Source organism: Burkholderia sp. SRS-25, from assembly GCF_004343765.1.
Classification (GTDB): domain Bacteria; phylum Pseudomonadota; class Gammaproteobacteria; order Burkholderiales; family Burkholderiaceae; genus Burkholderia; species Burkholderia contaminans.
Map to the genome: position 1 here is coordinate 1 of NZ_PTXM01000038.1, position 53,376 is coordinate 53,376.

Consider the following 53,376-nt stretch of genomic DNA (forward strand, 5'->3'; position numbering starts at 1 on the left):
CGTCTCCCCCGCCCTCCAATCCCACGAGCCCGCCCGCGCCTTCCGGCAGCAATGCGTGCACGACGCAGCAGGCCGCCGTGCAGATGGCGGCACAGACCGCGCCGACCGAACCGCCGATCGATCACCTGATCGTCAAGCTGAAGACGCTGACGGCCACGCGTGCGATGGCGGCCATCGACAACGGGACGCGGCTCGACGCGGTGATCCAGCGCTCGATGACGCGCTGGACCGCGCCGGTGACCGGCAGCGCACGTGCCTATGCGAGCACGGTCGGGCAAACGCCGGTGAACGTGCAGGTCGAACGGACGATCTCGAACGGCGCGACCGTGCTGTCGCTCGGCCAGCGCATGGCCGCCACGGACGCAGCCGCGCTCGCGCAGGCATTCGCAGCCGATTCGGACGTCGACTACGCGGAACCGGATCATCCGATGCAGATCCGCGACACGCCTAGCGACCCGCTCTACAGCCAGCAGTGGTACCTGTCGGACCCGACCGCCGGTGTCAACCTGCCGCCCGCGTGGAACGTGACCAAGGGTTCGCCGACCGTCGTCACGGCCGTGCTCGACACCGGCTACCGGCCGCACGCCGACCTCGTCGGCAACCTGCTGTCCGGCTACAGCTTCATCAGCAACGTCAACACCAGCAACAACGGCCTGACCCGCAGCCCTGACGCTACCGACCCGGGTGACTGGGTCACGCAGCAGGAACTCGACAACGCAAACGGTCCGTACTATCACTGCGCGAGCCAGCCGAGCGACAGCAGCTGGCACGGCACGCGCGTGATGGGCGTGATCGGCGCGACGGCCAACAACGGCACCGGCGTCGCCGGCGTGTCGTGGCTCGGCCAGATCCTGCCGGTGCGCGTGCTCGGCAAGTGCGGCGGCACGACGAGCGACATCGCCGACGGGATGCGCTGGGCCGCCGGCATCGCGGTGAACGGCGTGCCGAACAACCCGCGCCCCGCGAAGGTCATCAACCTTAGCCTCGGTGGTATCGGCGCGTGCAGCACGACGTTCCAGCAAGCCATCGACGATGTGACCGCGAAGGGCGTGACCGTCGTCGTCGCCGCCGGCAACGACGGCCTGTCGACCGGGCTCGACCAGCCCGCGAACTGCCGCGGCGTAATCAGCGTCGGCGCCACCGACGCGACCGGCCGCCGCGCGTCGTTCAGCAACTTCGGCCCCGATGTCTCGCTGAGCGCGCCGGGCGTCAACATCCTGTCGACGTCGAATACCGGCACGACGACCCCGGGCTCGGACACCTACGGCCTCGCGAACGGCACCAGCCTCGCCACGCCGCAAGTGACGGGGGTTGCCGCGCTGATGTTGTCGGTGAACGGCAACCTCACGCCCGCGCAGATCCAGCAGAAGCTGCAGGGCGGCACGCGCACGACCAAGCTCGCGGCCGGCACGTCGTGCACCGCGATGCCGGCGGGCTCGGGCATCCTCGACGCAGGTGCCGCCGTCGCATCCGCCAACTGATACGCCACCCTCTGCCTCGCCCCGGCCGCGCGCATGCCGATATCGCATGCGCGCGGCCGTTTCATTGGCGTCGATCCGACGACGCGCCGTGCACACGTCACCCCGATTACGTTTCTCGAAATAACGACTGACAAAAGGGTTGACGCTTCGCACAGCGACCCATTACCATCGCTCCCGTCTAATTACATGGAGTGTTCTGTGAACACCGATGCGAGTTGTAGTTGGTCCTTGACCAACTTGACTGCTGCCTGAGGAAAACGCGCAGAGCCTCGTCTTCTGCCGCATCCCGGGAAGCAGGATGCGGCGTCCTTCCGGCCTGACTTCACTGGCCAGATCTCCCGCCGAATTTTCATTGTTGTCGAATGCACGCGATGCGCCGTCGCGCGCGTGCGTTCGTGTTGCGCGCAGCGTCAGCCGCGCGCGTTCTCCGTTCGCGTGCCGTCCGGCCGCGCGCCTTCGTGCGTGCGTCGCTGTCGATCGCCCGTGCCGATTATTCGCAACCGACAGGAGTGCAGATGAACTCAGACGACAGTAGTCGATTACCGCTCGCCGGTGCGACGTCGCACATCGCCCCTCCGGCCGCACCGCACGCGCCGGCGAGCGTTCCCGCCTTCCCCGATCCACAGCCGATCGCGCCTGACGCGACGCGGCGGGGAGCGCTCGTGCGTCGATAACGTCACGGTCGCTCCCCGCCCGCCGCCTCGTGCGCAAGGAGCGACTCATGACAACACGACACAACACATCGCAAAAGAAACAGCGCGGCTTCATCAAGGCCGGCGCCGGCCAGCAGAACGACCCGCGCATCATGCGCGCCGCGCAGGAAGCGGCCCGTCCGCTCGAAGACACGCTGAAGTCGCTGAACACCAGCACGCGCGGCCTCACCTACGACCAGGCCGCCGACCGCCTGCAGCACTACGGCCCGAACGAAATCGCGCACGACAAGCCGCCGCACTGGACCCGCCAGTTGCTGCTCTCGTTCCACAACCCGTTCGTCTACGTGCTGCTGGTGCTGGCCGCCATCAGCTTCTTCACCGACGTCTACTTCGCGGCGCCCGACGATCGCGACTACGTCGGCATGACGATCCTGCTGACGATGGTCACGATCAGCGCGCTGCTGCGCTTCGTGCAGGAATTCCGTTCGCTGCGCGCGGCCGAGAAGCTGAAGGCGATGGTCCGCACGACCGCCACCGTGCAGCGTGCCATGACCGGCACGTCCGAGCCGACACGCCGCGAGGTGCCGATGCGCGAAGTCGTGGCGGGCGACATCGTGCACCTGTCGGCCGGCGACATGATCCCGGCGGACGTGCGCCTGCTCGCGTCGCGCGACCTGTTCATCAGCCAGGCCGTGCTGACCGGCGAGGCGCTGCCCGTCGAGAAGTACGACACGCTCGGCGCGGTCGCCGGCAAATCCGCCAGCACGCGCGCAGCCGACTCCGCGACCGAGACGTCGGCATCGCTGCTCGATCTCGAGAACGTCTGCTTCATGGGCACCAACGTCGTCAGCGGCACGGCGACGGCCGTCGTCGTCGCGACCGGCGAGGACACCTACTTCGGCTCGCTCGCGCGCAACGTCGTGAGCCACAAGCGCATCGAGACGAGCTTCGACCGCGGCGTCGCGAGCGTGAGCTGGCTGCTGATCAAGTTCATGTTCGTGATGGTGCCGATCGTGTTCATGATCAACGGGCTGACCAAGGGCGACTGGCTGAGCGCGCTCACGTTCGCCCTCGCGGTGGCCGTGGGCCTCACGCCCGAGATGCTGCCGATGATCGTCAGCGCGAACCTCGCGCGCGGTGCGGTTGCGATGGCGCGCCGCAAGGTCGTCGTCAAGCGGCTGAACTCGGTGCAGAACTTCGGCGCGATGGACGTGCTGTGCACCGACAAGACCGGCACGCTCACGCAGGACAAGATCATCCTCGAACATCACCTCGACCTGTCGGGCTACAAGGACGAGGAGATCCTGCGGCTCGGCTGGCTGAACAGCTTCCACCAGAGCGGCCAGAAGAACCTGATCGACATCGCGGTCGTCGCGCGCGCCGACGAGATCGGCGAGCGCGTGAAGCCGCAAGGCTACAAGAAGATCGACGAACTGCCGTTCGACTTCGTGCGGCGCCGCCTGTCGGTCGTCGTCGAGGACACGCACGGCACGCACCTGCTGATCTGCAAGGGCGCGGTCGAGGAAATGCTGGCAGTCTCCACGCACGTGCAGGATGAGGACGGCGTGCGCCCGCTCGACTTCGTCGCACGCAAGCGGCTGCTCGAACAGGCCAGCGCCTACAACGAGGACGGCTTCCGCGTGCTCGTGCTCGCGACGCGAACGATCCCGCGCGGCGACGAGCGCCAGCAGTACCGCACCGCCGACGAACACGACCTCGTCGTGCGCGGCTTCCTGACTTTCCTCGATCCGCCGAAGGAATCGGCCGCGCCGGCACTCGCCGCGCTGCGCGAGAACGGCGTCGCGGTGAAGGTGCTGACGGGCGACAACCCGATCGTCACGATGAAGGTATGCCGCCAGGTCGGCCTCGAACCCGGCAAGCCGATCCTCGGCACGGAGATCGAAGCACTCGACGACGCGACGCTCGCGCAGGTCGTCGAACGCACGACCGTGTTCGCGAAGCTCACGCCGCTGCAGAAGGCGCGCATCGTGAAGGCGCTGCAGGCGAACGGCCACACGGTCGGCTTTCTCGGCGACGGCATCAACGATGCGCCCGCGCTGCGCGACGCCGACGTCGGCATCTCGGTCGACAGCGGCGCCGACATCGCGAAGGAAACCGCCGACATCATCCTGCTCGAAAAGAGCCTGATGGTGCTCGAGGAAGGCGTGATCAAGGGCCGCGAGACGTTCGGCAACATCCTGAAGTACCTGAACATGACCGCAAGCTCGAACTTCGGCAACGTGTTCTCGGTGCTCGTCGCCAGTGCGTTCCTGCCGTGGGAGCCGATGCTCGCGACCCAGCTGCTCGTGCTGAACCTGATCTACGACACGTCGCAGATGCTGCTGCCGTGGGACAAGATGGATCCCGAGTTCCTGAAGAAGCCGCGCAAGTGGGAAGCCGGCAACATCAGCCGCTTCATGCTGTGGGTCGGGCCGACGTCGTCGGTGTTCGACATCACCACGTACATCCTGATGTGGACGGTGTTCGGTGCAGGTGCGATGTATCACCTGAACGGCGGCACCGGCGGCCAGATCGTGATGAACTCGGGCTGGTTCATCGAGAGCCTCGTGTCGCAGACGCTCGTCGTGCACCTGCTGCGCACGCAGAAGATCCCGTTCCTGCAGAGCACGGCCGCGCTGCCGGTGCTGCTGTCGACGTTCACCGCGATCGCGATCGGCTGCTGGCTGCCGTTCTCGCCGTTCGCGGAGTCCCTCGGCTTCATGCACCTGCCGGGCACCTTCTGGCTGTGGCTCGCCGCGACGATGGTCGGCTACATCCTGCTCGCGCAGATCGTCAAGACGATCTACGTGCGGCGCTACAAGCAGTGGTTCTGAACGTCTTCGCTTGACGGCCCGCCGGCCCGCGCCCTCGGCGTGGGCCGGCAGGCTCGCCGCGCACCACGGGTGACACGATGAAAAGAATGCTTCCGCTCGCAGCCGCGAGCGCCCTCCTCGCGCCGTTCGATGCCCTCGCCACCCATCCGCTCGTCAGCGACGACACGGGTACGCAGGGCAACGCGAACTGGCAGTTCGAATTCAACGCGGAGGAAACCTCGAAACAGGAAGAAAACGGCCGCCACCAGCTGTGGAACGCGACGCTCACGCGCGGGTTCGGCGAACACGCCGATCTCTACGTGAACGCGCCCTACACGCATCTGCAGACCCGCACCGACGAGAATGGCGCCGGCGTCGGCGATGTCGAGATCGGCATGAAATGGCGGTTCGTCGAACGCGGCCCGCTGTCGATCGCGCTGAAGCCGAAACTGATGACGCCGACCGGCAACGACCGGCGCGGGCTCGGCACCGGCCGCGTGGGTGCCGGTGCAACGCTGCTCGCGCAGCTCGACGTTGCGCGATTTTCGTTTCTCGCGAACGCGGGCATGACATACCAGCCGAATCGCCAGGGCGACCTGACGTCGATCTGGGCGGTGTCGGGCGCGGCGATCTACAAGGCGACCGACAAGCTGCAGATCGTGGCCGACATCGGTACGTCGCGCCACACGGCAAGCGGCGCCGGCGCGAATCCTGCATTCGCGATCGCAGGCGCGATCTATTCGCCGAAGCCGTGGCTCGATCTCGACATCGGCTACCGGCGCGGGCTGAACGACCAGACCTACGATCATTCGGTGATGGGCGGCGTGACGGTGCGGTGGTAACGCACCGGCAAGCCCTGTCGAGCCGCATACGGAGCCGCAAGACGACGGGCCGCTTTCAGCGGCCCGATTTTCATTGTGCGTCGTTCGCGCCGAACAGTTGCGCGCACACCGCGCGACCTTCGTCGGTCAGCGCGGCGCTGCCGGTACCGTCCTCGTTCAGCGTCGTCGCGCTCAGGCCCGCGGCGTCGAGCTGCGTCAGCACACGACGCAGCGTGCTCATCGGCAGTTGCGTGCGTTTCGCGATCTTCGGCAACGACCAGGTCTTGCCGGCCGGATCGCTCGCGGCCTCGTTCAGCGTCGCGAGCGTCGCAACGAGTGCGGGATCGAGCGGGGAGTCGTCGGATTCGGAAGTCATGGGTGGCGGTCGGTGAGCGAGACTGGGGCTTGCGTTCGGGTGTCCGGCACGCGATCGGGCGAGCGCCGCCGGCCGAGGAGACTATACCGCTTCGTCCATCATGCATTCTTGATCGCGGCACGCATGAACGACACGAAGCGTGTGGTGACGGGGTCGTCGCGATCCGACAGCCATGCGAGCCCGACGCGCCACTTCGCGTCCTTGCCGTCGAGCGGCAATACCGTCGCATCGCGCAGCAGATATTGCGCACGCGACGGAATGAACGCGACGCCCGCGCCGGCCGCGACCGACGCGAGCACCGACTGCACGTCTTCGGCCTGCTGTGTCACGTGCGGCACGAAGCGGCGCTCGACGCACCACCGGTCGACCTGCGCGGCCAACCCTTGCCCGCGTGCACGCTGCAACGCGATGAAGCCGATCTCGTTGAGCGTGCCGAGATCGGCCGGCACGCGCTTCAGGCCGAGATGCGGCGGCACCGCCAGCGCCAGCGCCTCGTCGATCACCTTGAACGACGACAGTCCTTCGTCCGACGGCAGGCGCAGGAATCCCGCATCGAGCTTGCCCGCGCGCAACCGGCGCGTCTGCTCCGCGGACGACAGGTCGCTCAACGTGACGGCAATGCCGGGATTCCGGCTGCGAAACTCCGCGACGAGCTTCGGGACGAGCGTCAGAACCGACAGGCAAATGCCCAGCCGCAAATGACCGCGCTGCCCGCTCGACAGCTCGCGCGCGCGGGCGAGAATCTCGTCCGCATCGCGCACCAGCGCCTGCGCATCGGGCAGGAAGCGCTCGCCGAACGATGTGAGCTCCGCACCATGCCGGCCGCGCTCGAACAGCTTGCCGCCGAGGCTCGCCTCGAGCGCGCCGATCTGCTTGCTCAGTGCCGGCTGGCTCATGTGCAGCGCATCGGCCGCGCGGCTGAAATGACACAGCTCGGTGACCGTCAGGAAGGTTCGCAGCAGTTTCAATTCCATTCTTAAAAGGAATCTTAACGATCGAAACATTCATTTTACCGATCGAATGTGATGACGTTCAATACGGACATGCCCTTTCAGGAACCGACCGTCATGTCTGTTGATCTCGTCTGTGAATGTCCGCCCGACGACACTTCGTGCGCACCGGCCGCCATCGACGAGCGCGCCGCACCGGCCGATCGGCGCGCGCCGAAACGTCGTGCCGAACGCGCCGTGCGTACCGAAAGCACCGACGGCCGCGGCCGCCGCTTTCGCTTCGGCGATGCGGTGGACGCGATGAGCGCGCCGAACGACGCGCCGCCGCGCCCCGTGACCGGTTCGATCGCGATCAGTTTTGCGGTGGTGTCGCGGCGCAACTGGCCACGTTGAGCATCGTCGCTATCGTTCCACGATCGCGCCGCGTATCGTTTCATATAGAGAGCGACCGCAAGCGCGCAGGCCACTGCGTCCTCGTCAAGTCGCCGACCAGCACCGCCAAAACTCACCGAATCGCGCATCTTTTCCCGTCTTCAATCGTCATCGCTCCGCGATCGACCGTATAATTTTCCGCATCCTGCCGCCCACCACGCATTCCACGCAGCGTCACCGCGCGTGAAAAGGAGACTTTCGCTTGACCGGCCTCATCGCGCGCCTGCCTCTCGCCCGGACCACCCTGCTCGTCGCCCTGTCGATGCTGATGTTCGCCTTCTCGACGAACGCGTCGTCCACGCCACGCAACCCGCCGCCGCGCGCCGCGCACGCTCATGCGCCGGCGAAGGCCATCAAGAAAACCGTCAAGAAGAAGCCTGCCCAGCGCAAACAGAAAGCCGTCAAGCACCGCCGCCCGCGCGTGAAGCATCACGTGGTCAAGCGTCACGCGGCACCGGCCCCGCAGCAACGCCGCGCGAAACGTTCGACCGCCGTGCATCCGCGCCCGGCTGCCAAGCCGCGCCTGATGGCGAGTTGCGGCTACAGCCCGCGTGCGGTCAATTCCCTGCATTCACGCGCGGCCTACGTGCTCGACGTCGATTCCGGCACGCCGCTGCTGGCCCGCAACGCACGCACCGTGCGGCCGATCGCATCGATCTCGAAGCTGATGACGGCCGTCGTCGCGCGCGACGCCGACCGTCCGCTGAACGGCGTGCTGCGCGTCACCGCGCACGACCGCGACACGATCAAGTTCACCGGGTCGCGCCTGCAGGTCGGCTCGGAACTGTCGCGCCGCGAGATGTTCCATATCGCGCTGATGTCGTCGGAAAACCGCGCGGCCGCCGCGCTGAGCCGCGACTATCCGGGCGGGCGCGCCGCGTTCGTCAAGGCGATGAATCGCGAAGCGCGCCGGCTCGGCATGCGCCATACGCACTTCCGCGAGCCGACCGGCCTGTCGCCGCACAACGTGTCGACGGCCGAGGATCTCGCGAAGCTCGTCGGCGCGGCGGCGCAGGATCCGCTGATCCGCTATTTCTCGACGGATACGTCGACCACCGTGCGCCCGGGCGACGGCGAGCTGCTGTACGTGAATTCCGACCCGCTCGTCCGCTACCGCCGCCTGCCGATCCGGCTGCAGAAGACCGGCTTCATCAACGAGTCGGGGCACGGCGTCGTGATGCGCATGCGGGTGAAGGGCCGCCGCGAAACGGTCGTGCTGCTCGGTGCGCCGACCCGCGCGGGCGTCTCGAGCGATGCCATCAAGATCCACCGCTGGCTGTCCTGCTCGATCCAGTAAGCGCGCACGGGCAGCCGGCGCGTTCACCCAACGGGAGCGATGCCATGCAGGACGAATACCGCTTCAACGCATTCGGACGTCCGCTCGCCGTCGTGCGGACGAACGACGGCTGGGCCGTGTTCGATCTCGGCGCCGAAGGCAAGCGGCGCCCCGCAAATCTGCATGTTCCGCCCACGCTCGCCGCGGACGAACTCGCGCAATACCTCGGCGACCTGCTGCACGAAGCCGCGACCCCGCGATACAACGAAGTCGTCCCGATCCCGCCTCGCGGCGCGTAACTGCGCACCGGGCTGCATCTCGATCCGGCGATCATTTCAACAGTCAAACTTGCAAGTTTGACTGTCGTATTCTATGATCCGTCGCATGAACCCGCCACGCAAATCCGGCGTTTCCGCCGATATCGTCGCCGCCGACCTGACCCTCGCGGTCGGCCAGCTGATCCGCCGGCTCCGCTCCGAGATCGAATCCGGAGGGCTCGGCATGTCCCAGACGAGCGCGCTTGCGCGGCTCGAGCGGCACGGGCCGATGACGACTGCCGATCTCGCGCGCGCCGAAGCAATGAAGCCGCAGTCGATGAAGGCGACGCTTGCCAGCCTCGAGGAAGACGGCCTCGTCGAACGCGAACCGCATCCGACCGACGGCCGCCAGATCCTGTTCCGCCTGACCGCGGCCGGCCTCGACGCACGGCTCAAGCGCAACGCCGCGAAACACAAGTGGCTCGGCGCGGCGATCGAACAGCTCGATCCCGAAGACATCGCCACGCTCGCCGCCGCGATCCCGCTGATCCGCCGCATCGGCGAGCAATGAATCCGGCCCGCGCGCCCCACGACAACCGCGCGCACGGCTTTCTTCGCCCCTTTCACGGAGTCCCATCATGAGCGCAACCCGTCTCGACACGAACACGGCCCTCGTCGTCATCGACCTGCAGAAAGGTATCGTCGCCCTCCCCACCGCGCATCCGGTCGAACCGGTGATCGCGCGCGCCCGCACACTGCTCGACGCGTTCCGCAGCCACGGCCTGCCGGTCGTGCTCGTCAACGTCGCGGGCGGCGCACCGGGTCGCACCGAGCAATCGCCGCGCACGGCGCAGTTCCCCGCCGACTGGACCGAACTCGTGCCCGAACTGAACCGGCAGCCGGGCGACCACCTGGTGACGAAAAAGACCTGGGGTGCCTTCACCGGCACCGATCTCGACGCGCATCTGAAGGCGGCCGGCGTCACGCAGATCGTGCTGGCCGGCGTCGCGACAAGTATCGGCGTCGAATCGACCGCACGGCACGCGCATGAACTCGGCTACAACGTCACGCTCGCCGTCGATGCGATGACCGACCTCAACGCGGATGCGCATGCGAACAGCGTCGAGCGCCTGTTCCCGCGCCTCGGCGAGACGGGCACGACGCAGGACATCGTCGCGCTGCTCGACCGGCGCGGCGCGTGAGCGATCCACGCACTCGGCCGGCGCAGGACCGCGCGGCCGGCCGGCCCGATCCGTCGATCTGGAAGGTTAGCGCCGTCGCAACGCTCGGCTCGCTGCTGTCGCAGCTCGATGCGACGATCGTCAACGTATCGCTGTCGAGCCTCGCGACCGACCTGCACGCGCCTCTCGCGACGATCCAGTGGGTAACGAGCGGCTACCTGCTCGCACTCACGCTGGTGCTGCCGCTGAACGGCTGGCTCGTCGACCGGATCGGCGCGAAGGCGCTGTACCTGTGGTGCTTCTCGGCGTTCACGCTCACCTCGGCGCTGTGCGGGCTCGCATGGTCCGCGCCCTCACTGATCGCGTTCCGCGTGCTGCAAGGCGTGAGCGGCGGGCTGCTCGCGCCGATGGCGCAGATGATGATCGCGCGCGTCGCCGGCCAGCAGATGGCGCGCGTGATCGGCTACGCGGCCGTGCCGGTGCTGCTCGCGCCGATCCTCGGCCCGGTCGTCGCCGGCGCGATCCTGCAGCACGCCTCGTGGCGCTGGCTGTTTCTCGTGAACCTGCCCGTCGGCGTGCTGGCGCTCGCGCTGGCCATGCGGTTCCTGCCCGGCGACCGCGACGACACGCAGCCGCGCGAACTCGACTGGGTCGGCCTCGCACTGCTGTCGCCGGGGCTCGTGCTGTTCCTGTACGGCATCGAGCGGATCAATGAAGCGCCCGGCATTGCGGCGATCGTCGCGGCGGCACTGTTGCTCGCGGCGTTCCTGCGGGTCGAAACGCGCAAGGGCTACCGCGCGCTGATCGACCTTGCACTGTTTCGCGGCAAGGTGTTCGGCGCGGCCGCGTCGACGCAGTTCCTGTCGAATGGCGCGCTGTTCGCGGGCCAGATGCTGATTCCGGTGTTCCTGATCCAGGCCTGCGGCCGCACGCCCGGCGAAATGGGTTGGCTGCTTGCGCCGATGGGGCTCGGCATGCTGGTCACCTACCCGTCGATGGGCGCGCTCACGAGCCGGTTCGGCGTGCGCCGGCTGGCCGCCGCAGGCGCCCTGCTCGCACTGTTCGCGACGTTGCCGTTCGTGTTTCTCGCGCTGACCGGCTACGATCCGATCCTGCTCGTGCCCGCGCTGTTCCTGCGCGGCATGGGCCAGAGCGCGATCGGCGCGCCGTCGATTTCCGCCGCGTATGCGTCGGTCGAGCGCCGCAACCTGCCGATGGCGACGACCTCGCTCAATATCGTGCAGCGCCTCGGTGGCCCGACGTGCACGACGGTCTGCACGCTGTTTCTCGCGTGGCGGCTGCAGGCCGAATCGGCGGCGAGCGGCGGCATGCAGGCAAACGCGTATGCGTGGGCGTTCGCGCTGCTTTGCGTGCTGCACGCGGCGAGCTTCGTCACGACACTGCGGCTGCCGTTGTGGTCGGCCGGTGCGGGCGGTAAACCTGCCGGCGCGGCGCGCGCCGGTTCGCGCTGAACGCGGACGCTGCGCAGCGCTACGTCACGCCTCGCTACACGCGCGGCGTCGCTACGGAAGCCACATCGGCACGATCGACGCCACCAGCAGCACGCCGAGCCCGGCATTCAGCCAGCGCCACTGCCGCTCCGTGCGCAGCACGCGCGCGAACAGCAGCCCGGCGAAACACCAGAGCGACAGCGACGCCATCGCGGCCACGCCGAACGCCAGCCCGAGCAAAACGCCGAGCCGCGCCGGGCCGGATGCGAGGGCGGCGAACGACGCAGCCGCGCCGAGCGTCACCGCCCAGCCTTTCGGGTTGTGCCAGAGCATCCAGACGCCGCTGACGAACCCCTGCGGCCGCTGCACCGCGGCATCGAGCCGCGGCTTGCCGCCGCGCCCGATGCGCACGGCCAGCCACACGAGATACACCGAACCGACCGCCTTCATCGCGAGTTGCAACGCGGGCAGCGCGAGCAGCACGCCGCCGAGCCCGGCCGCGGCGGCAGCGGCCATCGACGCCAGGCCGGCCGCGATGCCCGCCATCAGCGGCAGCGAACGCCGGTAGCCGAAATGCGCGCCCGAGGCGGTCGCGAGCGTCGTCGCGCCGCCCGGCGTCACGGTGGACACGATCACGAACAGCATCAGCGGCAGATAGTCGCGGAACGGCACGGAAGCTCCCGGTTGTCGTCGTCGAAGCCCCGTTTTACGCGCGACCGTCACATTACGACAGCGAAAGATTTTTATTCCAGCCATTAGCATTCATAATGCGTCGCATGGTACGTAATCTCGACATCGCGCTGCTGCGCGCCTTCGTCACGGTGGCCGAGCATCGCAGCATGACGGCGGCCAGCCGCGCGCTGCACCTGACGCAAGGCGCGATCAGCCAGCAGGTCGCACGGCTCGAAACGCTGTCCGGCCCGTTGTTCGTCCGCGAGCATCGCAACCTGCTGCTCACGGCGGACGGCGAGCGGCTGCTCGGGCAGGCGCGCCGGCTGCTTGCGGTGCACGATGCGCTGCTGACCGACATGACGGCCGGCGCGGTCGAAGGCGCCGTGCGCCTCGGTGCGCCGCAGGATCTCGTCGGCAGCTGTCTCGCGCCGATCCTCAAAGGCTATGCGCAAGCGCATCCGCAGGTCGCGCTCTCGCTCGTGTGCGCGGCATCGCCGGAGCTGCGCCGGGGGCTCGCGCAGGGCGAACTCGACGTCGCGCTGATCGAGGCGCCGGTCGGGCCGTCACGCGGCGAGTGCATCGCCGTCGACCGCCTGGTCTGGGTCGGCGCGAGAGGCGGCACCGCGTACCGGAACACGCCACTGCCCGTGTCGATGGTCGCGCAGACCTGCGCGTTCCGCCCCACGGTGCTCGACGCGCTGCGCGGCTGCGATCGCGCGTGGCGCACGGTGTTCGAGAACGGCAGCATCGACGCGACGGCCGCGACCGTGCGCTCGGACCTCGCGGTGACCGCCTGGCTCGCGTCGACCGTGCCGGCCGACCTCGACATCCTGCCGGCCGACAGCGGCCTGCCCGCACTGCCGAACTTCGCGATCAACCTGCATCTGCCGCGCGGCCAGCGCACGCCGGCCGCCACGGAACTCGCCCGCCACCTGCGCAACGGCTTCGCGCGCGTGCGCGCGGCTGCCTAGCGCCGGTTCCCGCTACACGATGCCCGGTTCCTGCGGCGCCGGCGTCGCCCCAGCAGCCTCGAGTGCCTGGTGCAGTGTCGGGAAGATGCACGATGCGTCGACGATCTCCGTGATCCGGTGACGATCCATGTCCGCGCGCAGGTAGCGATTGACGCGCCCGAACAGCACACCGATCCCGCGCGCCTGCAGCATCCTGACGAGGTCGGTCAGCGTCCGTGCGGCCGAATAGTCGATGTCGGTGATCGCGCCCGCATCGACGACGAACCAGCGCGTCGGCACCGGCGCCGCCTCGACGAGTTCGGTCACTTCGGCGGAGAACAGGTGATCGTTCGCGAAGAACAGGTCGGAGCCGAACCGGTAGACGATCAGCCCGGGGGCCGTCATCGCGCCGCGCCGCGCGGGCACCGGCTGCCACCGCCCGTTGCCTTCGGCCGGTTCGAGCACCATCGTGTGCGGCTGGTAGCTGTGGCGCACGTGCCGCATCAGCGACAGCGCGACGGCCAGCAGGATGCCGTGCTCGACGCCGACCGTCACGACGGCCAGCGCCGTCACCAGCGCGAGCGTGAACTCGCCGGGGCTTTCCTTGCGGATCGCGGCGAGGCTGCGCACGTTGATCAGCCCGAGCGCGATCGTGAACACGATGCCGGCCAGCACCGCATGCGGCAGGTATTGCAGAAACGTGCTGAAGAACAGCAGCACCACCGCCACCACGGCCGCGAACGCAAGATGGCCGATCTGGCTGCGCACGCCCGCGCCGTCGGCCATCGCCGTCTGCGTCGGGCTGCCGTTGACGACGAATGCGCCGCCCACCGCCGCCGCCGCGTTCGCGGCCGCGAGGCCGAGGATGTCGGCGTTGGTGTCGACCTCCTCGTCATACTGCTGCGCGAACACGCGTGCGGCGGCCGCACTCTGCGCAATGATCATCACGAAGCAGGAAGCTGCGACCGGCATGAGATCGAGGCACTGCTGCCACGTGACGGACGGCCAGCGCAGCGGCGGCAGCCCGCCGGCGACCGGCCCGAGCACCGCGATGCCGTGCGCGGCGAATCCGAATGCGTAGCTTGCCGCGATGCTGCCCGCGACCGCGAGCATCGGCATCGGCACGCGCGGCAGGAACCGCTTGCACGCGAGAATCGCGATGACGACGAGCGCCGCGAGCGCGAACGTCGGCCGGTTCGTATGGACGAGATGCGTGACGACGTAGTCGAGCTGCGCCAGGCTGCGTGACGCAGGGTACGGCACGGCGATCCCGAGCATGTCGCCGAGCATCGCGATCGACACCTGCATGCCGACGCCGGCGAGAAAGCCGACCAGCACCGTGCGCGACAGGAAATCGGCGAGAAAACCGAGCTTGAAGATGCGCGCGAGCAGCAGCATCGCGGCGGTCAGCAGCGCGACCGTGCCGGCCAGCGCCACATACTCGGCGCTGCCGGCCGGCGCCATCGACGACAGCCGGCTCGCGAAGATCGTCGCGGTCGCGGAATCGGCGGCCACCACCAGATGCCGCGACGCACCGAAACACGCGAATGCGACGAGCGGCAGGAACACCGTGTAGAGGCCCGTGACGGCCGGCATTCCGGCGATGCGCGCATAGCCGAGCACCTGCGGGATGTCCATCGACGCGAGCGAAATGCCGGCAAACACGTCGCGGATCGCCCCGCCCCGGCGGATCGGGAGGATGCCTTTCAGCAGCCGCACGCCTGACGGGCGGCTTTCGTGGGAGTCTTGCATGCGTGGAATGCGTGAATACGAGGTGACGTGGTTCGCGAAGTCGTTCTCGCATCGTGCCCCGGGCAGGCGTCACATGGCAAGTGCGCGAAGGTGGCGCGTATCGCTCACCGTTGGCGACTGGCCGCGCGCGAGGGCGAGCGCCACACGCGCCGGCAAGGGCGACGCCCGCATGATTGCATGGATCGCCGTTCACGCGCATCGAAGCGCGAAGGCCCGCCTGAGCGCGGCCCAGCCGATCGCCGGCCCGTGCGCAATGCATCCGGCCACACGCGCGTGCATTGGCTTGCGGTGACGCGCTTTCACCACCCGCCTTCACCCGATTACAGAGGATACCTGCGCAATGGTGAGGCGATTCGGGAGCCGCCCATCCTGCATGCACGACGACGTGCCTGGAACCCGATGGCACAATCACGGTCCCTTTCATGTGCCCTTCACCGGGCGCGCGCCGCACCGCGGCGCCGATTCAACGCACGAGAAGGCCCCTGTTTGCCCCTATGATCCTGAACGAATCCTGGTTTGCGCCGCTCGTCGGCATCCTCATCCTGCTCGCCGCCGCCGGCGCGCTTACCGTCGCCATCCATTTCCTGCTGTTCCGTGTGGTCGCGCGGCTCGCACGGCTTTCCGCCACGCGCGTCGACGACGCGCTGTTCGAGTTCGGCGCGTTCAAGTGGCTGAACCGCATCGTCCCCTTCGTCGTGGTCAAGCTCGGGCTCGGCGCGGTGCCCGGCATCCCCGAGACGGCCGCGCAGGCCGCCGACAAGGTCCTGTTCGCGCTGATCGTGTTCCTGGTGACGATGACCGTCAGCGCGACGCTTTCAGCGCTCGAACACACGCATCGCACGTACCAGCGCGATCAGCGCGGCCAGCCGCACCTGTCGCTGAAAGGCGCGATGCAGCTCGTCAAGCTCGTGATGTTCATCACCGCCGCGCTCGTCGTGATCGGCGACGCGACCGGCAAGCAGATCGGCCTGCTGCTGTCGGGCATCGGCGCGATGTCGGCGGTGCTGATGCTGATCTTCAAGGACACGCTGCTCGGCCTCGTCGCGGGCGTGCAGCTGTCGTCGAACGACATGCTGCGGATCGGCGACTGGATCACGATGCCGTCGGCCGGCGCGGACGGCACCGTGATCGACATCACGCTGAACACCGTCAAGGTCGCGAACTTCGATCACACGATCATCACCGTACCCACGTGGAAGCTGATCACCGAGAGCTACCAGAACTGGCGCGGAATGACCGAAGCGGGCGGGCGCCGCATCAAGCGCGCGCTGTTCGTCGACGCGACGAGCGTGCGTTTTCTCTCCAACGACGAGATCGAACGGCTCGAACGCCTGACGCTGCTGAAGGATTATCTCGAAGACAAGGTCGACGCGATCGAGCAATGGAACGGCACGCTCGGCGCGGCCGGCGACTGCCCGGCGAACCGCCGCCAGCTGACGAATCTGGGCACGTTCCGCGCGTATGTCGCGAACTACCTGAAGGGCCATCCGCGCATCCGCCGCGACATGACCTGCATGGCGCGGCAGCTGCCGCTCACGGCCGAAGGCATTCCGCTCGAACTGTACTGCTTCACCGACACGACGACGTGGGTCGACTACGAGGCCATCCAGTCCGATCTGTTCGATCACCTGATCGCGGTGCTGCCGGAGTTCGGGCTGCGCGTGTACCAGCACCCGTCGGGCTTCGACATGCGGCAGATGGTCGGCGCCGCGCAAGCCGGGCTGCAGGCGCCGCACGCGGGGTGACGCATGCGGTGGCGGCCGATCATCGGCCGCCGCCTGCCGCGCGGCCCTCTGCACTCAGCGCGCCGCCGCGCACTCCGACGTGAGCCGTCCGAGCACCTTCAACGCGTCCTCGATCTGCCGCGACCACGGATAGCTGTAGTTGAGCCGGATGAAATGCCGGTAATCGGTGCTCGCCGAGAACATGTGTCCGGGGCCGACCGTGATCCCTTGCGCGAGCGCGACCGCATACAGCTTCATCGCATCGACGTGCCGAGGCAACTCGACCCACAGCACGTACCCGCCCTGCGGCTGCGACAACCGCGTGCCTTCCGGGAAGAAACGCCGCACCATCGCGCTCATCAGGCTTGCCTGCTGCGCGTACTGCTTGCGCATGCGCCGCAGATGAAAATCGTAGCCGTCGTATTTCAGGTACTCGGCAATCGCGAGCTGCTCGATCGCGGGCGTAGCCAGCGTATTCAGGAATTTGAGCTTCTCGACCTGATCGCGGTAGCGGCCCGGCATCGCCCAGCCGATCCGGTAGCGCGGCGACAGGCTCTTCGTGAATGACGCGCAATGCAGCACGAGCCCGTCGCGGTCGAACGACTTCAGTGCGCTCGGCGTCGAGTCGCCGAAGTGCAGCTCGTGATAGACGTCGCTCTCGATCGCCGGCACACCGTGCTTCGACAGCAACTCGACGAGCGCGCGCTTGCGCGTGTCGGGCATCTGGAAACCGAGCGGATTCTGGAAGTTCGGCATCACCATGCACGCGGCGATGCGCTCGCGTTCGAGAACCCGTTCGAGCGCGTCGAGATCGATGCCGTCGACCGGATGCGTCGCGACTTCCAGCGCGCGCATGCCCATTCGCTCGATCGCGTGCAGCATCGCGTAGAAGGTCGGTGACTCCACGGCGATCGTGTCGCCCGGCTTCGCAACCGCCTGCAGGCACAGGTTGATCGCCTCGGTCGCGCCGATCGTCACCACGATCTCGCCGGGCTCGACCGCGATCCCGCGCTCCGCGTAGCGCCGCGCGATCTGGCGGATCAGCTCCTGGTTGCCGGGCGGCAGATCGTCGATCACGCCCCAGCGCGTGCGGCGGCGGCCGATCGTCTGCGCATAGCGCGCGAGACGCTGCACCGGAAACTGCGACGCATCGGGATACGGCGAGCCGAGCGGCACCGCGTCGTCGCGCGCGATCGAGCGCAGCGTCGACAGCACGAGCCGGCTCACGTCCACGGCCGACGGCTCGGCGGCCGGCGCCGACATGTGCAGCTCGGCCTCGGCCGGCGCCGACGCGCGCGCGCGGACGAAATAGCCCGATTGCGGCCGGCTCTCGATCAGGCCGCGGCTTTCCAGCACGAGGTACGCGCGCAGCACGGTCGTGACGCTGAGCTGCTGCTGCCGGCTCGCCTGCCGCACCGACGGAATCCGCTCGCCGGGCCGGTACACGCCACGCTCGATCTGCGCCTGGAGATCGTCGGCCAGTTGTTCGTAACGCTTCACGCGCCTCCCTTTCAACTTCCCTTCAACAATACAGTTGCGATCCGCACTGTCTGAATGGCCGCAACTGTACTCTTTTTTGGAGCGAACAGGTGTACACACAGCCGGACGGGGGCCGCGCGTACTCTGCACCCATCGACCCCGACACCCGCTGCATCATGAAAAAGAAATCCGCCACCGCGCGCATCGAACCGTACACCCACCCGGCCGCCGGCTGGGGCGCGCTGAAAGCCGTCACGATCAACCTGATCAAGGAAAAGGTCGCCGGCGGCAACTACCGCACGCTGCTGCGACAGAACCAGCCGGACGGCTTCGACTGCCCGGGCTGCGCGTGGCCCGATCGCCAGCACGCGTCGACGTTCGAATTCTGCGAAAACGGCGTGAAGGCCGTGGCCGCGGAAGCGACGAGCAAGCGCGTGACGCCCGAATTCTTCGCCGCGCACACGGTCACCGAGCTGCTCGAACAGTCGGATTTCGAACTCGAGCAGCACGGCCGGCTCACCGACCCGATGGTGTACGACGCACAGACCGACCGCTACGTGCCGATCGCATGGGACGACGCGTTCGAGCTGATCGCACGCCACCTGCGCGCACTGCCCGACCCGAACCAGGCCGCGTTCTACACGTCAGGCCGCGCCAGCAACGAAGCGGCGTTCCTGTACCAGCTGCTCGTGCGCCTGTACGGCACGAACAACTTCCCCGACTGCTCGAACATGTGCCACGAGGCGACGAGCCGCGGGCTGCCGGCGTCGGTCGGCGTCGGCAAGGGCACCGTCACGCTCGACGATTTCGAACACGCGGACATGCTGCTGATCTTCGGCCAGAACCCGGCCACCAATCACCCGCGGATGATGGGCGAACTGCGCGAATGCGCGAAGCGCGGCGCGACGATCGTGTCGATCAACCCGCTGAAGGAGCGCGGCCTCGAACGCTTCGCCGATCCGCAAAGCCCGATCGAGATGCTGACGATGTCCGGCACGAAGATCGCGTCGACATTCATCCAGCCGACGATCGGCGGCGATTTCGCGCTGATCAAGGGGATGGCGAAGCGCGTGCTCGAACTCGACGACGCCGCGCGCGCCGCCGGTGCACCGCGCGTGCTCGACACCGCGTTCATCGCCGAGCATACGGCCGGCTTCGACGCATTCGCCGACGACCTGCGCAACGAAAGCTGGTCCGCGCTGACCGCCGAAAGCGGCGTGCCGTACGAACAGATCGACAGCCTCGCGCAGCGCTATGCACGCAGCGAGCGTGTGATCGCCACGTGGGGCATGGGCATCACGCAGCACAAGCATTCGGTCGCGACCGTGCAGATGCTGACGAACCTGATGCTGATGCGCGGCAACATCGGCCGCCCCGGCGCGGGCCTGTGCCCGGTGCGCGGCCACTCGAACGTGCAGGGCAACCGCACGGTCGGCATCGAGGAAAAGCCGTCGCAGGCGTTCCTCGACCGGCTCGGCCACGTGTTCGACTTCGAACCGCCGCGCCACCACGGCTACGACGTCGTCGAGACGATCGAAGGGATGCTCGAAGGCCACGTGAAGGTGCTGATCGGCCTCGGCGGCAACTTCGCGATGGCGACCCCCGACACGCCCCGCACGTGGGAAGGCATGCGCCGCTGCGACCTCTCCGTGCACATCACGACGAAGCTGAACCGCAGCCACCTGATCCACGGCCGCGACGCGCTGATCCTGCCGACGCTCGGCCGCACCGAGATCGACCTGCAGGACAACGTCGCGCAAGGCGTGACGGTCGAGGATTCGATGAGCATGGTCCACGTGTCGTACGGGATGAACAAGCCGGCGTCGCCGAACCTGATGTCGGAGCCCGCGATCGTCGCGCACATGGGCCATGCTCTGTTCGGCAGCGGCAAGATCGACTGGCTCGCGTACAAGGACGACTACGCGAAGATCCGCGACGCGATCGAGGCGACGCTCGACGGCTTCTACGACTACAACACGCGCATCGCGCGGCCGGGCGGCTTCCACCTGCGCGTCGCGTCGCGCGACCGCGAATGGCTCACGCCGACGGGCAAGGCGAATTTCATCGCGCACGCGCTGCCGGCCGACACGCCGATCCAGCGTGCCCGCGCGCTGCACGGCGAACGGCTGATGACGCTGATGACAACGCGCTCGCACGACCAGTACAACACGACCGTCTACGGGCTCGACGACCGCTATCGCGGCGTGTTCGGCCAGCGCCGCGTGGTGTTCGCCAACCGCGACGATCTCGCGATGCTCGGCCTTGCGGCCGGCGACTGGGTCGACATGGAAACCGTGTGGCACGACGGCATCGAGCGGCGCGCGGCGGGCTTCCTGCTCGTCGAATACGACATCCCGCGCGGCTGCATCGGCGCGTACTACCCGGAAACGAACCCGCTCGTGCCGCTCGACAGCGTCGGCGACGTGTGCAACACGCCGACGTCGAAGTCGATTCCGGTGCTGCTGCATCGCGCGGCCGCGCCGGCCTCGATCGCCGCCTGACGGAGCGCGTCGATGATCGTTCGTCCGCGCGAGCACTGGCTGCGGATGCTGCTCGTCTGGAACGGCTCGGTGCTGCCGACCATCCTGCCGCAGCTCGTGCTGACGCTCGCGATCAGCCTCGTCGCGGTATGGGGCGGCGGCCGGGTGCTCGGCGAGAAGGTGCCGCTGAACCCGACGCCGTTCACGTTGATCGGCCTCACGCTCGCGATCTTCGCGGGGTTTCGCAACAACGCGAGCTACGAACGCTACCGCGAAGGCCGGCAACTGTGGGGAGGCGTGCTGACCGCCACGCGCACGCTGGTGTCGCAGGCGCTCTGCTACGGTGCGATCGACCGTGACGATGCGTCGCGACGCGCGTTCGTGCGCACGGTCGTCGCGTTCGTCTATGCGCTCAAGCATCAACTGCGCGGCACCGATCCGGCCGCCGACCTGCGCGGGCTGCTCGACGATGCTGCCTACGCGCGCATCGCCGCGTCGCGGTTCCGCCCGGTCGTCATCGTGCACGCGCTGCGCGAAGCGTTCGCCGCACGCGCCGATGCGGGCCGCCTCTCCGACACGCGGCTGTGGATGCTCGACGCGCGTCTCGACGATCTGGTATCGATGGTGAGCGGCTGCGAACGGATCGCGTCGACGCCGATCCCGTTTTCATACGACGTGCTGCTGCACCGGACCATCTACGCGTACTGCGTGCTGCTGCCGTTCGGCCTCGTCGATTCGATCGGCGCGGCGACGCCGTTCGTCAGCGTGTTCGTCGCCTATACGCTGATCGCGCTCGACGCAATCGCGCATGCGATCGCCGAGCCGTTCGGCGACGGGCCGAACCATCTCGCCCTCGATGCGATGACGCGCCAGATCGAGCGCACGCTGCTCGAACTGAACCGCGAGCCGCTGCCGGCGGAAGTGACACCGGGCAAGGCTTATCGGCTCAGTTGACGCGCGGGCCGCCACTCACGCACGTCGGCCCCTCCGTCAATCGTGAGGGCCTCGCAGGAAGCCATCGTGCGCGGCCGCCGTCTCTGCGATCGTTCTCAGCAACACCGCACCGCGCAGCATCGCGCGGCCCTCGTCGCTGTCGACCCCCGTCACGCGACGCAACAGCACGCGGGCTGCCGCATTGCTGGTCCGCGCCAGCCGCGCGAAATCCGCGCGCCCGACCCGCCCCCGCACCAACGCGACCGCACGGCGCGCCGCCGGCTCGCGTGCCGCCAATTCCGCCAGTGCCAGCAGGCTGTCGCCGATCGTCCAGGCCGCGAGCAGATCGCGCAGGTCGCGCTCGATGAGCGCGGGTGACAGACGGCCAGCGAAACCGAGTTCGCGCCCGAGGCGGTCGGCCGTGCGGCTCAGCCATGCACTCGCCTGCCATGCCCGTGGATCGCGTGCGATGCGCACCAGGTCGTCGCGCACCGCGCGATGCAGGCGCCGCCGGCTCGTGCCGGGATCGCCGGGAAACACGAGCGCGAACACCAGCGCCCCGAACGCGATGCCGAGCAGCGTGGCAAGCGCCGAATTGAGAAAGGCCGCGTCGCCGATGCGCGCCGTATTGTCCGGCGACGTGAAATTCCAGAAGAAGATCGAGAAGCCGCTGCCGATGCCGGCGGTGCGCGGATTGCGCATCGCGATGCCCGTGCCGATCATGAACACGCCGAGGATGGTCGCGAGCATCTCGAAGCCCGACACCGCCGGCAGCAGCGCGAAATTGCAGAGCGCACCCGCGACCGCCGCGCAGGCCGCGCCTTTCAGGAAGCCGACGGTGGCGCCGACCGAGTTCGGACGCGTCGAGAACAGCGCGCAGACCACGCCCGTGATCGCCACGAATCCGGCACCCGACGGCCACGCGGTAACGATCCAGAGCGCCGACGCGACCAGTACCGCGATGAACGCGCGAATCCCGTTGTGCCATGCGAGCACCGGATCGTGGTGGAACGCATAGCGCACGCGCGACGCCGGCGGATTCGGCCGGTCCAGCTGCACCTTGCCCGCGAAGGCGGCGTCGAACCCGGCAAGCAGCGCCGCCAGCCGGTCGAGCGTGAGCAGACGCGCCGGGTCCGAGCCGGCCGGCTCCGCGGCCTCGGCACGCACCGCGTCGTCCACGCGCGCACGCAATGCGATCAGCGCCGGGCCCGCTTCGCCCGTCGCGGCCATGCCGTCGAGCACCTGCGCGGCATCGGCGACCAGCGGATCCGGCGTGCCGCCGCTGCGTGCCGCGTGCTCGTGCAGCGCCTGCCCCGCGGCTTGCGCGGACAGCACGCCCAGCACCGCCGCGCGCAGATGCCCGATCGCGTTGCGCACCGGGGGCGCACCGGCGGCCGCATACTCGGCCGCCGTGTCGAGTTCGAGCGCATCGGCGAACAGCCGGTGCACGGCCGCGCCGTTCGGCTCGCGGCGCAGCGCGCCCGCGCCGACGGCCACCGCGCGGTCGAGATAGCGCGCGAGCCGCGTGCGGACATCGGCCAGCGGCGAACCGGGCGCGAACACCGTCTCGAACGCGGCGCCGCACAGGATGCCGACCACCACGTACAGGAAGCGCGCGGTCGCGATGTCGAATGCGTGCAGCGGCGCGGAGACGGCGTCCATCGCGATGATCGCCGCCGTATAGCCCGCAAGCACCGCCGCATACGCGCGGAAATTGCGCAGGAAGGTCGCGACGCCCGCGCACAGGCCGATCCACGCGGCGAGCGCCGGCAGGAACAGTTCGGGCGTCTGCGCGAAAGCCCCGGTCAGCACGAGCGCGACGGCCGCGCCGATCGCGGTGCCGAGAATCCGGTACTGGCTCTTCGACAAGCCCATCCCGCGGCTGCCCTGCGCGACGATCCACACCGTCGACGCGGCCCATTTCGGGTCGTCGAGATTCATCCGGAACGCGATGTAGAGCGCGAGGAGCGACGCGGCGGTGTTGCGCAACGCGAAGCCGAGGGCGCCGGGCGGCAGCGTGGGCCGGGCGTCGCGCAGCGCGGTGCGAACGGCTGCGAGCGGCGGCAGAGAGGGCAAGGCGAATTTCATGCGGCGAGCATACGGGGGCGTGCCGCCGCCACTAAGAGCCGCGGACAGGATGCGTTATTGCACCGGGCAGGATAATCGCCGCCGCACGAAGCGATTCGGCCTGCGCAGGTAAGATGCGCGCAGGTCGAACACTGAAGCAACCCGTATGGACTTCGAAAGCATCCGGATATTCCTGCGCGTGGTCGAGCGCGGCAACTTCACCGCCGCCGCCACGCACCTCGACATGCCGCTCAGCCGCGTGAGCCGCAAGGTCAAGCAGCTCGAGGACGACCTCGGCGTCCAGTTGCTGTACCGCACCACGCGCCGCGTCTCCGTCACCGAGGCCGGACGCGACTACTACGAGCGCTGCCTGCGCGCCGAGGACATCCTGCTCGACGCCGACCGCCAGGCGCGGGCGCTGCGCACGGCGCCGGAGGGCATGCTGCGCGTGCTGGTGCCCTACTCGATCGGCCTGTTCGAACTGGAGCCGGCGCTCGCGGAGTTTCGCCGGCGCTACCCGCTCGTCCAGCTCGTGCTGATCTACGACAACAACCCGCTCGATCTCGTCGAACACGGCTTCGACGTGGCGCTGCGCGCGGGCGTGCTGACCGACTCCAGCTACATCGCGCGCTCACTGGGCTGGTCGCAGGCGAAGCTCGCCGCGAGCCCCGCCTATCTGGACCGCGCCGGGCGGCCCGCCACGCCGCAGGATCTCGCGCAGCACGACCTGCTGCTCGTCGGCCGCGACGCGCCCGGCTTGACGCTGCGGCTCACCAACGCGGCCGGCGAAGTGGCCGACGTGCCGGTGCGGCCGGTGCTGATCACCAACGAATCGGTGACGGTGCTGCGCCAGGCCGCGAGCGGCGGCGGCATCGCGCTGGCTTCGACGCACTACACGGCCCGCCGGCTCGAGCGGAACGAGCTCGAAATCGTGCTGCCCGACTGGCACCGGACCGACGACGTCGAGCTGCACGTGCTGTATCCGCGGCGCGCGACGCTCGACAGCAAGGTGCGCGCGTTCGTCGAATTCCTCGTTGAAGTGTTCGACGATTGGCGCACCGCTCCCTGACCCGCACGGTTCGCACACCGATTATTGCAGCAAGCGAAATCGATTAATGAGTCGGCCCGTGTTGATGGCGGCTCGCCCCATCGTTAGCCTGTCGCGATGCAAAACCATTCCATTCGCGACGGCAGCCGCCTGAGCGCTGCCCGCAGGCGCGTCACGCGCGTCCCGCCTTCCTGACCGGCAGCATTCCGCCTCCCGAAGCCCGCCACGGCTTCGTACATTCGATCGCGCAGCACGTCGCACGCGTCGGCCCCCTCTGCGGGGCCGCGTCGCGCGCGCCGTGCTCCCTTCCGTTCAGCAGCCGCGCCGTCCGTGCGTCGCCTTCGCGCGCGCGTATGCGGCCGCGTGCCCGCCGCAACGGGTCGCGTCCGTTCCGCCCCTTACGCTCCTTACGCAGGAAACCCATGTCCTCTCCGTCATCTTCAGCCCCGTTATCGGGCGGCCGCCTCGCGATCGGCACGATCGCGGTATCGCTCGCGATGTTCATGAACGTACTCGACTCGTCGATCGCGAACGTCGCCATTCCGACGATCTCGGGCGACCTCGGCGTGTCGGTCGACGAAGGCACGTGGGTGATCACGATCTTCGCGGCCGCGAACGCGGTGTCGATTCCGTTGACCGGCTGGCTCACGCAGCGCTTCGGCCAGGTGCGCCTGTTCGTCACGTCGATCCTGCTGTTCGTGTTCGCGTCGTGGCTGTGCGGGATCGCGCCGAACCTGCCGACACTGCTCGCCGCACGGATCCTGCAAGGCGCGGTCGCCGGGCCGCTCGCACCGCTGTCGCAGGCGCTGCTGCTCGGCGCGTGGCCACGGCAGAAATCGTCGAGCGCGCTGGCGCTGTGGTCGATGACGGCGCTCGTCGGCCCGATCGCGGGGCCGTCGCTCGGCGGCTGGATCACGTACGACTACAACTGGTCGTGGATCTTCTACATCAACATCCCGGTCGGCTTCTTCGCGGCCGCCGTCACGTGGATCGTGTTCCGCGACCGCGAATCGGCCACGAAACGCATGCCGATCGATACGATCGGCCTGTTGCTGCTCGTGCTGTGGGTCGCCTCGCTGCAGATCATGCTCGACAAGGGCAAGGATCTCGACTGGTTCAACTCGCCCGTCGTGGTCGCGCTCGGCGTCGTCGCGCTGATCGGCTTCGCGTTCTTCCTCGTGTGGGAGCTCTACGAAGCCAATCCGATCGTCGATCTGCGCCTGTTCACGCAGCGCAATTTCGCGGGCGGCACGATCGCGATCTCGGTCGCGTACGGGATGTTCTTCGGCACGCTGGTGCTGCTGCCGCAATGGATGCAGGGCTATCTCGGCTACCGCGCGGTCGATTCCGGGCTCGCCACCGCGCCGCTCGGCGTGTTCGCGATCCTGCTCACGCCGGTCATGGGGCGCCTGCTGCCGCGCACCGATCCGCGCTACATCGCGACGCTCGCGTTCGTCGGCTTCGCGGTCGTGTTCATGATGCGCACGACCTTCTATACCGACGTGTCGCGCTGGGATCTCATTTTGCCGACGCTGCTGCAGGGCATCCCGATGGCGATGTTCTTCGTGCCGCTGACGTCGATCATCCTGTCCGGGCTGCCGCCGGAAAAGATCCCGGCCGCCGCCGGCCTGTCGAATTTCGGCCGCACGTTCTGCGGCGCGGTGGGCACGTCGCTGATCAGCAACGCATGGAACGACCGCACGATCCTGCATCACGTGCGGCTCACCGAACAGGCGAGCGTCACCAACCCGGTCTTCACGCAACAGCTCGACACGTCCCGTTCGCTGCTGCACCTGAGCCCCGATTCGGCACTCGCGTTCTTCAACGCCTCCGTCGATTCGCAGGCGGCCGTGATGGGGTTGAACGACATCTTCTACGTGTCGGCGATCATCTTCGTCGCGATCATTCCGCTGATCTGGATCACGAAGCCGACGCGTTCGGGCGGCGGCGATGCCGATGCGGCGGCGGCCGGCGCGCATTGATCCGCACGTGCAACGGCCGGGCCCCGTACCGCACGCGTCGGGGCCCGCGCCGCAACGCGCCGACGTAATAAAGACTTGCAATCGATACAGGCCGAAACGTCAACAGCCGGTGCCCGCTCCGCGTTCTTTGGACAAGCGCCCGCGATCCGGACGCGCAACGACAGGAGAAAACACCATGCGAACCCTTGCCCGCCATCTTGCGATTGCTGCCACCCTGATGTCGGTGCTGACCGGTACCGCGTTCGCCGATACGCCGTGGCAACAGGCGCATCCGCGCCGCGAAGAGGTCAACCAGCGCCTCGCCAACCAGAATCGCCGAATCCATCACGAAGTGAAGGAAGGCGAAATGTCGCACGCCGAGGCCGCGCGCCTGCATCGTGACGACCGCAAGATCCGCCGGGAAGAGCGGGACATGGCTGCGCAGGATCACAGCCACATCACGAAGAGCGAAAAGCACGTGCTGAACCAGCAGGAAAATGCGGTCAGCCACCAGATCGGCCAATAAGATCGACAACATCGGCAAGTGCCCATTCGCCGTCATCTGAAACGCCCGCTGCCGCGATGCGGTAGCGGGTGCTTGTTGTGTATCGAATCGTTTCAACGCGCCAACGCCGTCAAACGCTGCGGGTATACTCCGTCGTCAGCCGCCTGTCGCATCGTCGTCCGTCAAAAAAGGCCCGATTCCGGGCGGTTTCGTCGCGAAGCTTCGCGTTTCGCCTACCCCGCGCCCCAGCCTCGATACGAGACACCCGACGACCCATCATGAAACGATTCCTGCTGCTCCTTCCCGCCGCCCTGCTCGCCGCCTGCGGTTCCGCGCCCTCGTCCGACTCGGGCTCCGCCTCCGGCGCAGCGCCGATGATCTACGTGTCGTCGCAACGTCCGGCCTACGCGATCGCCAACTGCCTCGACAGCCGCCTGTCGGGCACCGAGCAATCGCAACACAACGGCGTGACCGACATCGCCATCGGCTCGAACTCGTACTTCGTCACGCTCACGCCGTCGGGCAACGGTTCGGTCATCAAGGTCGTGCGCGGCTCGGGCAACGAGCCGGCCGAGGAAGCGATGCGCTTCGCGGTCGCGCGCTGCGCGATCTGATTCGAACCTGCCGATGCCGGGCGCCCGCCCGGCTCGCGGCTGCGCGCCTCCCCGCCGGCGCGCACGCCGAATATTTTCATCCGGGCAGCCGTCGATGAGAGAATCGCACCCACGATTCCCTTTCAACGGAGCCCGCATGAAGCACCTGCTGTCCCGCCTGTTCGTCAGCGCCGCGCTCGTCGCGCTTGTTCCGGCATTGCCGGCGCAGGCGGCCACGCCGCCCGGCATCTTCGTCGTCGCCACGCAGCTCGGCGAATTCACGACCCTCGACCCGAGCGGGATCTACGAGCTGGTGCCGTCCGAATACGTCGCGAACACCTACGAACGCCTGGTGCGCGTCGACCTGAAGGACCCGACGCGCTTCGACGGGCAGATCGCGCAATCGTGGACGGTCGGCGCCGACGGCGTGACCTACACGTTCAAGCTGCGCCCCGGCCTCACGTTCCATTCCGGCAACCCGGTGACCGCCGACGACGTCGCGTGGTCGCTGCAGCGCACCATCCTGCTCGACAAGGGGCCGGCCGGCGTGCTCGCCGATCTGGGCCTCACGAAAGCGAACGTGATGCAGAAGGTGCGCGTGGTCGATCCGCAGACCGTCGTGCTCGAAACCGACCGCAAGTACGCGCCGAGCTTCGTGCTCAACGTGCTGAGCGCGTGCCCGGCATCGGTCTTCGACAAGAAGCTGCTGCTGTCGCATCAGCAAGGCAACGATCTAGGCAGCGCGTGGCTGCGGACCAACGACGCGGGCTCGGGCCCGTACCAGCTCGTCAAGTGGACGCCGAACGAGACCATCGTGCTGCAGCGCTTCGAGAAATACCGCACGCCGTACCCGATGAAGCGCATCGTGCTGCGTCACGTGCCCGAAGCATCCGCGCAACGGCTGCTGCTGGAGAACGGCGACGCCGACGCCGCGCGCAACCTGAGCCCCGACAGCCTCGCCGCGCTGACGAAGGCCGGCAAGATCAAGGTCACGTCATGGCCGGTGTCCGCACTGCTGTACCTGAGCCTGAACACGAAGAACCCGAATCTCGCGAAACCCGAGGTGCAGCAGGCAATGAAATGGCTCGTCGACTACGACGGCATCCAGCGCAACATCGTCAGCACGACCTACAAGGTGCATGAAACCTTCCTGCCCGAAGGCTTCCTCGGCGCGTCGAACGCGCGGCCGTACAAGCAGGACGTCGCAAAGGCGAAAGCGCTGCTCGCCAAGGCCGGCTTGCCGAACGGCTTCGACGTGACGATGGACATGCCGAACGACTATCCGTACCTCGAGATCGCGCAGGCGCTGCAGGCGAACTTCGCGCAGGGCGGCATCCGCGTGAAGCTGATTCCGGGCGATGCGAAGCAGGCGATCGGCAAGTATCGCGCGCGCCAGCACGACATCTTCGTCGGCGAGTGGTCGCCCGACTACATGGACCCGAACAGCAATGCCCGCGGCTTCGCGTGGAATCCGGACAACTCCGACCAGTCGCCGACGAAGATGCTCGCGTGGCGCAACAGCTGGGACATTCCGCAACTGACGAAGGACACCGAGGCCGCGCTCGTCGAGCCGTCGCCCGCGAAGCGCGCGCAGCGTTACGAAGCGCTGCAGAAGGCCGTGCTCGCGAATTCGCCGTTCATCATCATGTTCGAGAAGGTCGTGCAGGTCGCGACGCGCCCCGGCGTGACCGGGCCGGAAATCGGGCCGATCAACGACCTCGTGTCATACCGCACGCTCGCGAAGTAATCGGGGCGGCCCGCGCGGGCGGCCCTGCCGGCGCGCGGGTAATCGTCGCGACCGACGCGCCGGCGCCGTGCCGGGCGACGGCCGGCGATCTACAATGGCCGGCGCCGTGGGGGGCCGGCGGGTTCCGGCGATGACCCCCACCACCGAAGTCGCTTCGCGAAGGAAAACAGGATGCGCACGCTACAACAACTGAGACTGGAGTTCCTGCAGTACAGGATCGAACCGATCGGCTGGCTCGGCGACAGCCCTTCCCGCTTCGACTTCTATACGGAAACGGCGATCGCGTGCGACACCATCCTCGAGCTCGGCGTGTTTACCGGGCTGACCACGACGGCCTTCATGCTCGCGCAACCGAAGCGACTCGTGTCGGTCGACATCTCCGACGAGCACTTCCGCATCCGGCACGAGCTGGAGCAGGCCGCGAGGGACCTGTCGGTCGACTTCGAATTCAGGATCGCCGACGATCTGGCGATGGAGCCGCTGGCATCCGACCTGCTGTTCATCGACACCACGCATACGTACGAGCAGACGCTCGCCGAACTGAACCGCTTCGGCCCGCTGGCACGCAAGAAGATCGTGCTGCACGACATGACCACGGCCGGCGTGTACCAGGCCGTGTTCCAATGGCTGTGGGACAACAAGCAGTTTCATATTACGTATCACGACAGCCGCGGCTGCGGCGCGGTCGTCTGCGAGCGCCACGTCGGCTACTGAGTCGGGCACGCACACCGGGGAACGAACATGCATTCGAGCGAGCACGCGGTATGCGTGGCGATCAACGACAACAATCGCGCCTGGTACGAAATGCTCGTGCCGTTCCTGCTGTCGCTGCGGCACAGCGGCTACGACGGCCGGATCGCGGTGATCGGCTACGGCCTCTCCGAACGCAAGCGGCAGATCCTGGCGAGCCAGTCGGTCGACGTGATCGAAGCATCGGGCACGTATGCGCTGCCGGTCGGGCGCTTCATCGAGGCCGCCGAGTATTGCGCCCGCAACCCGCAGATCCGCAAGCTCGCGCTGTACGACGCCGACATCTGGTTCTGCGCGCCGGGGTTCGACCTGTTCTCGCAGATCGGCGACGACCGGATCCACGCGTGCCCCGACCCGCTGTTCTGCACGTTCGTCGTCACGCCGCTGATCGGCGAGCGGCGCGACCATCACTGGCGTCTCGTCGTCGACGAAGTCTCCGCACGCCACGGCGGCGCGTTGCAGGCCGGGCTCGTGGCCGGGACCGCCGATGCCTGGACACGCTACGCCGGCCACCTGCGCGACTGCATCGCGCGCATCGGCACCGATTTCCAGGAATGCTTCGGAATCGATACGACCTTCCTGCACCTGTGGAGCGCACAGGGTGAAACGGCGCTGCTCGATCCCGTCCAGAACTTCGTCAGCAAGTACGGCATTCACGAAGCGTTCGATGCAAGCACCGGCACGACGACGCTCCGGTATCACGGCGAGCCGATCCGCGCGCTGCACATGACCGGCGATATCCGCTTCCTCGACCGGTGGCGCTACTACGCGAACCACGCCGACGCCGCATTGCGCGACGGCATGCCGTTCGCGCTGTCGGACGGCACGCCGGTGCAATCCGACGCGGTTGCCGCGCGCATCGCGGCGACCGGCTACGTGCGCTCGGCCGGGCTGACCGTCGCGGCTGCGGCGGTCGAGGAAAGCGCCGGCGCCCACCTGCAGGCGATCGACGAACCCGGCGGCACGATGCTGATCGGCAGCGGGAATCACGAAATCGTGCTCACCGCGACCCGCGACATCGCGCGGCTGAACGTCTACGTCACGCATCCATCCGGCTCGCCGTCGCCGCTGCTGTGCGAAGTGCTGGTCGACGGGCAACCGCAGCGCAAGGGCACCGAACTGATGGCGCATTTCTGGTATCAGGTCGTGGCCGGCACCGTCATCACGCTGCGCTCGACGAGCCTCGGCGGCCAGCAGTGCAACGTGATCTGGCGGCTGCGCGAGGCGCCGGACATGCAGCAGTAAACTGCCGGCCCGCGGCCGTTCAATTGAAGGCCGCCCACACCAGGTACGCATTCAACCCGACGATCACGACCGTCGCCGCACCGGCGACGATCCGCATCGGCAGTCGCATCGCATAGGCACCCATCACGTCCGCGCGCGCCGACAGCAACAGCAGCGCGATCATCGGCAGCGGCAGCACGAAACTCAGCACGACCTGGCTCACGACCATCGCGCGCGTGACGTCGCAGCCGAGCGCGACCACCGCGAATGCGGGCACGACCGTCACCGCGCGCCGCACCCAGACCGGCATGCGGCGGTGGATGAAGCCCTGCATCACGACCTGCCCGGCCATCGTGCCCACCACCGAACTCGACACGCCCGACGTCAGCAGCGCGATGAGAAACAGCGCGCCGGCCGCCGGCCCGAGCACCGGGATCAGCGTGTGATACGCGTCGCCGATGTCGGTCATGCCCGGCGCGCTCGCGTGAAACGCCGACGACGCCATCATCACCATCGCGAGATTCACGAACCCGGCCAGCCCGAGCGCAACGACGACCTCGCGGTTCGAGAAACGCACGAGCCGCCGCCGCTCCGCGTCGTCGCGCGGCGCGTTGCGATCCTGCGTGAGACCCGAATGCAGATACAGCGTGTGCGGCATGATCGTGGCGCCGATGATCCCCACCGCGATCGTCAGCGCCGCGTGATCCGGAATCTGCGGGACGACCAGGTGAAACGCGGCCGCATGCCAATCTTGCGGCGCGATCAGCAACTCGCCGAGATAGCACGCGCCGATCACGCCGACCAGCGCCGCGATCGCGGCTTCCAGCGGCCGGAAGCCGCGCTTTTCGAGCGCGAGGATCGCGCCGGTCGCGAGCCCCGTCGCGATCATCCCCGTGAACAGCGACAGGTGGCACAACAGCCCGAATGCGAGCGCGCCGCCGAGGAATTCGGCGAGGTCGGTCGCCATCGCGGCGATCTCGGACGCGACCCACATGCCCCACACGACCGGCGCGGGAAAGCGGTCGCGGCACAGCTCCGCGAGATTGCGGCCGGTCACGATGCCGAGCTTCGCCGACATCGCCTGGAACAGCATCGCGATCGCGTTCGCGGCCAGCACGACCCACAGCAGCCGGTAGCCGTATGCGGCGCCGGCCTGGATGTTGGTCGCGAAGTTGCCGGGGTCCATGTAGCCGATCGACGCGATCACGGCCGGGCCGACGAACGGCAGCAGCGCGGCGACGCCGGTGCGGCGGCCTTCCAGCGCGGCGCGCGCCGCGCCGTCGGTGTGCCCGGTGGGCAGGTCCGGCAGCGCGAAGCCGCCGGCAGGTTTGCTCGTGACGGGAATCATGGTGAGGTTCCGTTCGAATGAGGAAGGCTTCCTGAAGTTTGGGCGCCGTGGCCGGCATGCCGCCTGCCGGCCACGGCTACGGCGGCGGCGGCGGCGGCGGCGTTACAGCGGCACGACGTCGGGACGGTTGCGCGGAAACTGCGCGATCACGTCCGGCGCGACGTTCAGGTGTGCTTCGACGAGCTGCGGCGGCGTATGCGCGAGCCAGTCGGACAGCGACACTTCCGCATAGCGGTCGGTCTTGAAGATCTCGAGGAACACCAGATCGGTGCTGCCGGTGTTCTGCACGTAGTGCCCGAGGCTCTTCTTCACGTAGCCGACGTCGCCCGCACGGAAGTCGGCCGTCTGCGCCTTCGGCCCCGTGTCGAACACGGTCATCCGTGCGTCGCCCTGCAGGTAGTACTGCCATTCGTCCGCGTTCGGATGCCAGTGCAGCTCGCGCATGCCGCCCGGATGCACGGTGACGAGCGCCGCTGCGACCGTGGTCGACACGTTGAAGTTCGTGCTGTCCGCGATCCGCACTTCGCCGCCGCGGGTCTTCCTGACCGGCTTCATGTCGCCGAGCGAGAAGATGAACGGATGCGGCGGCGCCCCGGCCGACGATGCCGATGCGCGCTGCGCTTCCGCCAGGGGGCCCGGTTCGTCGCCCTGAAAGATCCACAGGTTGTCGAGCGGGATGTTCCTGAACGCGTCGGCCGGTACGCCGAAGTTGAGTGCGAGCACGTCGGGCGGCGTGTGCGCGATCCAGTCGGTCAGCAGCAGCGTGTTGAATTCGGACGCGCGGCCGTTATCGAACGCGAGCAGGAATTCGGCGCCGTCGGTGCCGATGCCCTGCAGAGAATGCGGCAGGCCGGGCGGGAAATACCAGAGATCGCCGGTCTTCACGTCCTGCACCGATGGCCGGCCGAGTTCGTCGAGCACCGTGATCCGGCAGCGGCCGTCGAGCATGATGGCCCACTCGGCCTGCTGGTGCCAGTGCATCTCGCGAATGCCGCCGCGGGTGAGGCGCATGTTGACGCCGGATATGGTTTCGGAAATCGCAAAATCGTCCTGCGTGACTTCACGTGCCCATCCGCCATTTTGAATACGTTTATGCGCATTATTGAATGACGCCCAGAATAATGGCATCCCATTGATATCGGTAGCCGGCGGATCCTGAAACGACGGAAATTGATTGGCAATTGCCGGATTTTTGGGCCCCGGGTCGGTCAGGCTCTGGCGGTTGCGCGCATTCACCGCGCCTTCCGGCGGGCGGTCCGGATTGCCGAACGAGGCAGCCTTGGCCGATACGGCGATACCCGCGGCGGCAATGGCACCGGCCGTTCCCGCCAGCATCTTGCGTCGAGAAAGATTCGTCATGCTTTCCTCTTCATTCTTGAGATTGAGCGAATTTCCATTACGGAACACATGCCGTTTTTCGGATTATCGAAAATCGAACATCCCGTGACGCAAGTTAAATACAATTCCCGTTAAAACTTAAATGAATTATTAACCTGAATTAATGAGTAAATCTGATCTGTTTTAATTTTGTAATGATTGATAGCCCGCCAATTATTCCTGTCAGGCATATTTTGCGTTTATGCCTGACAGGAATAATTGCCCCGCCTGCCCCTCCCATCCGCCGATCACCCTTTCGACCCTATCACCTACCCTCACACCATAGTTTTTATCCGCTGGCGCGAATGATTTTGGCTTTGTTAGATGGATGACATTCGATCACCAGACGACAACGATCTAACAGCCGATGACCTGCGCGTTTGCCCGTACCGTCGAATCCCGCTATGCCGAGCTGACGCCGACAGCCAAGCGCATCGCGAGCTACATGCTCGCGAACCTCGACCGGCTCGGGCTCGAGACGGCCGACCAGATCGCGCAGCAGGCCGGCACCAGCGGCATCTCGGTCGGGCGATTCCTGCGCAGCGTCGGCTACCGCAACCTCGACGACCTGAAGCGCGAGCTGCGCGGCGGCGGCGACCGCCCGTGGATGATCACCGACCGGCTCGACGAATACCGCCGCATCTCCGGGACGCCACCGGCCGGAGCCGGCGGCAACGACGGTGCAGGCCCGCTCGCGTCGTCGCTCGAGCGCGAGCTCGATGCGATCCGCCACGTGTACCGGCTCGCCGAAGGCCCCGTGTTCGCGCAGGTGGCCGACCGGATCGCGCATGCGGACGCCGTGTTCATCCTCGGCATCCAGTCGACGCGCGGGATCAGCAACGCGTTCAGCAGCTACCTCGAGTACTTGCGCCCGCGCGTGTTCTATTCCGATGGTCAGTCGGGCTCGTACGTCGATTCGCTGAACTCGGAATTCGAGCGGCCGTACTGCATCGTCACCGACACGCGCGCGTATTCGCGCAGCGCGCGCCGCTATTGCCAGGCGGCCGCCGAGCGCGGGCAGCCGTTCGCGCTGGTCACCGATCTCTCGTGCCCGTGGGCGCGCGACTGGCCGGCCGACCTGTTGCAGGTGAAGACCGACGTCGGCCAGTTCTGGGATTCGCTCGCGCCGCTCACCTGCCTGTTCAACCTGCTGATCACGGCCGTGGTCGACCGCCTCGGCCCGGCGATCGACCGGCGCATCGCGCGCAACCGCGAACTGCAGCACACGTTCGATCAATTCGAATCCTGAATGCGAATGCCTTCCGAGCCGCCGATGAACGCTCACCGCCTCGTTGAAATCACGCCTGTCACGCATCGCGTCGACATCGATCTCGTCTACGCGACCGACCGCAACCTGACCGGCAAGCCGATCTACCGCCACGCGCACTGCCTGCTGCTGGCGCCGGCCGAAGCCGCACTGCGCCGCGCGGTGAACATCGCGGCCCAAGCCGGCTTCACGCTGCGCATCTACGACGCGTACCGGCCGCCGCAGGCGCAGCAGGTGCTGTGGGATTTCCTGCCCGATCCGAATTTCATCGCCGATCTCGGCCGCGGCTCGAATCACAGCCGCGGCACCGCGCTCGACCTGACACTCGTCGGCGCGGACGGCGAACCGCTCGACATGGGCACCGGCTTCGACGAGATGGTCGCCGCCTCCGGCCACTTCCACGCGGGGCTGCCGCAAGCCGTGCAGCGCAATCGCCTGCTGCTGCTCGGCGTGATGCACGCGGCCGGCTTCGCGCACATCGACAGCGAATGGTGGCACTACGAATTGCCGGGCTCACGCGCGTTGCCGCAGATCGACAATGCCGACAGCGGCCCGTGGCACCTGATGTGATGCACGTCCCCCTTCCCGTTCACGTTCGACAACCGATGGAGCGACCATGAATTTCCTGACATCCCGGCTCGTCGCGGCGCTGGCCGCCGCGTCCGTTCTCGCCGCCGTTCCGCTTTCCGCCGCGCGCGCGGAAACGCCGAAGGACATGTTCGTGATGGCCACGCTGCTCGACGAATTCACGACGCTGGACCCGGGCGAGATCTACGAGCTGGTGCCGGAGGAATACGTCGCGAACACGTACGACCGCCTCGTGCGCGTCGACCTGCGCGACCCGTCGAAATTCAACGGCGACGTCGCGCAGTCGTGGACGGTGAGCACCGACGGGCTGACCTACACGTTCAAGCTGCGCCCCGGCCTCAAGTTCCACTCGGGCAACCCGCTGACGGCCGACGACGTCGCCTGGTCGATCCAGCGCGCGGTGCTGCTCGACAAGGGCCCGGCCGCCGTGCTGACCGGCATCGGGCTCACGAAGGCGAACGTCGTTGCCAACGTGAAGAAGCTCGACGACCTGACGGTATCGGTCACGACCGATCAGAAATACGCACCGACCTTCGTGCTGAACGTGCTCGGCTCGTGGCCCGCATCGGTGGTCGACAAGAAGCTGCTGCTGTCGCACCAGCAGGGAAACGACTTCGGCAACGCGTGGCTGAAGACCAACGAAGCCGGCTCCGGCGGCTACAAGCTCGTGAAATGGACGGCCGGCGACAGCGTCGTGCTGCAGCGCTTCGATGGCTACCGTCTGCCGCTCGCGATGAAGCGCATCGTGCTGCGCCACGTGCCCGAAGCCGCGAGCCAGCGCCTGCTGCTGGAAAACGGCGATGTCGACGCGGCGCGCGACCTGAGCCCCGACGATCTGGCGTCGGTCGTGAAATCCGGCAAGGCGAAGGTGTCGGCCTCGCCGCAGGCGACGCTGCTGTATCTCGGCCTGAACACGAAGAACCCGACGCTCGCGAAACCGGACGTACAGGAAGCGCTGAAGTGGTTGGTCGACTATGCGGGCATCCAGGGCAACGTGGTGAAGACGACCTACAAGGTCCACCAGACCTTCCTGCCCGAAGGCTTCCTCGGCACGCTGAACGCGAACCCGTACAAGCTCGACGTCGCGAAGGCGAAGGCGCTGCTCGCGAAGGCCGGCGTGCCGAACGGCTTTTCGGTGACGATGGACGTGCGCAACGATTATCCGTACACCGAAATCGCGCAGGCCGTGCAGGCGAACTTCGCGCAAGCCGGCATCAAGGTGCAGTTGATACCCGGCGACAACAAGCAGACACTCGCGAAATACCGTGCGCGCCAGCACGACATCTACATCGGCGAATGGTCGGCCGACTACATCGATCCTCACAGCAACGCGCAGGGTTTTGCGTGGAATCCGGACAATTCCGACAAGTCGAGCTATAAAATGCTGGCCTGGCGCAACAGCTGGGACATCCCGCAACTGACGAAGGAAACCGATACGGCGCTCGCCGAACCGACTGCCGCGAAACGCGCGCAACGGTACCAGGCGATGCAGAAGGACATGCTCGCGCGCTCGCCGTTCGTGATCATGTTCGAGAAAGTCGCACAGGTCGCGACGCGGCCCGGCGTGAGCGGGCTCGAAGTCGGGCCGATCAACGATCTCGTGTCGTACCGCAACCTGAAGAAGCAATAAGATTCGCCGCATGTCGACTCCCGCCTCCTCCCTCGAAGCACTGCGCACGCTGCCCGCGCGACGCCCGGCCGTGCGCTGGGCCCTGCGCGTGCTGCGCTGGGCGCTCACGCTCGCCGTCACGTTCGCGGGGCTGCTCGCGCTGACGTTCGTGATCGGCCGCAAGGTGCCGATCGATCCCGTGCTCGCGATCCTCGGCGATCGCGCGTCGGCCGAGGCGTACGCGGCCGAACGCATTGCGCTCGGCCTCGACAAGCCGCTCGTCACGCAATTCCTGATCTACGCGCGCGACGTGCTGCACGGCAATCTCGGCATGTCGCTGCTGACCGCGAACCCCGTGCTCGACGACATCAAGCGCGTGTTCCCGGCCACGCTCGAACTGGCGACGATCGCGACGCTGATCGGCATCGCGATCGGCGTGCCGCTCGGTGTCGCGGCCGCCGTGAAGCACAACCGGCCGATCGACCATATCGCGCGCTTCGTCGGGCTGATCGGCAATTCGGTGCCGGTGTTCTGGCTCGGCCTGATGGGGCTGCTGCTGTTCTACGCGCGGCTGCACTGGGTCGGCGGGCCCGGCCGGCTCGATCCCGTGTACGACGGGATGGTCGACACGCGCACGGGCAGCCTGCTGATCGACGCGGCGCTCGCGGGCGAGTGGGACGTGTTCCGCAACGCGGTGTCGCACATCGCGCTGCCGGCCGCGATCCTCGGCTACTACTCGGTCGCCTACCTGAGCCGCATGACGCGCTCGTTCATGCTCGACCAGCTGAGCCAGGAATACATCGTCACCGCGCGCGCGAAGGGCTTGTCGGAACGGCGCGTGATCTGGCGGCATGCGTTCGGCAACATCATGGTGCCGCTGCTCACCGTGATCGCGCTCACGTACAGCAACCTGCTCGAAGGCTCGGTGCTGACCGAGATCGTGTTCGCGTGGCCCGGGCTCGGCTCGTACCTGACCGGCGCGCTGCTGAACGCCGACATGAACGCGGTGCTCGGCGCGACGCTCGTGATCGGCGCGATGTTCATCACCGTCAACCTGCTGACCGACGCGCTGTACCGCGTGTTCGATCCGCGTGCGCGCTGAGGCGCCGACTCGACATGACCGCTTCCACTCCGCTTCTTTCATCGCCCATGCCGAAGGTCCTCCGATCATGAACGCCGAGCGCCTCACGCTGCGCGCGTGGCTGCTGTCCGACGCGCCCGCATCGCGCTCGCAGGCCGCACTCGGCCTCGCGTACCGACGCTGGCGTCGTTTCGCCACCAACCCGCTCAACCTGTTCGGACTCGCGATCCTGGTCACACTGATCGTCGTCGCGATCGTCGGCCCGCTGATCATGCCGCACGATCCGCTGCGCCAGGTGCTGTCCGACCGCCTGCTGCCGCCCGGCTCGCCGTCGCACTGGTTCGGCACCGACCAGCTCGGCCGCGACATCCTTTCGCGGTTGATCGCCGGTTCGCGCCTCACGCTCGGCATCGCCATCCTCGTCGTCGTGATCGTCGTGCCGATCGGCCTCCTGATCGGCACGACGGCCGGCTACTGCGGCGGCTTCGTCGACAGCGTGCTGATGCGCATCACCGACATCGCGCTCGCGTTCCCGAAGATCGTGCTCGCACTCGCGTTCGCCGCCGCGCTCGGGCCGGGCGTGATCAACGCGGTCGTCGCGATCTCGATCACCGCGTGGCCCGCCTATGCGCGGCTCGCGCGCGCGGAGACGATCCGCATCGCGCAGGCCGACTTCATCCACGCCGCGCGCCTGCAAGGCGCGTCGGGCCCGCGGATCCTGCTGCGCTACATCATGCCGCTGTGCATGTCGTCGGTGATCGTGCGCGCGACGCTCGACATGGCCGGCATCATCCTGACCGTCGCGGGCCTCGGCTTCCTCGGCCTCGGCGCGCAGCCGCCGAGCCCCGAATGGGGTTTCATGGTCGCGTCGGGCCGCAACGTGCTGCTCGACGCATGGTGGGTTGCGACGCTGCCCGGCTGCGCGATCCTGCTCGTGAGCCTCGCGTTCAACCTGCTCGGCGACGGGCTGCGCGACGTCTTCGATCCCCGCCATGGAGCGTGACATGCCGATGCATCCCGCCCCCTCGTCCGCGCCGCTCTGCGAGATCGACGGCCTGACGATCGGCTTTCGCGGCCACGACGGCACCGTCACCGATGCCGTGCGCGACCTGTCGCTGACGCTCGCCCCCGGCGAGCGGCTCGGCATCGTCGGCGAATCGGGCTCCGGCAAATCGCTGACGGGCCGGGCGCTGCTCGGCCTGCTGCCCGACGCCGCGCGCTGGTCGGCACGCACGATGCGCTTCGCGGGCCACGACCTGCTCGCGATGCCGCCGGGTGAACGCCGGCGGCTGTGCGGCAGCCAGATGGGCATGATCCTGCAGGACCCGAAATATTCGCTGAACCCGGTGATGACGGTCGCGAAGCAGATGGGCGAGGCATTCCGGCTGCACGAGCCGGGCCTGCGCGGCCGCGCGCTGCGCGAACGGATCGTCGACGCGCTCGCGGCCGTGCAGATCCGCGACCCGGCGCGCGTCGCCGATGCGTATCCGCACGAGCTGTCGGGCGGCATGGGCCAGCGCGTGATGATCGCGATGATGGTGTCGACCGGCCCGCGCCTGCTGATCGCCGACGAACCGACGTCCGCGCTCGATGTCGCCGTATCGATGCAGGTGCTCGCGGTGCTCGACGCGATGATCGCGCGGCATGACACGGGCCTGATGTTCATCAGCCACGACCTGCCGCTCGTGATGTCGTTCTGCGATCGCGTCGCGGTGATGTATGCCGGCCGCGTGGTCGAAACCTGCGCCGCGCGCGACCTGCGCGACGCATCCCATCCCTATACGCGCGGGCTGCTCGCAGCGAACCCGCCGCTCGCGAACCCGCCGGACGAACTGCCCGTGCTGCGGCGCGATCCGGCGTGGCTCGAACCCGCGTCGCATGGCGGCACGCCTGCCGATCGACAGGAGGCAGCACGATGATCGACGTCGATCACGCATCGATCCGTTTCCCCACCCGCACCGGTCACGTCGACGCCGTGCGCGATGCGAGCTTCGCCGTGCGCGACGGCGAGGTGTTCGGGCTCGTCGGCGAATCGGGCTCCGGCAAGTCGACGCTGCTGCGCGCGCTGACGGGCCTCGTGCCGCTCGCGTCCGGCAGCCTGTCGATCGACGGCCGGCCGGTGGGCGGCACGCCCGATCGCGCCTTCCGTCGCCACGTGCAGATGGTGTTCCAGGATCCGTACGCATCGCTGCATCCGCGCTTCACGGTCGACCAGACGCTGCGCGAGCCGCTGTCGATCCACGCCATCGGCGACACCGATGCGCGCATCGCCCGCGCGCTGTCCGAGGTCGGCCTCGGCCCCGCGTTCCGGTTCCGCTATCCGCACCAGCTGTCGGGGGGCCAGCGGCAGCGCGTCGCGATCGCGCGCGCGCTGATCGTCGAGCCGCGCGTGCTGCTGCTCGACGAGCCGACGTCCGCGCTCGACGTGTCGGTGCAGGCCGAGATCCTGAACCTGCTGCGCCGCCTGCATCGCGAACGCAACCTGACGATGATCCTCGTCAGCCACAACCTCGCGGTGATCGGCTTCCTGTGCCAGCGTATCGCCGTGATGCAGCATGGCGAGATCGTCGAGCAGCTGCGAATCGAGGACGTCCGCGCCGGACAGGTCGCACGCGACTACACGCGCACGCTGCTGCGCGCGACCGAGGGCTACCGCCGGCTCGACCCGGCAGTCGACGCGTCCGCGGCCTGACACGCGCCCGACGACAACGCGACCGTTCGCACGCGCGAACGGCGCATGACGTGCCGCGACCGCAACGCGGCATGCCGGCCGCGGCGCCCTCCGCCGGCCGGCCATTCCCGCTTCCCTCCGCTTCGATCCATCTCGAATAACGAATAACCGCGGACGAATAGCGAACCCGCAGCGGTGATCGCCCATATCGAATGGCGCGACCGACGAAATCGACACATCGACCGCTTTCGATGGCGAGGGCGCGCATGTCCCGCCCTCCAGCTCCCACGCCCCTTCCCGCTGAATGCTGTCTCCGGCAGCAAACAACTTAGTACTTGTACTAGCTGAAATCGTAATCGATTCGTACCAGTCACATTACAAAATCATTACTAAATCCGCATAATTCAATCCGAAACGCGTCATTCAGAGATTTAAATTCAATACGCGCTTTCCAACGTCGAACTTTATTTGGAGCTTTAAATATGAAAAACCTCAAGCGCAGCGCAATTCCTTTTCTCCTCGTCGCAGCCGGCGCAGCCTTTTCGTCCACGGCCCACGCGGCAGACGGCACCGTCAACTTCGTCGGCAAAGTCATCGCGTCGACCTGCAGCGTCGAGGGCGGATCGGACTTCACCGTCCCGCTGCCGCCGGTCAGCACCACGGCGCTCCCGGATGTCGGCTCCGTGGCCGGCCGCAGTGCATTCTCGCTGGCGCTCAAGGGCTGCACGACCGGCGACGACAATCCGGTGAAGGTCGGCGTCGTCTTCGAAAACGGCACGAACGTCGATCAATCGACCGGCCGCCTGACGGTCGACTCGGGTGACAAGGCCGCGCAAGGCGTGCAGATCAACGTGCTGGATGATCAACAGAAACTGGTCCCCATCGGCGCCCAAACCGGTGCAAGCACGCAACTCGTCGATATCGATGCCGACGGCAACGCGAAGCTGAACTACTTCGCCGAGTACTACGCCTCCGGCGCCGTGAAGGCTGGCGACGTCAACTCGCGCGTCGAGTACTCGCTGATCTACCAGTAAGGACGAAAGCGCGGAGGTCGCCGCCCCGGCGATCTCCGTCCCGTCGCGCCGCGCGGTACGGAAACCGCCGTTTCCGTCCGCTTCCTTGCAACGATCCGACTCTCTACGCTTATGAAACTGTTGAAGCTCTTCCGTACGCTGGCCCTGGCCGTCACCGCATTCGCGTCGCAAGCCGACGCAAGCGTCGTGATCGCCGGCACGCGCGTGATCTTCCCGTCCAGCGAGCGCGAGGTCACGATCCAACTCACGAACGACAGCAAGCGTCCGGCGCTGGTGCAGGCATGGCTCGACAACGGCGATAGCAGTGCCTTGCCTGAAAACATCGACGTGCCGTTCACGCTGACGCCGTCGATCTTCCGAATGGAATCCGGCAACGGCCAGACGCTGCGTCTCGTGCACACCGGCGAGCCGCTTCCCGCCGATCGGGAATCGCTGTTCTGGCTGAACGTGCTCGAAGTACCGCCGAAGGCCTCCACGGATGACAACCGGAACCGCATACAGCTCGCGTTCCGCTCCCGCATCAAGATCATGTATCGCCCCGACGGGCTGGCCGGCAGCGCCGACGATGCGCCGATGCAGCTCGACTGGCGCGTGGTTCGCGCCGATGGCGGCTACGCGCTCGAGGCGAGCAACCCGACGCCGTTCACCGTCAATTTCGGCAACGTCCTGTTGAATGTCGCCGGCCGCAAGCATGACGCCGGCATGGGTTACGTGCTGCCCCGAAGCACGCAACGCTTCCCGATCAAGAATCTCGCCGCCCCGCCGGCCGCGGGCGCAACGGTCGAGTTCGGCAGCATCAACGATTGGGGCCGGTCAATCGACATCAAGCGCCCGGTCAGCGTCGCCCCGTAACGCGGTCGAAGCTGGCAGCGCGCCACGGGCGCGGCCTGCCGCTTCCTCGTCTTTCGTCCGCCTCCCTGTTTGCCGTCCCGACCAGACGGCCTGGAATCCCCGGAATCAGCCCTCGCCACGCAGCAACGCGCACGCACGCGCGACTGCGTCGGCGCAACGCATCCGTTCGATTCGACACTATCTGGAGTACTGATCATGACCTCGACTCGACTGCCGCGCCACGCCGTGGCCGACATGCCCCGCATCAAGCCGATCCATCTGCTGGTGGTGGCGTGCGTCGGCGCGTGGTCGAGCGATGGCCGCGCGACGTCCCAAACCGCCGCCGAAAACACGCTCGCGCAAGTCGAGTTCGACGGGGCTTTCCTGCAGAATCGCCTGGGAAAGCAATTCGACGTCTCGCGCTTCGCGCAGCGCAACGTGACGGCCCCGGGCGTGTACACCGCCGACATCCACGTCGGCTCCGACTGGATCGGCCGCTACGACGTCCGCTTCGCGGCCGCGCCGGACTCGGGCGATGCCCGGCCGTGCTTCGACCGCGCGCTGCTCGAGCGCGTCGGCGTCGATTTCGGCAAGATCACGCCGGACATCGTCGCCGAGCTTGACGGCGACCGCGCATGCCTGCGGATCGAGCAGGTCGTGCCGGACGCAAGCGCGGCGTTCGACTTCACGCGCCAGGTGCTGCGGCTGTCGATCCCGCAGGCATCGCTCGCGCGCAAGGCGCGCGGCTACGTGAACCCCGATCAATGGACCGCCGGCGAAACCGTCGGCCTGCTCGGCTACAACTTCAACCTCTACACGTCAAAGGCCAGTGGTCATACCGCCCAGACGCAAGGCTATCTCGGCCTGAACGGCGGCGTAAACCTCGGCAGCTGGCGCTTTCGCCACGAAGGCTCCTATTCGTGGTCGTCGCGCGGCCAGAGCCGGTACCAGAATCTCGCGACCTATCTCCAGCGCGACCTGCCGTCGCTGTCGTCGCAACTTGTCGTCGGCGAGAGCTACACGTCGGGGGAACTGTTCGATTCGACGCAGTTCCGCGGCGTGCGCCTGTCGACGGACGACCGGATGCTGCCCGACTCGCTGCGCGGCTATGCGCCCGTGGTGCGCGGCATCGCGAACAGCAATGCGAAGGTGACGATCCGCCAGAACGACGTGACGATCTACGAGACGACGGTCGCGCCCGGCAATTTCGAAATCGACGATCTGTACCCGACCGGTTACGGTGGCGATCTGCAGGTGTCGGTCTCCGAGGCCGACGGCTCCGTGCATACGTTCTCCGTGCCTTACGCCGCCGTACCGATGTCGCTGCGGCCGGGCATCGGCCGCTACAGCTTCGTCGCGGGCACGCTGCGCAATCCCCACGGATCGAGCCAGCCGTTTTTCGCGCAGGCAACGTACCAGCGCGGCCTCACCAACCTGGTGACGGCCTACGGCGGCGCCACGCTTGCGGCCGGCTATGTATCCGCGATGCTGGGGGGCGCCCTCAATACGTCGTTCGGCGCATTCGGCGCGGATGTCACGCATGCCATGACCTCCATCCCCGGCGCGAAGCGCTACAGCGGTTCGAGCGTGCGCGTCAGCTATGCGAAGTCGGTCGAGGCGACGGGCACCGACATTGCCCTCGCCGCGTATCGCTATTCCACGGACGGCTATTTCAGCCTCAACGACGCAATGCAGGCGCGCGATGCCGTCCGGGACGGCCACTCGGTCAGTTCGGTCTGGCGTCAGCGCCATCGTGCGTCGCTGGCGCTCACGCAGCGTCTCGGTGCGGCCGGCGGGCGCATCAATGCCACGGCATCGACGGTGAACTACTGGAACCGCCCCGGCTCGGACGTCAACTATTCGGTCGGCTATACGAACCGGTTCCGCAACGTGTCCTATAGCCTGACGGCCACGCGGCAGCGCAATGCCGGCGGCGACATGGGCACGCTCTATTACGCGAGCGTCACGATCCCGTTCGGCCGCGAACGCCCGGTGACCGTCACCGGCAACGTGTCGCGCGATACGCTCGGCCACACGCGGCTGCAGTCGACGCTGTCCGGATCGCTCGGCGACGACCACGCGCTGTCGTACAGCGTCAGCGCGAACCACGCGTCCGGGACGGACTCGGTCACGGACGGTAGCGCCAACGTCACGTACCGAACGCGGATGGCCGAACTCAATGCCAGCGCGGGCGCGAGCACGGCGTTCCAGCAGGGCTCGCTCGGCGTGCGCGGCGCGCTGGTCGCGCACCGCGGCGGCATCACGTTCTCGCAGCCGTTGTCCGAGACGTTCGCGATCGTCGAGGCGCCGGGCGCGGCCGGCGCGCGCATCACCAATGCCACCGGCGTCAAGGTCGACGGCAACGGTTACGCGGTCGTACCGTACCTGACGCCATACAGCATCAATACGGTCGCGCTCGATCCGAAGGGGATCTCGATGGACGTCGAACTGAAGGAAACCAGCCGGCAGATCGCGCCGCGCGCAGGTGCGGTGCCGCTCATCCGGTTTGCGACCGACACCGGCCGCGCCGCGCTCGTCCGGGCGCCGCAGGCCAACGGCGCGCCGCTGCCGTTCGGCGCCGTCGTGCGCGACGAGACCGGCAAAGAAGTCGGCATCGTCGCCCAGGCAAGCAAGATCTTCGCTCGCGGGCTCAACGATCGCGGCTCGCTGACGGTTCAATGGGGCAACGACGGCCGCTCGGTCTGCCGCGTCGCATACGAGCTTCCCGTCGCGGAACGGCGCGGGCGATCGCGGGGCGTACAGACCGTCACGAGCGTCTGCCAGGTCGATTCGACGGCCGCCGCCATTCAATAAGGAATCCAGATGACATACTCTCACTCATCGTCCGAATCGCGCCGGCTTGCACGCCGCGCAGGCAACACGCACCCGCATGACTCATTTGGCGGCATTGCCCGGCACACGGCCCGCATGATCGCAGTTGCATCGACCTTTCTGCTCGCATGCGCCGCATTTTCGACCGATGCGGCGGCGGCGTCTCTCTATGCATTCGGGCAAGCAACGGTGTCGAGCCCATCGAACGCGACACCCGGTACCGCCGTCGCCCGCCATTACTTCACGCCGCAGGACGTTTGCGGTGCGAGCACCTGCGACATCACGAGCATCTCGATGTACAACAAGGGCAGCATCGTGGGCGTCAGCCCCGGCCCCGATCTCGAAACGAACGTATCCGGCTTGTCGACGCGGATGATAATCGACGGCACGGTGGCCGTCTCGTCGACGAAGACGACATTGCGCAACACGCTGGAAGTCATGCTGTTTCGCGACAGCCGGCAGCCGAAGGACGGCTCGCTCAATTCCGGCTGGCTCAGTGCCTATTACAGGATCAATTACAAATCCGGCATCCTGGGCGAAGCATCCGAGGTCTTCCTCGCCGCGAAAGTCAGCTTCATCAACGGCACGTGCTCGATTCCCGACCAGACCGTCACGCTGCCGCCCGTGCAGCACCATGTGTTCAAGGGCGTCGGCTCGACCGCCGGCGCGACCGATTTCCAGGTGCAGTTGAACAACTGTCCAGCCGGCTACAACCGGATCGGCTACCAGTTGGCCCCGCTGGACGACATGGTCGTCGGCACGCCCGGTGGCATGCACCTGCGTCCGGATGCGAAAGCGAGCGGCATCGGCATCCAGATCGCCGATGCCGCAACCGGCCAGCCGCTGACGCTGCGGAAATCGCACACGGTGACGAACTACAACCGGGCCACCGGCGGATCACCGTCGATTCCGCTCCGTGCGTCCTACCTGCAAACAGGCGCGAAGATCGGCGGCGGTTCCGTTCATGCCGCGGCGCAGGTTCTGCTCGACTACCAATGAATGACGTCGGCGCGCGCCTCGCCGAGACCTGACATCTGCCCGACGCCCCGGCGTGCGATACTCGACGCGCCGCGCGCCGGTTCGCCGCCGCAGGGAACCCCGGCACGGCACGCGAGTCCATTTCCTTTCGTCAACAGCTCAACCGCAATAGGGAGGCGTTCATGCTGCAATTCATCGAAACCCTGGTCGTCGGGCTCATCGTCGGCCTCCTCGCCCGCGCGCTCAAGCCCGGCGACGACAAGATGGGCATCCTGATGACCATCGTGCTCGGCATCGTCGGTTCGCTGGTCGCCGGCTACGTCGGCCGCGCCGCCGGCTGGTACGCACCCGGCCAGGGCGCGGGCTGGATCGCGTCGATCATCGGCGCGATCGTGCTGCTCGTGGTCGTCGGCGCGGTACGCAAGCGCACGGCCTGAACGGCGCACCTTCGTGCGCCAATGCAAAACGGCCGCTCGGAAACGAGCGGCCGTTTTGCATTGGCGCGTCGGTATTCACGCGCGCATCGTTTCCACGATCCGTAAACTCGTTGACTTCGCAACGACCTGTCGTGACGACCGGCATCGGACGTCCGCTTTCCGGTTGAGCGTACACCACCGGCATTACCCTGATTTGATATCTCGCAAATCAGGCATAGATTGAATTCAGCAATACGAAATCGTTTGCTTATATCCCAAATTTGTAATTTTCCACTCAAGAGTTTCGATGATTTTGCCGTTTACGCATACAGCATCGCAGCGTTGACGGACTGCCACCCGAGCGGCCCCGCTGCGACGCGCTTCCTCTCTGGAGCCTGTCATGAAGCACCGCCCTATCGCCGCCTCGTTCGTCCTGGCTGCCTCGCTTCTGGCCACTTCCTCGTCCTTTGCGGCCGGCGCGTCCGGCACCCTCTATTTTTCCGGCATGATCGTCGAGCCGCCTTGCTCGTTCGCGGTCGATACGGCCGATCTCGCCCGCGGACAAGTCCGCCCTGACTGTCCGCGCCCGGCAACCGGCCAGATCGCGTTCGTCGACGCAGCGAGCCAGCAGGCCATCAAGACCACGACCTTTACTCAGGCCTCGCGCGCAATCGTTTTACCGAACCGTCCGGGCAACAGCCAGGCGCCGATGATCGCCGTCGTGACGTACCAGTGAAGCCGTCCGCCGGCGCAGCACCTGACGGGTTCCGCGCGCCGGTCCCGCGAATGTGCGTGACCGCCGGTCAATCGCGATGGCGCGCGATCCAGTCGCTGAACGCACGGATTTTCTGCTGGTTGCCGATGTTCTCGGGATAGACGAAGAAGTAACGCGCGCCCGTCTCGAGCACGATATCGAATGGCCGTTCGAGCCGGCGCGCGCTGACGTCGTCGTCGACGAGCGTCACGTCGCCGATCGCGACGCCGAAACCCTGCATCGCCGCGTTCGTCGCGAGATCGAGCGTATCGAACGTCGGCCCGCGCGCGGGATCGACGCTGCGCTCGCCCGCGTGATCGAGCCACGCGCGCCAGTCGCGATGGTCACGCGTCGGATGCAGCAGCGTATGGCGTGCGAGATCGCCGGTCGCATCGAGCGGTGACGTCTGCCGCAATTCGGGCGCGCAGACGGGCGTCAACCGCTCGTCGAACAGCGGCAGCGCAAACACGCCGGCGCCCGGCGACGTGCCGTAGACAACGGCCGCATCGAACGGCTCGGTCGAGAAATCGACGACGTGCTGCCACGCCGTGGTGATCTGCACATGGAGATCGGGATGCTCGCCCTGGAAGCGCATGATGCGCGGCAGCATCCAGCGCATCACGCAGGTCGGCACCTTCAGCGCGAGGTCGGTGCGCTGCCGCGTGAGCCTCATCGAAATGTCCTCGATTCGCGCAAAGCTCTCGTTGACCACCGGCAGCAACTGCTCGCCCTCCGCCGTCAGCGTGAGGCCCTTCGCGTGCCGCTTGAACAACGGAAAACCGTAATGCGCCTCGAGCGTCTGGATCTGCCGGCTCACCGCGCCCTGCGTGATGCACAGCTGCTCGGCCGCACGCGTGAAGCTGCGGTGGCGAGCCACCGTCGAGAAGATCTGCAGCGCATGCAGGGGCGGAAGTCGGCGCATGAAGAAGGCAAACGGAAAAACGGCGCGGAAGGACCGCGCGCCGACCCCGGCGCGCACTGTCCAACACGATAAGCCAAACGCCGGCTTTGCGCGAGGCGCGGGACGCTCAGGCCGTCGCGGTGAGCGCGGCGGCCACGATGCGCGCCGCCGACGCAACGACATCCGCGCGGGCCGCCGCGGCGGCCTGCGGCTGCGTGAACGACACGGCCATCACGATCGGCGCACGCGACGGCGGCCACAGCACCGCGACGTCGGTCGTCGTGCCGTAGCCGCCCGTGCCGGCCTTGTCCGCGATGCGCCAGCCGGGCGGCACGCCCGCCGCGATGCCGGTCGCGCCGCGCGCGCCGCCGACCATCCATTCCGTCAGTTGCGTGCGCTGCGGCTCCTGCAGCGTGTTGCCGAGCAGCAGCCGCTGCAGCGTGTCGACCATCTCGACCGGCGTCGACGTATCGCGTTCGTCGCCGGGCGCCGCGTTGTTCAGTTCGGGTTCCCAGCGATCGAGGCGGAACGACATGTCGCCGCTCGCGCGCGCGAACGCCGTGACGGCCTGCGGGCCGCCGAGCACACCCATCAGCAGGTTGCCGGCGCCCTTGTCGCCCGATTGCAGCATCGCCACGCAAAGCTGCTCGATCGTCATGCCCGTGTCGACGTGGCTTTCCGTGATCGGTGAGCCCGCAACGATTTCGTAGCGGCGGTACAGGATGCGGCGCGGCAGCAGCGAAGCGTCGAGCGAGCCGCGCGCGAGCATCGCGGCAGCCGCGGCGACCGCATACGTGCCGCACAGCGGGAAGCGCTCGCGCGCATGGTGAGCGATGCGCACGCCGTTCGACGTATCGAGCGCGGCGACGCCGAGCCGGCCATTCGAAGCCTTCTCGAGCGCGGTCAATTCAGCCTGGGCGGTATGGGCGCGCCCCTGGTCGGCGACCGGCGCGGACGTGCACGCGGCGACGAACGGCGCGGCAACGGCGGCAAGCAACAGCGAGCGGCGTGTCGGAGAGTGTTCCATGAATGTCGTGAGTTCTGTCGGAATCGGTGGCACGAAGCGGCTCGGGCACGCGTTGGAGAAGCGTGCCCGTTCACGCCGGCGGCCGGCTCGCGACGGCATACGCCGCGCATCCCCGAAAGACGGCCGTCGGCCCCGCGAAGCGCGGGACTCGCATGAACAGACCCTAGCGTAGCAGCGACCGCCGCGACGTTCCAGCGAAACGGCCCTGCATCACCCTTGCGACGAAGGCAGATACGGCATCGGATTGACCGGCTTGCCGTCGCGTCGCACTTCGAACAGCAGCGCGACACGCGAGTTGTCGAGGTCGCCCATCTCGGCGATCTCGTCGCCCTGGCGCACGATGTCGCCCGTCTTCACGAGCAGCTTGCGGTTGTGCGCATAGGCGGTCAGGAAATCCGCGTTGTGCTGGACGATGATCAGGCTGCCGTAATCGTTCAGGCCGGTGCCCGCGTACATCACGCGGCCGTCGGCCGCGGCGCGGACCGGGTCGCCCGGCCGGCCGGCGATCTGGATGCCGCGGTTCTGCCCCGGCCGGAAGCCGTCGACGATCTTGCCGCTCGCGGGCCACTTGAGCGCGACGCCGCCCGCATGCCGCTTCGTTTCCTTGACGACCTGACGGTCGCTCGCATTCGACGCAGTGGTCTGAACGGCAGCCGGGTTGCCCCCCGCCGACGATGCGGCCACCTGCGTTCCGGTCGTGCCCGGCACCGGTAACGGCTGCTGCTTGACGATGCGCAGCACCTGCCCCATGCGCAGCCTGCCGTTGTCGCCCAGCTTGTTCCAGGTGCGCAGGTCGGCAACGCTGCAGCCGTTTGCGGACGCGATGCCCGTCAGCGTGTCGCCGCGCTTCACGACGTACTTCTGCGCGACGAAAATCGGCGCCGGCGGCGGCGTGGCGGCCGACGGCGCAGCGGCGGGCTGGCTCGACGGTGACGACTGACCCGCCAGCGTGTCGCTCGGCGGAACGGACTGCGTGCTTGCACAACCGGCCATGACGAGCACGGCGGCCAAGCCTGGCAGCCACGCCGCGTTGCGGTGAATCTCGCGCGTTTTCATGGACGATCCGACTCCGGTTTGACAATCTTTCAAGCATCTCAAAAACGGAACGGCCGACGTGTAACCGGATGCAAACAATGATGACAAACGATCACGAACCGGATGCCGGCCGGCATTCGCTACCGGTAATACGGTCCGATTCGGGAAAACTTGATGGTCTTTTTGCAGGAAAGCGGAAGAATTTTCGTCTCGATGAACTATGACGGATTTGTTTCAATAGGCACGAAGCGGCGATCGCCGCGGCGTTCAACGCAACCACGCGGCGAGTTCGGCGCACGCCCACGCAATGCCGATGCACAGGAACAGCACGTGCAACGCGATCTTGAACGACACGCCCCACGACGGATCGATCTGCATGACAGGCTCCCCGGTTGATATGCGGCCATGATCCGCCATCGATCGCGCCCCGAAAATGCGGAACCGGCGAATCGGGCCTCAAGCTGCGCCTGAGACCCCGGCCGCGGTTCCCTGCTAACTTATCGACCATTCCAATACGATCGTCCCCCATCATGCGCTTCGACCTGACCGACCTGCGGCTCTTCCTGAACATCTGCGAGGCCGGCACCATCACGAGCGGCGCCGAGCGCACCCACATCACGCTGCAGGCCGCGAGCGAGCGCATCCGCGGCATGGAGGACGAGCTCGGCGTGCCGCTGCTGCACCGGACCAAGTCGGGCGCGCAGGCCACCGATGCGGGCCGCGCGCTCGAACACCACGCGCGCACGGTGCTGCAGCAGATCGACCACATGCGCGGCGAACTGCAGCAATACGGCCAGGGGCTGCGCGGGCACATCCGGCTGCTGTGCAACACGGCGTCGCTGAGCGAATACCTGCCCGACGCGCTGGCCGACTACCTGCCGCTTCATCCGAAGCTGTCGGTCAGCGTCGAGGAGCGCTCGAGCCAGGAGATCGTGCATGCGATCCGCAACAAGACGGCCGAGGTCGGCATCGTCGCCGATTCGGTCGGGCTCGGCGGGCTCGAACAGAAGCCGTTCCGCGAGGACTGGCTGATCGTCGTCGTGCCGGCCGCGCATCCGCTCGCATCGCAGGAGAAGGTCGCGTTCGACTCGATCGCCGATGCCGACTTCATCGGCCTCACCGACGGCAGCGCGCTGCAGGTGCATCTCGCCGATCAGGCGCGCGCGCTCGGCAAGCGGATCCGCTATCGTGTGCAACTGAAGAGCTTCGATGCGATCTGCCGCGTGATCGCGAGCGGCGTGGGCATCGGCATCGTGTCGCGCCATGCGGCCGAGCGCGCGATGCAGACGATGGACGTGCGGCTCGTCGAGTTGTCCGATGCGTGGAGCCACCGACGGTTGAAGCTGTGCGCGCGGTCGTTCGATGCGCTGCCGAAGTACACGCGGGAGTTCGTCACGTTCCTGTCGGGCGAAACCGCGCAGCAGTGATGCGCACCGCATCCGACTCATCGCGTCGACATACGGAGGCACGACCATGGCCGACACCGATCTTGCAACCCGCTACCGCGCGTACATCGACTGCCTGAACCGGCAGGACTGGCCAGCGCTCGGCGAATATGTCGCCGACGGCGTGATCCACAACGACCGGCCGCTCGGCCTCGCCGGTTACCGCGCGATGCTGGAACAGGACTTCCGCGACATTCCCGATCTCCGTTTCGACATCCGGCTGCTCGTGTGCGAGCCGCCGCGCATCGCATGCCGCCTTCGCTTCGCCTGCTCTCCGAGCGGGACGTTCATGGGGCTCGCCGTCGACGGCCGGAAGGTCACGTTCTGCGAGAACGTGTTCTACGAATTTCATGACGGCAAGATCCGCCAGGTCTGGTCGGTGATCGACAAGGCCGCGATCGAGGCACAGCTTTAGTCTCGCCGGAGCGGCGTGGTTGCCGGTCGCCGCCATGCTCCGATGTCCGCCGGGCTCATCTCGATCCTTATGGATAACGTTTTCTCTGAAATTCCGGCGAGCATGCATCGCCGGATAGTCATTCTGCTCGTCGTGACCGCATCGATATCCCTGTCACTTATACACAACTGACGCTGCCGACGAATTAGACG

The 53,376-nt window shown here is 67.3% G+C and carries 46 protein-coding genes; 35 read left to right on the forward strand and 11 right to left on the reverse strand.

Features of this window, described 5'->3' with window-relative positions:
- From C5O79_RS35870 to C5O79_RS35890, 3 genes are all read left to right on the forward strand, one after another.
- Nucleotides 1-1,481 (forward strand): S8 family peptidase (locus tag C5O79_RS35870; protein ID WP_131932220.1); only part of this gene is annotated, 1,481 nt, incomplete at its 5' end.
- 721 nt (nucleotides 1,482-2,202) lie between these two features.
- The gene (gene mgtA / locus C5O79_RS35885; protein WP_122476138.1) at nucleotides 2,203-4,968 is read left to right on the forward strand and encodes a magnesium-translocating P-type ATPase; all 2,766 of its coding nucleotides are present in this window, start codon (nucleotides 2,203-2,205) and stop codon (nucleotides 4,966-4,968) included.
- 77 nt (nucleotides 4,969-5,045) lie between these two features.
- Nucleotides 5,046-5,789 (forward strand): transporter, encoded by a 744-nt coding sequence (locus tag C5O79_RS35890; protein ID WP_122476140.1) that lies wholly within the window; start codon nucleotides 5,046-5,048, stop codon nucleotides 5,787-5,789.
- A gap of 70 nt (nucleotides 5,790-5,859) precedes the next feature.
- Here the strand turns inward: C5O79_RS35890 and C5O79_RS35895 are convergent, their stop codons facing one another.
- The gene (locus C5O79_RS35895) at nucleotides 5,860-6,144 is read right to left on the reverse strand and encodes a hypothetical protein (protein ID WP_039351195.1); all 285 of its coding nucleotides are present in this window, start codon (nucleotides 6,142-6,144) and stop codon (nucleotides 5,860-5,862) included.
- Between the two features lie 98 nt (nucleotides 6,145-6,242).
- Nucleotides 6,243-7,118 (reverse strand): LysR substrate-binding domain-containing protein, encoded by an 876-nt coding sequence (locus tag C5O79_RS35900; protein WP_046548044.1) that lies wholly within the window; start codon nucleotides 7,116-7,118, stop codon nucleotides 6,243-6,245.
- Between the two features lie 51 nt (nucleotides 7,119-7,169).
- On the opposite strand from C5O79_RS35900, the gene C5O79_RS35905 reads away from it, so the two are divergent.
- The 6 genes from C5O79_RS35905 to C5O79_RS35930 all read left to right on the forward strand — a co-directional run bounded on the left by C5O79_RS35905 (nucleotide 7,170) and on the right by C5O79_RS35930 (nucleotide 11,712).
- Nucleotides 7,170-7,487, forward strand: a complete 318-nt coding sequence (locus tag C5O79_RS35905; RefSeq protein ID WP_122476142.1) for a hypothetical protein — start codon at nucleotides 7,170-7,172, stop codon at nucleotides 7,485-7,487.
- 241 nt (nucleotides 7,488-7,728) lie between these two features.
- Complete coding sequence (locus C5O79_RS35910) at nucleotides 7,729-8,823, forward strand: serine hydrolase (RefSeq protein WP_122476144.1); 1,095 nt, start codon at nucleotides 7,729-7,731, stop codon at nucleotides 8,821-8,823.
- Nucleotides 8,824-8,867: 44 nt separating this feature from the next.
- Nucleotides 8,868-9,101: a hypothetical protein gene (locus tag C5O79_RS35915; protein WP_046548047.1), complete on the forward strand. Its 234-nt coding sequence runs from the start codon at nucleotides 8,868-8,870 to the stop codon at nucleotides 9,099-9,101.
- A 73-nt stretch (nucleotides 9,102-9,174) separates the two neighbouring features.
- Entirely contained in the window at nucleotides 9,175-9,630 is a 456-nt protein-coding gene (locus C5O79_RS35920) for a MarR family transcriptional regulator (protein ID WP_081421041.1), read from the forward strand.
- 67 nt (nucleotides 9,631-9,697) lie between these two features.
- Nucleotides 9,698-10,261: an isochorismatase family protein gene (locus C5O79_RS35925; protein ID WP_122476146.1), complete on the forward strand. Its 564-nt coding sequence runs from the start codon at nucleotides 9,698-9,700 to the stop codon at nucleotides 10,259-10,261.
- Nucleotides 10,258-11,712, forward strand: a complete 1,455-nt coding sequence (locus C5O79_RS35930; RefSeq protein ID WP_122476149.1) for a DHA2 family efflux MFS transporter permease subunit — start codon at nucleotides 10,258-10,260, stop codon at nucleotides 11,710-11,712. Before C5O79_RS35925 ends, C5O79_RS35930 begins: the two co-directional genes overlap by 4 nt.
- Nucleotides 11,713-11,763: 51 nt before the next feature.
- Here the strand turns inward: C5O79_RS35930 and C5O79_RS35935 are convergent, their stop codons facing one another.
- Nucleotides 11,764-12,363 carry a LysE family transporter gene (locus C5O79_RS35935; RefSeq protein ID WP_122476151.1) on the reverse strand — a complete coding sequence of 200 codons (600 nt, stop codon included), beginning with the start codon at nucleotides 12,361-12,363 and terminating at the stop codon, nucleotides 11,764-11,766.
- Between the two features lie 95 nt (nucleotides 12,364-12,458).
- On the opposite strand from C5O79_RS35935, the gene C5O79_RS35940 reads away from it, so the two are divergent.
- Nucleotides 12,459-13,334 carry a LysR substrate-binding domain-containing protein gene (locus C5O79_RS35940; RefSeq protein WP_122476153.1) on the forward strand — a complete coding sequence of 292 codons (876 nt, stop codon included), beginning with the start codon at nucleotides 12,459-12,461 and terminating at the stop codon, nucleotides 13,332-13,334.
- A gap of 12 nt (nucleotides 13,335-13,346) precedes the next feature.
- Here the strand turns inward: C5O79_RS35940 and C5O79_RS35945 are convergent, their stop codons facing one another.
- Entirely contained in the window at nucleotides 13,347-15,065 is a 1,719-nt protein-coding gene (locus C5O79_RS35945; protein WP_131932222.1) for a SulP family inorganic anion transporter, read from the reverse strand.
- A gap of 494 nt (nucleotides 15,066-15,559) precedes the next feature.
- Between C5O79_RS35945 and C5O79_RS35950 the strand changes: the two genes are divergently transcribed.
- Nucleotides 15,560-16,810, forward strand: coding sequence for a mechanosensitive ion channel family protein (locus C5O79_RS35950; protein WP_131932224.1), 1,251 nt, complete (start codon nucleotides 15,560-15,562; stop codon nucleotides 16,808-16,810).
- A gap of 54 nt (nucleotides 16,811-16,864) precedes the next feature.
- Here the strand turns inward: C5O79_RS35950 and C5O79_RS35955 are convergent, their stop codons facing one another.
- Nucleotides 16,865-18,289 carry a PLP-dependent aminotransferase family protein gene (locus C5O79_RS35955; protein ID WP_131932226.1) on the reverse strand — a complete coding sequence of 475 codons (1,425 nt, stop codon included), beginning with the start codon at nucleotides 18,287-18,289 and terminating at the stop codon, nucleotides 16,865-16,867.
- A 155-nt stretch (nucleotides 18,290-18,444) separates the two neighbouring features.
- Between C5O79_RS35955 and C5O79_RS35965 the strand changes: the two genes are divergently transcribed.
- Together C5O79_RS35965 and C5O79_RS35970 are read left to right on the forward strand one after the other, a co-directional pair.
- A complete protein-coding gene (locus tag C5O79_RS35965) occupies nucleotides 18,445-20,769 on the forward strand; it encodes an FdhF/YdeP family oxidoreductase (protein WP_131932228.1) in 2,325 nt (774 codons plus the stop codon).
- A 12-nt stretch (nucleotides 20,770-20,781) separates the two neighbouring features.
- Nucleotides 20,782-21,702 (forward strand): bestrophin family ion channel, encoded by a 921-nt coding sequence (locus tag C5O79_RS35970; RefSeq protein ID WP_122476162.1) that lies wholly within the window; start codon nucleotides 20,782-20,784, stop codon nucleotides 21,700-21,702.
- Nucleotides 21,703-21,738: 36 nt separating this feature from the next.
- Here C5O79_RS35970 and C5O79_RS35975 read toward each other — a convergent pair whose 3' ends face one another.
- Nucleotides 21,739-23,769, reverse strand: a complete 2,031-nt coding sequence (locus C5O79_RS35975) for an FUSC family protein (RefSeq protein WP_131932230.1) — start codon at nucleotides 23,767-23,769, stop codon at nucleotides 21,739-21,741.
- Nucleotides 23,770-23,914: 145 nt separating this feature from the next.
- Here C5O79_RS35975 and C5O79_RS35980 point away from each other — a divergent pair, with 145 nt between their 5' ends.
- The 7 genes from C5O79_RS35980 to C5O79_RS36010 all read left to right on the forward strand — a co-directional run bounded on the left by C5O79_RS35980 (nucleotide 23,915) and on the right by C5O79_RS36010 (nucleotide 31,597).
- On the forward strand, nucleotides 23,915-24,817 hold the full coding sequence (locus tag C5O79_RS35980; RefSeq protein ID WP_046548057.1) for a LysR family transcriptional regulator: 903 nt from the start codon (nucleotides 23,915-23,917) through the stop codon (nucleotides 24,815-24,817).
- A gap of 401 nt (nucleotides 24,818-25,218) precedes the next feature.
- A complete protein-coding gene (locus C5O79_RS35985) occupies nucleotides 25,219-26,778 on the forward strand; it encodes a DHA2 family efflux MFS transporter permease subunit (protein ID WP_047849790.1) in 1,560 nt (519 codons plus the stop codon).
- A gap of 175 nt (nucleotides 26,779-26,953) precedes the next feature.
- Complete coding sequence (locus C5O79_RS35990; RefSeq protein WP_047849789.1) at nucleotides 26,954-27,283, forward strand: hypothetical protein; 330 nt, start codon at nucleotides 26,954-26,956, stop codon at nucleotides 27,281-27,283.
- A 257-nt stretch (nucleotides 27,284-27,540) separates the two neighbouring features.
- On the forward strand, nucleotides 27,541-27,876 hold the full coding sequence (locus C5O79_RS35995; RefSeq protein WP_046548060.1) for a sugar ABC transporter ATPase: 336 nt from the start codon (nucleotides 27,541-27,543) through the stop codon (nucleotides 27,874-27,876).
- A gap of 136 nt (nucleotides 27,877-28,012) precedes the next feature.
- Entirely contained in the window at nucleotides 28,013-29,602 is a 1,590-nt protein-coding gene (locus C5O79_RS36000; protein WP_124618377.1) for an ABC transporter substrate-binding protein, read from the forward strand.
- A gap of 171 nt (nucleotides 29,603-29,773) precedes the next feature.
- Nucleotides 29,774-30,316 carry a class I SAM-dependent methyltransferase gene (locus tag C5O79_RS36005; RefSeq protein ID WP_131932232.1) on the forward strand — a complete coding sequence of 181 codons (543 nt, stop codon included), beginning with the start codon at nucleotides 29,774-29,776 and terminating at the stop codon, nucleotides 30,314-30,316.
- Between the two features lie 27 nt (nucleotides 30,317-30,343).
- Nucleotides 30,344-31,597 carry a hypothetical protein gene (locus tag C5O79_RS36010; RefSeq protein ID WP_131932234.1) on the forward strand — a complete coding sequence of 418 codons (1,254 nt, stop codon included), beginning with the start codon at nucleotides 30,344-30,346 and terminating at the stop codon, nucleotides 31,595-31,597.
- A 19-nt stretch (nucleotides 31,598-31,616) separates the two neighbouring features.
- Here C5O79_RS36010 and C5O79_RS36015 read toward each other — a convergent pair whose 3' ends face one another.
- Together C5O79_RS36015 and C5O79_RS36020 are read right to left on the reverse strand one after the other, a co-directional pair.
- Nucleotides 31,617-32,924 (reverse strand): Nramp family divalent metal transporter, encoded by a 1,308-nt coding sequence (locus C5O79_RS36015; protein WP_124618375.1) that lies wholly within the window; start codon nucleotides 32,922-32,924, stop codon nucleotides 31,617-31,619.
- 102 nt (nucleotides 32,925-33,026) lie between these two features.
- Nucleotides 33,027-34,283, reverse strand: a complete 1,257-nt coding sequence (locus C5O79_RS36020) for an oxalate decarboxylase family bicupin (RefSeq protein ID WP_124493618.1) — start codon at nucleotides 34,281-34,283, stop codon at nucleotides 33,027-33,029.
- A gap of 385 nt (nucleotides 34,284-34,668) precedes the next feature.
- On the opposite strand from C5O79_RS36020, the gene C5O79_RS36025 reads away from it, so the two are divergent.
- The 13 genes from C5O79_RS36025 (at nucleotide 34,669) to C5O79_RS36085 (ending at nucleotide 48,344) form a co-directional block, all read left to right on the forward strand.
- Nucleotides 34,669-35,550, forward strand: a complete 882-nt coding sequence (locus tag C5O79_RS36025) for a MurR/RpiR family transcriptional regulator (protein ID WP_131932237.1) — start codon at nucleotides 34,669-34,671, stop codon at nucleotides 35,548-35,550.
- A 24-nt stretch (nucleotides 35,551-35,574) separates the two neighbouring features.
- Nucleotides 35,575-36,138, forward strand: coding sequence for a D-alanyl-D-alanine dipeptidase (ddpX, locus tag C5O79_RS36030; RefSeq protein ID WP_047851034.1), 564 nt, complete (start codon nucleotides 35,575-35,577; stop codon nucleotides 36,136-36,138).
- A 46-nt stretch (nucleotides 36,139-36,184) separates the two neighbouring features.
- Nucleotides 36,185-37,786: an ABC transporter substrate-binding protein gene (locus C5O79_RS36035; protein ID WP_039352914.1), complete on the forward strand. Its 1,602-nt coding sequence runs from the start codon at nucleotides 36,185-36,187 to the stop codon at nucleotides 37,784-37,786.
- Nucleotides 37,787-37,796: 10 nt separating this feature from the next.
- Nucleotides 37,797-38,867 carry an ABC transporter permease gene (locus C5O79_RS36040; RefSeq protein ID WP_046548070.1) on the forward strand — a complete coding sequence of 357 codons (1,071 nt, stop codon included), beginning with the start codon at nucleotides 37,797-37,799 and terminating at the stop codon, nucleotides 38,865-38,867.
- A gap of 67 nt (nucleotides 38,868-38,934) precedes the next feature.
- Nucleotides 38,935-39,849: a nickel transporter permease gene (nikC, locus tag C5O79_RS36045; protein WP_046548071.1), complete on the forward strand. Its 915-nt coding sequence runs from the start codon at nucleotides 38,935-38,937 to the stop codon at nucleotides 39,847-39,849.
- 1 nt (nucleotide 39,850) lies between these two features.
- On the forward strand, nucleotides 39,851-40,765 hold the full coding sequence (locus tag C5O79_RS36050) for an ABC transporter ATP-binding protein (RefSeq protein ID WP_131932239.1): 915 nt from the start codon (nucleotides 39,851-39,853) through the stop codon (nucleotides 40,763-40,765).
- Nucleotides 40,762-41,538, forward strand: a complete 777-nt coding sequence (locus C5O79_RS36055; protein WP_047849783.1) for an ABC transporter ATP-binding protein — start codon at nucleotides 40,762-40,764, stop codon at nucleotides 41,536-41,538. The genes C5O79_RS36050 and C5O79_RS36055 overlap by 4 nt, the downstream gene beginning before the upstream one ends.
- 461 nt (nucleotides 41,539-41,999) lie before the next feature.
- Nucleotides 42,000-42,551, forward strand: coding sequence for a fimbrial protein (locus C5O79_RS36060; protein ID WP_046548074.1), 552 nt, complete (start codon nucleotides 42,000-42,002; stop codon nucleotides 42,549-42,551).
- A 111-nt stretch (nucleotides 42,552-42,662) separates the two neighbouring features.
- The gene (locus C5O79_RS36065) at nucleotides 42,663-43,403 is read left to right on the forward strand and encodes a fimbria/pilus periplasmic chaperone (protein WP_122476173.1); all 741 of its coding nucleotides are present in this window, start codon (nucleotides 42,663-42,665) and stop codon (nucleotides 43,401-43,403) included.
- 195 nt (nucleotides 43,404-43,598) lie between these two features.
- Complete coding sequence (locus tag C5O79_RS36070; RefSeq protein WP_046548076.1) at nucleotides 43,599-46,196, forward strand: fimbria/pilus outer membrane usher protein; 2,598 nt, start codon at nucleotides 43,599-43,601, stop codon at nucleotides 46,194-46,196.
- A 114-nt stretch (nucleotides 46,197-46,310) separates the two neighbouring features.
- Nucleotides 46,311-47,213: a fimbrial protein gene (locus tag C5O79_RS36075; RefSeq protein WP_046548077.1), complete on the forward strand. Its 903-nt coding sequence runs from the start codon at nucleotides 46,311-46,313 to the stop codon at nucleotides 47,211-47,213.
- A 161-nt stretch (nucleotides 47,214-47,374) separates the two neighbouring features.
- A complete protein-coding gene (locus C5O79_RS36080) occupies nucleotides 47,375-47,629 on the forward strand; it encodes a GlsB/YeaQ/YmgE family stress response membrane protein (RefSeq protein ID WP_046548078.1) in 255 nt (84 codons plus the stop codon).
- A gap of 379 nt (nucleotides 47,630-48,008) precedes the next feature.
- Entirely contained in the window at nucleotides 48,009-48,344 is a 336-nt protein-coding gene (locus C5O79_RS36085) for a type 1 fimbrial protein (protein WP_046548079.1), read from the forward strand.
- Between the two features lie 67 nt (nucleotides 48,345-48,411).
- On the opposite strand, the gene C5O79_RS36090 is transcribed toward C5O79_RS36085, so the two are convergent.
- The 3 genes from C5O79_RS36090 to C5O79_RS36100 all read right to left on the reverse strand — a co-directional run bounded on the left by C5O79_RS36090 (nucleotide 48,412) and on the right by C5O79_RS36100 (nucleotide 51,346).
- Complete coding sequence (locus tag C5O79_RS36090; protein ID WP_046548562.1) at nucleotides 48,412-49,284, reverse strand: LysR substrate-binding domain-containing protein; 873 nt, start codon at nucleotides 49,282-49,284, stop codon at nucleotides 48,412-48,414.
- Nucleotides 49,285-49,390: 106 nt separating this feature from the next.
- A complete protein-coding gene (gene bla, locus C5O79_RS36095) occupies nucleotides 49,391-50,290 on the reverse strand; it encodes a class A beta-lactamase (RefSeq protein WP_047849780.1) in 900 nt (299 codons plus the stop codon).
- Nucleotides 50,291-50,500: 210 nt separating this feature from the next.
- The gene (locus C5O79_RS36100) at nucleotides 50,501-51,346 is read right to left on the reverse strand and encodes a peptidoglycan DD-metalloendopeptidase family protein (protein ID WP_122476175.1); all 846 of its coding nucleotides are present in this window, start codon (nucleotides 51,344-51,346) and stop codon (nucleotides 50,501-50,503) included.
- A gap of 509 nt (nucleotides 51,347-51,855) precedes the next feature.
- Between C5O79_RS36100 and C5O79_RS36105 the strand changes: the two genes are divergently transcribed.
- Nucleotides 51,856-52,752 (forward strand): LysR family transcriptional regulator, encoded by an 897-nt coding sequence (locus tag C5O79_RS36105; protein ID WP_122476177.1) that lies wholly within the window; start codon nucleotides 51,856-51,858, stop codon nucleotides 52,750-52,752.
- A 46-nt stretch (nucleotides 52,753-52,798) separates the two neighbouring features.
- Entirely contained in the window at nucleotides 52,799-53,185 is a 387-nt protein-coding gene (locus C5O79_RS36110; RefSeq protein ID WP_046548083.1) for an ester cyclase, read from the forward strand.
- Nucleotides 53,186-53,376: the final 191 nt, after the last annotated feature.

Excerpts from the sequence above, each read along its gene's own strand:
- C5O79_RS36010 (WP_131932234.1), top strand. The coding sequence starts at position 30,344 with ATGCATTCGAGCGAGCACGCGGTATGCGTGGCGATCAACGACAACAAT.
- C5O79_RS36065 (WP_122476173.1), top strand. The coding sequence starts at position 42,663 with ATGAAACTGTTGAAGCTCTTCCGTACGCTGGCCCTGGCCGTCACCGCA.
- C5O79_RS36075 (WP_046548077.1), top strand. The coding sequence starts at position 46,311 with ATGATCGCAGTTGCATCGACCTTTCTGCTCGCATGCGCCGCATTTTCG.
- C5O79_RS36005 (WP_131932232.1), top strand. The coding sequence starts at position 29,774 with ATGCGCACGCTACAACAACTGAGACTGGAGTTCCTGCAGTACAGGATC.
- C5O79_RS35920 (WP_081421041.1), top strand. The coding sequence starts at position 9,175 with ATGATCCGTCGCATGAACCCGCCACGCAAATCCGGCGTTTCCGCCGAT.
- C5O79_RS36040 (WP_046548070.1), top strand. The coding sequence starts at position 37,797 with ATGTCGACTCCCGCCTCCTCCCTCGAAGCACTGCGCACGCTGCCCGCG.
- C5O79_RS36110 (WP_046548083.1), top strand. The coding sequence starts at position 52,799 with ATGGCCGACACCGATCTTGCAACCCGCTACCGCGCGTACATCGACTGC.
- C5O79_RS36100 (WP_122476175.1), bottom strand. The coding sequence starts at position 51,346 with ATGAAAACGCGCGAGATTCACCGCAACGCGGCGTGGCTGCCAGGCTTG.
- C5O79_RS35990 (WP_047849789.1), top strand. The coding sequence starts at position 26,954 with ATGCGAACCCTTGCCCGCCATCTTGCGATTGCTGCCACCCTGATGTCG.
- C5O79_RS36050 (WP_131932239.1), top strand. The coding sequence starts at position 39,851 with ATGCCGATGCATCCCGCCCCCTCGTCCGCGCCGCTCTGCGAGATCGAC.
- C5O79_RS36070 (WP_046548076.1), top strand. The coding sequence starts at position 43,599 with ATGACCTCGACTCGACTGCCGCGCCACGCCGTGGCCGACATGCCCCGC.
- C5O79_RS35945 (WP_131932222.1), bottom strand. The coding sequence starts at position 15,065 with ATGCAAGACTCCCACGAAAGCCGCCCGTCAGGCGTGCGGCTGCTGAAA.
- C5O79_RS36090 (WP_046548562.1), bottom strand. The coding sequence starts at position 49,284 with ATGCGCCGACTTCCGCCCCTGCATGCGCTGCAGATCTTCTCGACGGTG.
- C5O79_RS36080 (WP_046548078.1), top strand. The coding sequence starts at position 47,375 with ATGCTGCAATTCATCGAAACCCTGGTCGTCGGGCTCATCGTCGGCCTC.
- ddpX (WP_047851034.1), top strand. The coding sequence starts at position 35,575 with ATGAACGCTCACCGCCTCGTTGAAATCACGCCTGTCACGCATCGCGTC.
- C5O79_RS35975 (WP_131932230.1), bottom strand. The coding sequence starts at position 23,769 with ATGAAATTCGCCTTGCCCTCTCTGCCGCCGCTCGCAGCCGTTCGCACC.
- C5O79_RS35970 (WP_122476162.1), top strand. The coding sequence starts at position 20,782 with ATGATCGTTCGTCCGCGCGAGCACTGGCTGCGGATGCTGCTCGTCTGG.
- C5O79_RS36105 (WP_122476177.1), top strand. The coding sequence starts at position 51,856 with ATGCGCTTCGACCTGACCGACCTGCGGCTCTTCCTGAACATCTGCGAG.
- C5O79_RS35950 (WP_131932224.1), top strand. The coding sequence starts at position 15,560 with ATGATCCTGAACGAATCCTGGTTTGCGCCGCTCGTCGGCATCCTCATC.
- C5O79_RS36055 (WP_047849783.1), top strand. The coding sequence starts at position 40,762 with ATGATCGACGTCGATCACGCATCGATCCGTTTCCCCACCCGCACCGGT.
- C5O79_RS36025 (WP_131932237.1), top strand. The coding sequence starts at position 34,669 with ATGACCTGCGCGTTTGCCCGTACCGTCGAATCCCGCTATGCCGAGCTG.
- C5O79_RS35995 (WP_046548060.1), top strand. The coding sequence starts at position 27,541 with ATGAAACGATTCCTGCTGCTCCTTCCCGCCGCCCTGCTCGCCGCCTGC.
- C5O79_RS35890 (WP_122476140.1), top strand. The coding sequence starts at position 5,046 with ATGAAAAGAATGCTTCCGCTCGCAGCCGCGAGCGCCCTCCTCGCGCCG.
- C5O79_RS35915 (WP_046548047.1), top strand. The coding sequence starts at position 8,868 with ATGCAGGACGAATACCGCTTCAACGCATTCGGACGTCCGCTCGCCGTC.
- C5O79_RS35900 (WP_046548044.1), bottom strand. The coding sequence starts at position 7,118 with ATGGAATTGAAACTGCTGCGAACCTTCCTGACGGTCACCGAGCTGTGT.
- C5O79_RS35965 (WP_131932228.1), top strand. The coding sequence starts at position 18,445 with ATGAAAAAGAAATCCGCCACCGCGCGCATCGAACCGTACACCCACCCG.
- C5O79_RS35925 (WP_122476146.1), top strand. The coding sequence starts at position 9,698 with ATGAGCGCAACCCGTCTCGACACGAACACGGCCCTCGTCGTCATCGAC.
- nikC (WP_046548071.1), top strand. The coding sequence starts at position 38,935 with ATGAACGCCGAGCGCCTCACGCTGCGCGCGTGGCTGCTGTCCGACGCG.
- C5O79_RS36060 (WP_046548074.1), top strand. The coding sequence starts at position 42,000 with ATGAAAAACCTCAAGCGCAGCGCAATTCCTTTTCTCCTCGTCGCAGCC.
- C5O79_RS36035 (WP_039352914.1), top strand. The coding sequence starts at position 36,185 with ATGAATTTCCTGACATCCCGGCTCGTCGCGGCGCTGGCCGCCGCGTCC.
- C5O79_RS35985 (WP_047849790.1), top strand. The coding sequence starts at position 25,219 with ATGTCCTCTCCGTCATCTTCAGCCCCGTTATCGGGCGGCCGCCTCGCG.
- C5O79_RS35940 (WP_122476153.1), top strand. The coding sequence starts at position 12,459 with ATGCGTCGCATGGTACGTAATCTCGACATCGCGCTGCTGCGCGCCTTC.
- bla (WP_047849780.1), bottom strand. The coding sequence starts at position 50,290 with ATGGAACACTCTCCGACACGCCGCTCGCTGTTGCTTGCCGCCGTTGCC.
- C5O79_RS36015 (WP_124618375.1), bottom strand. The coding sequence starts at position 32,924 with ATGATTCCCGTCACGAGCAAACCTGCCGGCGGCTTCGCGCTGCCGGAC.
- mgtA (WP_122476138.1), top strand. The coding sequence starts at position 2,203 with ATGACAACACGACACAACACATCGCAAAAGAAACAGCGCGGCTTCATC.
- C5O79_RS35895 (WP_039351195.1), bottom strand. The coding sequence starts at position 6,144 with ATGACTTCCGAATCCGACGACTCCCCGCTCGATCCCGCACTCGTTGCG.
- C5O79_RS36085 (WP_046548079.1), top strand. The coding sequence starts at position 48,009 with ATGAAGCACCGCCCTATCGCCGCCTCGTTCGTCCTGGCTGCCTCGCTT.
- C5O79_RS36000 (WP_124618377.1), top strand. The coding sequence starts at position 28,013 with ATGAAGCACCTGCTGTCCCGCCTGTTCGTCAGCGCCGCGCTCGTCGCG.
- C5O79_RS35980 (WP_046548057.1), top strand. The coding sequence starts at position 23,915 with ATGGACTTCGAAAGCATCCGGATATTCCTGCGCGTGGTCGAGCGCGGC.
- C5O79_RS35905 (WP_122476142.1), top strand. The coding sequence starts at position 7,170 with ATGACGTTCAATACGGACATGCCCTTTCAGGAACCGACCGTCATGTCT.
- C5O79_RS36020 (WP_124493618.1), bottom strand. The coding sequence starts at position 34,283 with ATGACGAATCTTTCTCGACGCAAGATGCTGGCGGGAACGGCCGGTGCC.